51 protein-coding genes and 1 pseudogene (1 of these 52 cut by a window edge) are annotated in these 57,025 nt (G+C 62.5%); 38 read left to right on the top strand and 14 right to left on the bottom strand.

The window, feature by feature from the left end; translation table 11 throughout:
• Positions 1 to 28: 28 nt before the first annotated feature.
• Positions 29 to 493 carry a CopD family protein gene (locus NA637_RS04935; RefSeq protein WP_256071223.1) on the bottom strand — a complete coding sequence of 155 codons (465 nt, stop codon included), beginning with the start codon at positions 491 to 493 and terminating at the stop codon, positions 29 to 31.
• Between the two features lie 86 nt (positions 494 to 579).
• On the opposite strand from NA637_RS04935, the gene dinG reads away from it, so the two are divergent.
• The 4 genes from dinG (at position 580) to pdxH (ending at position 5,521) form a co-directional block, all read left to right on the top strand.
• Entirely contained in the window at positions 580 to 2,718 is a 2,139-nt protein-coding gene (gene dinG, locus NA637_RS04940; RefSeq protein WP_256071224.1) for an ATP-dependent DNA helicase DinG, read from the top strand.
• Positions 2,719 to 2,849: 131 nt separating this feature from the next.
• Entirely contained in the window at positions 2,850 to 3,998 is a 1,149-nt protein-coding gene (locus NA637_RS04945; protein ID WP_256071225.1) for a serine hydrolase domain-containing protein, read from the top strand.
• A 136-nt stretch (positions 3,999 to 4,134) separates the two neighbouring features.
• Positions 4,135 to 4,764: an OmpA family protein gene (locus tag NA637_RS04950; protein ID WP_256071226.1), complete on the top strand. Its 630-nt coding sequence runs from the start codon at positions 4,135 to 4,137 to the stop codon at positions 4,762 to 4,764.
• A gap of 109 nt (positions 4,765 to 4,873) precedes the next feature.
• The gene (pdxH, locus tag NA637_RS04955; RefSeq protein WP_256071227.1) at positions 4,874 to 5,521 is read left to right on the top strand and encodes a pyridoxamine 5'-phosphate oxidase; all 648 of its coding nucleotides are present in this window, start codon (positions 4,874 to 4,876) and stop codon (positions 5,519 to 5,521) included.
• A gap of 46 nt (positions 5,522 to 5,567) precedes the next feature.
• Here the strand turns inward: pdxH and NA637_RS04960 are convergent, their stop codons facing one another.
• Positions 5,568 to 5,804, bottom strand: coding sequence for a hypothetical protein (locus tag NA637_RS04960; protein WP_256071228.1), 237 nt, complete (start codon positions 5,802 to 5,804; stop codon positions 5,568 to 5,570).
• Between the two features lie 179 nt (positions 5,805 to 5,983).
• On the opposite strand from NA637_RS04960, the gene NA637_RS04965 reads away from it, so the two are divergent.
• The 7 genes from NA637_RS04965 (at position 5,984) to NA637_RS04995 (ending at position 12,456) form a co-directional block, all read left to right on the top strand.
• Positions 5,984 to 6,445, top strand: coding sequence for a glycine zipper 2TM domain-containing protein (locus NA637_RS04965; RefSeq protein WP_256071229.1), 462 nt, complete (start codon positions 5,984 to 5,986; stop codon positions 6,443 to 6,445).
• 300 nt (positions 6,446 to 6,745) lie between these two features.
• Entirely contained in the window at positions 6,746 to 9,538 is a 2,793-nt protein-coding gene (locus NA637_RS04970; protein ID WP_256071230.1) for a monovalent cation/H+ antiporter subunit A, read from the top strand.
• The gene (locus NA637_RS04975; RefSeq protein ID WP_045429034.1) at positions 9,538 to 9,867 is read left to right on the top strand and encodes a Na+/H+ antiporter subunit C; all 330 of its coding nucleotides are present in this window, start codon (positions 9,538 to 9,540) and stop codon (positions 9,865 to 9,867) included. Before NA637_RS04970 ends, NA637_RS04975 begins: the two co-directional genes overlap by 1 nt.
• A complete protein-coding gene (locus NA637_RS04980) occupies positions 9,864 to 11,366 on the top strand; it encodes a monovalent cation/H+ antiporter subunit D (RefSeq protein WP_256071231.1) in 1,503 nt (500 codons plus the stop codon). Before NA637_RS04975 ends, NA637_RS04980 begins: the two co-directional genes overlap by 4 nt.
• A complete protein-coding gene (locus NA637_RS04985; protein WP_256071232.1) occupies positions 11,363 to 11,863 on the top strand; it encodes a Na+/H+ antiporter subunit E in 501 nt (166 codons plus the stop codon). Before NA637_RS04980 ends, NA637_RS04985 begins: the two co-directional genes overlap by 4 nt.
• Positions 11,848 to 12,117, top strand: a complete 270-nt coding sequence (locus tag NA637_RS04990; RefSeq protein WP_256071233.1) for a K+/H+ antiporter subunit F — start codon at positions 11,848 to 11,850, stop codon at positions 12,115 to 12,117. Before NA637_RS04985 ends, NA637_RS04990 begins: the two co-directional genes overlap by 16 nt.
• Positions 12,118 to 12,126: 9 nt before the next feature.
• Complete coding sequence (locus NA637_RS04995; RefSeq protein ID WP_256071234.1) at positions 12,127 to 12,456, top strand: Na+/H+ antiporter subunit G; 330 nt, start codon at positions 12,127 to 12,129, stop codon at positions 12,454 to 12,456.
• 58 nt (positions 12,457 to 12,514) lie between these two features.
• On the opposite strand, the gene NA637_RS05000 is transcribed toward NA637_RS04995, so the two are convergent.
• On the bottom strand, positions 12,515 to 15,217 hold the full coding sequence (locus NA637_RS05000) for a [protein-PII] uridylyltransferase (RefSeq protein WP_256071235.1): 2,703 nt from the start codon (positions 15,215 to 15,217) through the stop codon (positions 12,515 to 12,517).
• A 27-nt stretch (positions 15,218 to 15,244) separates the two neighbouring features.
• On the bottom strand, positions 15,245 to 16,027 hold the full coding sequence (gene map / locus NA637_RS05005; RefSeq protein WP_256071236.1) for a type I methionyl aminopeptidase: 783 nt from the start codon (positions 16,025 to 16,027) through the stop codon (positions 15,245 to 15,247).
• Between the two features lie 302 nt (positions 16,028 to 16,329).
• Here map and rpsB point away from each other — a divergent pair, with 302 nt between their 5' ends.
• The 17 genes from rpsB (at position 16,330) to NA637_RS05090 (ending at position 35,870) form a co-directional block, all read left to right on the top strand.
• Complete coding sequence (gene rpsB / locus NA637_RS05010; protein ID WP_256071237.1) at positions 16,330 to 17,070, top strand: 30S ribosomal protein S2; 741 nt, start codon at positions 16,330 to 16,332, stop codon at positions 17,068 to 17,070.
• A gap of 124 nt (positions 17,071 to 17,194) precedes the next feature.
• Positions 17,195 to 18,064, top strand: a complete 870-nt coding sequence (tsf, locus tag NA637_RS05015) for a translation elongation factor Ts (protein WP_256071238.1) — start codon at positions 17,195 to 17,197, stop codon at positions 18,062 to 18,064.
• 196 nt (positions 18,065 to 18,260) lie between these two features.
• The gene (pyrH, locus tag NA637_RS05020; protein ID WP_256071239.1) at positions 18,261 to 19,004 is read left to right on the top strand and encodes a UMP kinase; all 744 of its coding nucleotides are present in this window, start codon (positions 18,261 to 18,263) and stop codon (positions 19,002 to 19,004) included.
• A complete protein-coding gene (gene frr / locus NA637_RS05025) occupies positions 19,001 to 19,558 on the top strand; it encodes a ribosome recycling factor (RefSeq protein ID WP_256071240.1) in 558 nt (185 codons plus the stop codon). Before pyrH ends, frr begins: the two co-directional genes overlap by 4 nt.
• A 158-nt stretch (positions 19,559 to 19,716) precedes the next feature.
• Positions 19,717 to 20,478, top strand: coding sequence for a polyprenyl diphosphate synthase (gene uppS, locus NA637_RS05030; RefSeq protein ID WP_256071241.1), 762 nt, complete (start codon positions 19,717 to 19,719; stop codon positions 20,476 to 20,478).
• Positions 20,472 to 21,287 (top strand): phosphatidate cytidylyltransferase, encoded by an 816-nt coding sequence (locus NA637_RS05035; protein WP_256071242.1) that lies wholly within the window; start codon positions 20,472 to 20,474, stop codon positions 21,285 to 21,287. Before uppS ends, NA637_RS05035 begins: the two co-directional genes overlap by 7 nt.
• Entirely contained in the window at positions 21,284 to 22,474 is a 1,191-nt protein-coding gene (ispC, locus tag NA637_RS05040; protein ID WP_256071243.1) for a 1-deoxy-D-xylulose-5-phosphate reductoisomerase, read from the top strand. Before NA637_RS05035 ends, ispC begins: the two co-directional genes overlap by 4 nt.
• Before the next feature lie 85 nt (positions 22,475 to 22,559).
• Positions 22,560 to 23,909: an RIP metalloprotease RseP gene (gene rseP / locus NA637_RS05045; protein WP_256071244.1), complete on the top strand. Its 1,350-nt coding sequence runs from the start codon at positions 22,560 to 22,562 to the stop codon at positions 23,907 to 23,909.
• Positions 23,910 to 23,978: 69 nt separating this feature from the next.
• Positions 23,979 to 26,342, top strand: a complete 2,364-nt coding sequence (gene bamA / locus NA637_RS05050; RefSeq protein WP_256071245.1) for an outer membrane protein assembly factor BamA — start codon at positions 23,979 to 23,981, stop codon at positions 26,340 to 26,342.
• Between the two features lie 47 nt (positions 26,343 to 26,389).
• On the top strand, positions 26,390 to 26,893 hold the full coding sequence (locus NA637_RS05055) for an OmpH family outer membrane protein (protein ID WP_256071246.1): 504 nt from the start codon (positions 26,390 to 26,392) through the stop codon (positions 26,891 to 26,893).
• Positions 26,893 to 27,951: a UDP-3-O-(3-hydroxymyristoyl)glucosamine N-acyltransferase gene (lpxD, locus tag NA637_RS05060; RefSeq protein ID WP_256071247.1), complete on the top strand. Its 1,059-nt coding sequence runs from the start codon at positions 26,893 to 26,895 to the stop codon at positions 27,949 to 27,951. Before NA637_RS05055 ends, lpxD begins: the two co-directional genes overlap by 1 nt.
• A gap of 115 nt (positions 27,952 to 28,066) precedes the next feature.
• Positions 28,067 to 28,507, top strand: a complete 441-nt coding sequence (fabZ, locus tag NA637_RS05065) for a 3-hydroxyacyl-ACP dehydratase FabZ (RefSeq protein ID WP_256071288.1) — start codon at positions 28,067 to 28,069, stop codon at positions 28,505 to 28,507.
• Positions 28,504 to 29,280: an acyl-ACP--UDP-N-acetylglucosamine O-acyltransferase gene (gene lpxA / locus NA637_RS05070; protein ID WP_256071248.1), complete on the top strand. Its 777-nt coding sequence runs from the start codon at positions 28,504 to 28,506 to the stop codon at positions 29,278 to 29,280. The genes fabZ and lpxA overlap by 4 nt, the downstream gene beginning before the upstream one ends.
• Position 29,281: 1 nt before the next feature.
• Entirely contained in the window at positions 29,282 to 30,415 is a 1,134-nt protein-coding gene (gene lpxB / locus NA637_RS05075) for a lipid-A-disaccharide synthase (RefSeq protein ID WP_256071249.1), read from the top strand.
• The gene (gene rnhB / locus NA637_RS05080; protein WP_256071250.1) at positions 30,415 to 31,074 is read left to right on the top strand and encodes a ribonuclease HII; all 660 of its coding nucleotides are present in this window, start codon (positions 30,415 to 30,417) and stop codon (positions 31,072 to 31,074) included. Before lpxB ends, rnhB begins: the two co-directional genes overlap by 1 nt.
• Positions 31,075 to 31,210: 136 nt before the next feature.
• Positions 31,211 to 34,732 (top strand): DNA polymerase III subunit alpha, encoded by a 3,522-nt coding sequence (gene dnaE, locus NA637_RS05085; protein WP_256071251.1) that lies wholly within the window; start codon positions 31,211 to 31,213, stop codon positions 34,730 to 34,732.
• 187 nt (positions 34,733 to 34,919) lie between these two features.
• Positions 34,920 to 35,870 carry an acetyl-CoA carboxylase carboxyltransferase subunit alpha gene (locus NA637_RS05090; protein ID WP_256071252.1) on the top strand — a complete coding sequence of 317 codons (951 nt, stop codon included), beginning with the start codon at positions 34,920 to 34,922 and terminating at the stop codon, positions 35,868 to 35,870.
• 84 nt (positions 35,871 to 35,954) lie between these two features.
• Here NA637_RS05090 and NA637_RS05095 read toward each other — a convergent pair whose 3' ends face one another.
• The 8 genes from NA637_RS05095 to NA637_RS05130 form a co-directional block, all read right to left on the bottom strand.
• Positions 35,955 to 36,737, bottom strand: coding sequence for an IclR family transcriptional regulator (locus NA637_RS05095; RefSeq protein ID WP_256071253.1), 783 nt, complete (start codon positions 36,735 to 36,737; stop codon positions 35,955 to 35,957).
• A gap of 121 nt (positions 36,738 to 36,858) precedes the next feature.
• On the bottom strand, positions 36,859 to 37,539 hold the full coding sequence (locus tag NA637_RS05100) for a sarcosine oxidase subunit gamma (protein WP_256071254.1): 681 nt from the start codon (positions 37,537 to 37,539) through the stop codon (positions 36,859 to 36,861).
• Positions 37,540 to 37,541: 2 nt separating this feature from the next.
• Complete coding sequence (locus tag NA637_RS05105) at positions 37,542 to 40,445, bottom strand: FAD-dependent oxidoreductase (RefSeq protein ID WP_256071255.1); 2,904 nt, start codon at positions 40,443 to 40,445, stop codon at positions 37,542 to 37,544.
• A complete protein-coding gene (locus NA637_RS05110; protein WP_256071256.1) occupies positions 40,442 to 40,750 on the bottom strand; it encodes a sarcosine oxidase subunit delta in 309 nt (102 codons plus the stop codon). Before NA637_RS05110 ends, NA637_RS05105 begins: the two co-directional genes overlap by 4 nt.
• A gap of 151 nt (positions 40,751 to 40,901) precedes the next feature.
• Entirely contained in the window at positions 40,902 to 42,143 is a 1,242-nt protein-coding gene (locus NA637_RS05115; protein ID WP_256071257.1) for an FAD-dependent oxidoreductase, read from the bottom strand.
• Positions 42,125 to 43,048, bottom strand: a complete 924-nt coding sequence (gene folD, locus NA637_RS05120; protein ID WP_256071258.1) for a bifunctional methylenetetrahydrofolate dehydrogenase/methenyltetrahydrofolate cyclohydrolase FolD — start codon at positions 43,046 to 43,048, stop codon at positions 42,125 to 42,127. Before folD ends, NA637_RS05115 begins: the two co-directional genes overlap by 19 nt.
• Positions 43,045 to 43,911, bottom strand: coding sequence for a formyltetrahydrofolate deformylase (gene purU, locus NA637_RS05125; RefSeq protein WP_256071259.1), 867 nt, complete (start codon positions 43,909 to 43,911; stop codon positions 43,045 to 43,047). Before purU ends, folD begins: the two co-directional genes overlap by 4 nt.
• 341 nt (positions 43,912 to 44,252) lie before the next feature.
• Complete coding sequence (locus NA637_RS05130; protein WP_256071260.1) at positions 44,253 to 44,852, bottom strand: helix-turn-helix domain-containing protein; 600 nt, start codon at positions 44,850 to 44,852, stop codon at positions 44,253 to 44,255.
• 252 nt (positions 44,853 to 45,104) lie between these two features.
• On the opposite strand from NA637_RS05130, the gene glnT reads away from it, so the two are divergent.
• The 10 genes and pseudogenes from glnT (at position 45,105) to NA637_RS05180 (ending at position 54,393) form a co-directional block, all read left to right on the top strand.
• Positions 45,105 to 46,439 carry a type III glutamate--ammonia ligase gene (gene glnT, locus NA637_RS05135; protein WP_256071261.1) on the top strand — a complete coding sequence of 445 codons (1,335 nt, stop codon included), beginning with the start codon at positions 45,105 to 45,107 and terminating at the stop codon, positions 46,437 to 46,439.
• Between the two features lie 23 nt (positions 46,440 to 46,462).
• Positions 46,463 to 47,368 (top strand): class II glutamine amidotransferase, encoded by a 906-nt coding sequence (locus tag NA637_RS05140; protein ID WP_256071262.1) that lies wholly within the window; start codon positions 46,463 to 46,465, stop codon positions 47,366 to 47,368.
• A 12-nt stretch (positions 47,369 to 47,380) separates the two neighbouring features.
• Entirely contained in the window at positions 47,381 to 48,064 is a 684-nt protein-coding gene (locus NA637_RS05145; protein ID WP_256071263.1) for a protein glxC, read from the top strand.
• Positions 48,065 to 48,157: 93 nt separating this feature from the next.
• Positions 48,158 to 49,480: an FMN-binding glutamate synthase family protein gene (locus NA637_RS05150; protein WP_256071264.1), complete on the top strand. Its 1,323-nt coding sequence runs from the start codon at positions 48,158 to 48,160 to the stop codon at positions 49,478 to 49,480.
• Positions 49,481 to 49,592: 112 nt separating this feature from the next.
• A pseudogene (locus NA637_RS05155) lies at positions 49,593 to 49,885 on the top strand (hypothetical protein); the annotation flags it as partial.
• A gap of 248 nt (positions 49,886 to 50,133) precedes the next feature.
• Positions 50,134 to 50,673, top strand: a complete 540-nt coding sequence (locus NA637_RS05160) for a dimethylamine monooxygenase subunit DmmA family protein (RefSeq protein ID WP_256071265.1) — start codon at positions 50,134 to 50,136, stop codon at positions 50,671 to 50,673.
• Positions 50,670 to 51,614, top strand: a complete 945-nt coding sequence (locus NA637_RS05165) for a PDR/VanB family oxidoreductase (RefSeq protein ID WP_256071266.1) — start codon at positions 50,670 to 50,672, stop codon at positions 51,612 to 51,614. The genes NA637_RS05160 and NA637_RS05165 overlap by 4 nt, the downstream gene beginning before the upstream one ends.
• Positions 51,615 to 51,658: 44 nt before the next feature.
• Positions 51,659 to 52,684, top strand: a complete 1,026-nt coding sequence (locus NA637_RS05170; protein WP_256071267.1) for a heme-dependent oxidative N-demethylase family protein — start codon at positions 51,659 to 51,661, stop codon at positions 52,682 to 52,684.
• A gap of 86 nt (positions 52,685 to 52,770) precedes the next feature.
• Positions 52,771 to 53,904: an aminomethyltransferase family protein gene (locus NA637_RS05175; RefSeq protein ID WP_256071268.1), complete on the top strand. Its 1,134-nt coding sequence runs from the start codon at positions 52,771 to 52,773 to the stop codon at positions 53,902 to 53,904.
• Between the two features lie 147 nt (positions 53,905 to 54,051).
• The gene (locus tag NA637_RS05180; protein WP_256071269.1) at positions 54,052 to 54,393 is read left to right on the top strand and encodes a DMT family transporter; all 342 of its coding nucleotides are present in this window, start codon (positions 54,052 to 54,054) and stop codon (positions 54,391 to 54,393) included.
• A gap of 988 nt (positions 54,394 to 55,381) precedes the next feature.
• On the opposite strand, the gene NA637_RS05185 is transcribed toward NA637_RS05180, so the two are convergent.
• Positions 55,382 to 55,558 carry a hypothetical protein gene (locus NA637_RS05185; RefSeq protein WP_256071270.1) on the bottom strand — a complete coding sequence of 59 codons (177 nt, stop codon included), beginning with the start codon at positions 55,556 to 55,558 and terminating at the stop codon, positions 55,382 to 55,384.
• A gap of 56 nt (positions 55,559 to 55,614) precedes the next feature.
• Positions 55,615 to 57,025 carry the 3' portion of an ammonium transporter gene (locus tag NA637_RS05190; RefSeq protein WP_256071271.1) on the bottom strand. It continues 17 nt past the right edge of the window, so 1,411 of the gene's 1,428 nt are visible here — the last part of the coding sequence; its start codon lies off the right edge, out of view; it ends in the stop codon at positions 55,615 to 55,617.

Raw genomic sequence — 57,025 nt, forward strand, 5'->3', positions numbered from 1 at the left:
GATGCCGAAATCGGTTCGATACGCCCGGTCAGAACAAAGGCCGCGCGCTGGCGAGCGCCACAACCACAAGCCCCAGCAACAGGTTGATGCCAACCAGCCGACGGATCTTCCCCAGCGCCGCGCCGCCTTCCGGCCAGTTCTGCTCGGCGATAGCGCGCTTGAGTTCCGGCAGTTGCAGCAGTTGGATGCGCAGAAACAGCGCAAGCATCACCAGAAACAGCCCGGCCATGATGTGGACGTAGCGGGGTGCCGCATCCAGGCCGTCGAAGCGCATGTGCCACATACCGATACCTGTGATCGGCAGAATCAGTACCGAAACCCAGACCCATCGAAAGAAGCGGCGAAACACTTCGGCCCATAGCGTTAGCCGTTCCGGCGCCTGCAGCTCGGAAACAGCAGCAGGGCGAAGCACTATCCAGGCGAAAAACATGCCCCCGACCCATATCACTGCAGCCAGTACGTGAAGTGAATAGGGCGCAGCGAATGCAGTCATGGGAAATCTCCGGTGGCGGTTGAGGAAACGCGCGTTATCATAGCCAACCTTCTGAAGTACTGAAAATATATACAGCCTCCGCACCCATGCTCAGCACCGAACTCAAGTCCCAGATCCAGGGCGCCTATACCCAGTTCCTTGACGCCAAAGGTCTCAAGCCCCGCTACGGTCAGCGTCTGATGATTGCCGAGGTGGCGAAAGTCCTGGGCGCAATCAAAGCCGACGACGAAGGGCGGCGAGAGGGGGAGCCTGCAATCGTTGCGGTCGAGGCCGGCACCGGCACCGGCAAGACGGTCGCTTACAGCCTGGCTGCGATCCCGACGGCCAAAGCGGCAGGCAAGCGTCTGGTGATCGCGACGGCTACGGTCGCCTTGCAAGAACAGATCGTGCACAAGGATTTGCCGGACCTGATGCGCAACAGCGGCTTGAGCTTTTCGTTTGCCCTGGCCAAGGGGCGCGGTCGTTATCTGTGCCTGTCCAAGCTAGACGCGCTGCTTGGCCAGGCACAGAGCGCTACCGCTCAGTTGTTCGAAGCAGACGGCTTTCGCATTGATGTCGATGAGCGCAGCGAGAAGCTGTTCGGCAGCATGATCGAGAAGCTCGCGGGCCATCGTTGGGATGGTGATCGCGACAGCTGGCCGGAAGAGCTGGCCGACCCCGACTGGGCGCGCCTGACCACCGATCACAGCCAGTGCACCGGACGCCGCTGTCCCAACTTCCAGCAGTGCGCGTTCTACAAGGCGCGCGAAGGCATGACCAAGGTCGACGTCATTGTCACCAATCACGACATGGTGCTTGCCGACCTGGCGTTGGGCGGCGGGGCGGTGCTGCCCGACCCGCGCGACACGCTCTACGTCTTTGATGAAGGCCATCATCTGCCAGACAAGGCGATCGGGCATTTCGCCCACTTCACCCGCCTGCGTTCCACTGCCGAGTGGCTTGCTCAGGTCGAAAAAAACCTGACCAAGCTGCTCGCCCAGCATCCGTTGCCGGGCGATCTCGGCCGGCTGATCGAAGCCGTGCCGGAGATCGCCCGGGATTTGCGCAGCCAACTGCAGTTCATGTTCAGCGCCTGTGAACAGCTGGCTGACTTTCGACCCGGCGAGGACATGCAGGGGCGTGAGAGGCCACGGCACCGTTTTGTCGGCGGCGTGGTGCCGGAGCATCTGATCGAGCTGGGTATCGAGCTGAAAAAGGGTTTCGCCAAGCTCAACGACCTGTTCACACGTCTGACCGAATTGCTTAAGGAGGCGATGGATGGCGAAGCGGCTGTCGGCATCGCCAGCCATCAGGCCGAAGAGTGGTACCCGCTATTCGGCAGTCTGCTAACCCGCGCACAGGGCAACTGGGAGCTATGGACGGCCTTCACCCTCGACGATCCTGAGGACAGTCCGCCGATGGCGCGCTGGCTGACGCTGGCTGAAGGCGGCGCGTTGTTCGATATCGAGGTCAACGCCAGCCCGATCCTCGCGGCTGAAACGTTGCGCCGCAATCTGTGGAACGTCTGCTATGGCGCGCTGGTGACCTCGGCGACGCTCACCGCATTGAACAGTTTCGATCGCTATCGCATGCGCGCCGGGCTGCCACGTTGTGCTGTTACCGCGGTGGTGCCCAGCCCGTTCCATCACGCAGACGCCGGCGTGCTGAGGGTGCCCGATCTCAGGGCCGACCCGCGTGATGCAACTGCACACACGGCGGCGATCGTGCGGGATCTGCCGGAGCTGGTGGAGGCCTCGCGCGGCACGCTGGTACTGTTCTCTTCACGCAAACAGATGCAGGACGTATTCGACGGGCTGGAGCGTGACTGGCGCAGACGGGTGCTCATTCAGGGCAACCTGTCCAAGCAGGAGACACTCAACAAGCACAAGGCACGCGTGGATGATGGGGACAAGAGTGTGCTGTTCGGGCTCGCCAGCTTCGCTGAAGGTGTCGACCTCCCAGGGGCTTATTGCGAACATGTGGTCATTGCCAAGATTCCCTTCGCGGTACCTGATGACCCGGTTGAGGCAGCGCTGGCCGAGTGGATCGAGGCGCGAGGCGGTAATCCATTCATGGAAATCGCCGTGCCTGATGCCTCGTTGCGTCTCGTCCAGGCCTGCGGCAGGTTGCTGCGTACCGAAGAGGACCGTGGCACCATCACATTGCTTGATCGACGGGTCGTCACGCAGCGCTACGGCAAGGCCATTCTTAATGCATTGCCGCCGTTCCGGCGAGAGATCGGCTGACCGCCTCGGCGGCCATCATGAGCCGTCATTCAAAGGGCTGATAGGACCATCATTCTCGACGGGGCTGTTTCTTTGAGGCGATGTGGCTGAAACAATACTCGCCCGTCATACCAACCCAGAGGAGCGCAAGCGTGCAGATCCAGGGATATTTCGACCTCCGTTTCGAGGCGGTCAGAGACGCGTTCAGCCAGCTGTTCGAGCAGACCCAGCAGCGTGGCGCCGCAGTCTGCGTGAAGGTCGGTGGCGAAACGGTTGTCGACCTCTGGGCCGGTGTTGCGGACAATGCTGGTGAACAGGCCTGGCAGAGCGACACCCTGGTCAATCTGTTTTCCTGCACCAAGGCATTCACTGCAGTGGCTGCGTTACAGCTGGTAGGAGAGGGCAAGCTGCAGCTGGATGAGCCGGTTGCCCGTGTTTGGCCGGAATTCGCCGCCAACGGAAAACAGGACATTACCCTGCGGCAGCTACTCAGCCATCAGGCCGGGCTGCCGGCTATTCGCCAGCCACTACCGCCCGAGGCGTTGTACGACTGGGAGACGATGACTGCAGCACTCGTGGCTGAAACGCCCTGGTGGACGCCTGGAGAGGGTCACGGGTATGCCGCGATCACCTATGGTTGGCTGGTTGGCGAATTGATCCGTCGCGGCGACGGGCGTGAGCCGGGCGAAGCGATAGTCGCGCGCACTGCTCGTCCTCTGGACCTGGATTTCCATATCGGTCTGGCCGATAGCGAGTTCGACCGGGTCGGTTATCTGACCCGGCAGAAAAACAATCCTGGCGATGCGACAGCCCAACGGGTAGTCAAAGCCTTGATGAGTGACCCGCAGTCACTCACCGCTCGTGCCTTTACCAACCCTCCGTCGATCATGAACAGTGCCAACAAGCCGGAGTGGCGTCGAATGGCTCAGCCGGCGGCCAACGGGCACGGCAATGCACGGTCATTGGCGGGCTTCTACGATGGCCTGTTGCGAGGGGAGCTGCTCGATGACCAGCTGCTGGACGAGTTGACCCGCGAACACAGCGTTGGAGAGGATCGCACGCTGCTCACCCGTACTCGTTTTGCGCTGGGCTGCTGGCTGGACCAGCCGGATGTGGAGAACGCTACCTTCGGCATGGGGCCGGGTGCGTTTGGCCACCCAGGCGCTGGCGGCTGCATCGGTTTTGCCGATCCCCAGCGTGACGTAACCTTTGGCTATGTCACCAATACGCTGGGGCCTTATGTCCTGATGGACCCTCGAGCGCAGACACTCGCTCGGGTAGTTAAGGCATGCGTCGGTTGAACCACTCGTCTGGTTGGCAGGAAGACACCTTGCAGAACAAGGACCTGCGTCCACAATTTGAGACAAATCCTTGCTTAAGCTGCGTGCTGAACCCGCGCGGTCTGTTTTCGCCACTCACTTTCATGGAAATTGGCTCATGAATCTGCTGAAAAGCACCTCCCTGATACTCTGTATGGTCATCGCCGGCTGCAGTTCCAACGATGAAAAGCCGGTCGAGGTGGTTGCGGCGCCGAGTCCCGTGATTGATGCGGCCTGGTTGGATGGATATGAGCCGCGGCTTCGCGATGCGTTGAAAGACAGTCACTTTGAACTTGAGCGCCGCGGAGGCGTGTTGGTGGTTACGGCCCCGGTCGATGGCTCCTTCAATCCCGACCGCCCAGGCATGCTGTTGCCGGTGACGCTTGGTCCGCTCAGCCGAGTGGCGAAACTGGTGGAAGGCGACGAGAGGACCGCTGTGGTCGTGCTTGGCCATGCTGACAGCACCGGGCCAATCGATATCAACCGTGACATCAGCCGTCAGCGTGCGGGTGCCGTCGCCGCGATTTTTCGGCTCAGTGGCTTGAAGCACGATCGGCTGCGCATTCGCGGGCTCGGTTCGGATATGCCGCGGGCCTCCAACGAGAAGGAAGAAGGACGCGCCTTGAACCGCCGTGTCGAGATGGTCTTGGCTCCGCAACCCACCTTGCTGGCGCTGATTGGCCACTACAGCGACGCGCCTGTCAAACCGACTCAGGTGGCTGCGGCAGAAGTCAGCAAAACCAAATAAGGGCGTCGCCTGACAGGCCAGGCGCTCGGGCCACTTTTGCGTTGAATCAAGCGGGGCGAAGCGCAGAGCCGGTAAGCTTTGGCTTCAACCGTTTTCCAGGAACCCAGCGATGACCCAATCCTTGGCCGATATGCGCCGCGATTACACGCGCGACGGACTCAGTGAAGCGAACGCGCCGGAACAGCCCTTCGGGCTATTTCGTCAGTGGTTCCAGGAGGCGGTGGAGACCGAGCAGCTTCCCGTGGAGCCAAATGCAATGAGCTTGGCTACGGTCGACGCCGAGGGCCGCCCGCATTGCCGAGTGCTCTTGCTCAAAGCGCTGGACGAGTGCGGCTTCACCTTTTTCAGCAACTATGACAGTGCCAAGGCCGAGCAGCTGGAAGCATGCCCCTTCGCTGCGATGACCTTCTTCTGGCCAAGCCTGGAGCGTCAGGTACGTATCGAGGGGCGGGTGGAGAAAGTCAGTGCTGCCGAGTCGGACGCCTATTATCAGGTTCGTCCGCTGGGCAGCCGCCTCGGTGCCTGGGCTTCACCACAAAGCCAAGTGATCCGCGATCGCGCCGAACTGGAACGGCTCCTCGCCGAGACAGAGCAGCACTTTCTGGACAAGGCCCCGCATTGCCCCCCCCATTGGGGCGGCTACCGTCTGCTGCCGGAACGGATGGAGTTCTGGCAGGGGCGTCCCAGCCGCCTGCATGACCGGCTGAACTATCGACGCCTCGCCAGCAACTGGCAGCGGGAACGTCTGGCGCCCTGACGCGCTGACACAGTTTGATGAGAGGCCGGCTCCGGCCTCTTTTTTGTCAGGTGTCGTTGTAGCGCGCCAATTCGCTTTCCAGCCAGGCTTGCAAGTCCTTCCGTTTGACTCGCGCATCTTTCGCCGCGGAAAGGCGTTGCAACATCCACGCTCGCTTCTGCGGATCGTCTCCTGCCAACGACAACGCCAGGTCCCGGTCCGCCCATTGCCTGAAGCGGATGAACAGCCAGGCATGGAAAACTAGCCCGGCCAGCGTGACGATGAAGATGATGAAGTAGTCCATGGGTAGTCTCTGGCAACAGCTTGAGCGAGCGTCCTGCATGCGGGGCGGGATCGCCTCGGGTAAAGTAAGGTCCTAGTTGACTGAATGCTGAGTCAGGACGAGGCGGTTGCCAAGCGCTTCATCGCCGCATACGACTGACCATGCGGTCGGGACCAATCTCATTTCCCAGGAGAGTACCAATGCGCAACTCCATATTTGTCGCTTCTTTCATGGCCGTGGCGCTTGCCGTCGGCGGTTGTACTTCCAGCCTTACCGGGGATAGCTATTCCCGCGACGAGGCGCGAAGCGTCCAGAGGGTACGTTATGGCACGATCGAGTCATTGCGCCCGGTCAAGCTCGAAGGCACCAAGACCCCGATCGGTACCGGTGCAGGCGCGGTCGTCGGTGGTATTGCCGGCAGCGGGGTGGGCGGAGGCCGGGGCAGTGCCGTTGCGGCGGTAATCGGTGCGCTGGCGGGCGGTATGCTCGGATCGGCAGTGGAAGAGGGTATCACCCGTGCTCAAGGCGCTGAGATCACGGTACGTGAGGATGACGGCAACCTGCGCGCCTATGTGCAGGAAGTCGAGCCTAACCAGGTTTTTCGCGTCGGTCAGCGTGTGCGCATCATGACGATTAATGGCACTAGCCGTATCGCACCCTGATTTCGCTGGGTTCGGCAGGGATGGCAAGGCCTATCAACAGGTTGCTGCGACGCCAGTGAGATTCGATGAGCGCAAGCGGGTGGGTTGTTTCTGCATTGCCTGGGAGACAGGGCGCAGGCTGAAGGCCGGCTGATACGGTATTCAGGCTGCGCCTTTTGTTTTTCGAAATACTTGAATCCATGACGTTGCTGTGAACGGTATGGATAATCGGCGCTCACCGCCATGCCCCCTTCGGGGCGAGCACGGGTCGACCAAGGGATATAACTGCCGTGCGCATGCACGGCTCAAGGGGTTTTACGCATGGCGCTTGCGCTGATCATCGCTTTGCCATTCCTGGGAATCTGCCTGCCGTTGCTGTTTGAACGGTTCGGCCGATCTGCCTGTGCATTCGGTGCCGGCCTGGCCCCGTTGCTGGCGTTGGTATTGCTGTGGTCCAAGCGTGCTGATGTTTTTGGCGGCGAGACGGAAGTGCAGACATTGACCTGGCTTCCCGATCTGGGGTTGAACCTCAGCTTGAGGCTAGACGGTTTAGGGTTTCTCTTCGCGCTGCTGATTCTGGGGATCGGCCTGCTCGTTATTCTGTATGCGCGCTATTACCTGTCGAAAAGCGAGCCGATGGGACGCTTCTTCAGCTTCTTTCTCCTGTTCATGGGCGCCATGCTCGGTGTGGTACTGGCCGAAAACCTGCTCCTGATGCTGATGTTTTGGGAGTTGACCAGCCTTTCGTCGTTCCTGTTGATAGGCTTCTGGAATCACCGTTCCGATGCTCGCCAAGGCGCCCGGATGGCGCTCGTGGTGACCGGTGGCGGCGGGCTGGCGCTGCTGGCCGGTATCTTGCTGATCGGGCATATCGTCGGCAGCTACGAGCTAAGCACCGTTCTAGCGTCGGGTGATCTGATCCGCGCCAGTGCTTTGTACCCGTTGACCCTGATTCTGATTCTGCTTGGCGCGTTTACCAAGTCGGCGCAGTTTCCGTTTCACTTCTGGTTGCCACAGGCAATGGCGGCGCCCACCCCGGTATCGGCTTTTCTGCACTCTGCGACGATGGTCAAGGCCGGTGTGTTCCTGCTGGCGCGGCTGTATCCGGCACTGTCGGACTCGGAATGGTGGTTCTATCTGGTCAGCCTGACAGGCTTGGCGACCTTGCTGATCGGCGCGGTAATGGCGCTGTTCCAGCATGATCTGAAGGGGTTGCTGGCCTATTCGACCATTAGCCATCTCGGTTTGATTACCCTGCTGCTCGGCCTCGACTCGCGCCTCGGGCCAGTGGCAGCGATCTTCCATATCATCAATCACGCCACCTTCAAGGCTTCGCTGTTCATGGCTGCGGGGATCATTGATCACGAGACCGGAACGCGCGACATGCGGCGCGTCAATGGCATGCTGAAATACATGCCGCACACGGCGGCGCTGGCAATGGTGGCGTCGCTGGCAATGGCTGGGGTGCCCCTGCTCAACGGCTTCCTCAGCAAGGAAATGTTCTTTGCCGAGACCCTTGATCAGCATCTGTTGGGCAGCTTCTACTGGACGATCCCGGCCCTGGCGACGCTGGCGAGTGCCTTTTCGGTCGCCTACTCGCTGCGCTTCGTGCACGACGTGTTTTTCAACGGCGAACCGATCGACTTGCCTAAATACCCGCCACATGAGCCGGCGCGGTACATGAAGATTCCCGTCGAAATCCTGGTTTTGCTGTGTCTGCTGGTGGGCACCCTGCCTGCCTACACGGTCGCACCCTTGCTGGCTGCAGCCGTAGCCGGCAGCTTGGGTGGAGACGTGCCTGAATACAGCCTGGCAATATGGCACGGCTTCAATCTGCCCCTGGCGATGAGTTTCGTTGCGCTGGGCGGAGGCTTGCTGATCTATTCGATGCGCAAATGGGCGTTTCGCTGGTATGAAGGACTGCCGCGCGTCGATTCGCTGCAGGTGTTCGCTCAGGTGGTCAGCGGGATTGCCGCAACGGCGCGCTGGGTAACCGAGCGTATGGAGAACGGGTCGTTGCAACGCTATCTGGCGCTGATGCTGGTCAGCTCGTTGCTTGTTGTGATCTACGCATTGACCCCGCTGCAAACGCTGCGGGGCTCTGTGCCACTGACGCCCCTGGACGGTATCACCGTCGCTGGCATGCTGCTTCTCGGGCTGGCGTCGGTAATGACCGTGGTCTTCCACCGCAGACGCCTCATGGCGCTGATGGTGCTCAGCGTGGTTGGGTTGATGGTAGCGCTGGTGTTCGCTCGCTATTCCGCACCTGATCTGGCGCTGACGCAGCTATCCGTCGAGGTGGTGACCATCATTCTGCTGATCCTCGCGTTGTTTTTCATGCCTGACCGCACGCCGGTCGAGTCGAGCAGCCTGCGCAGTTTCCGCGACCTGATCATTGCATCCTCCTTTGGCACCATGGTCGCCCTGTTGGCCTACGCGGTACTGAGTCGGCCGTATGACAGCATTGCCTCGTTCTTTCTCGAAAACAGTGTGTCCGGGGGCGGTGGTACCAACGTGGTAAACGTGATTCTGGTCGATTTTCGGGGTTTCGATACCCTAGGGGAGATTGCCGTGCTGGCAATCGCTGCGGTTGGGATCTATGGACTGCTCCATGGGCTGCGCCTGCCACACCCGATCCGCGACTACGGCGGTAGGTTGTGGTCAACCGATAGGCATCCAATGGTGCTGGACACGCTGTCTCGTGTGCTGTTGCCGATGGCGCTGTTGGTGTCGGTTTTCATCTTCTTGCGCGGCCACAATTTACCGGGGGGCGGCTTCATCGCTGGCCTCATCACTGCGGTCGCTCTGATCCTTCAGTACATCTCGCATGGTGTGGTCTGGGCGCAGCAGCGACAGCCGTTCAGCTATCACGGCGTGGCGGGGCTCGGTGTGCTCATTGCGGGCCTGACCGGCCTCGGTAGTTGGCTGTTCGGTCGGCCTTTCCTGACCTCGGCTTTCGGCCATTTTCACCTGCCATTGATTGGCGACTTCGAACTGGCAACCGCGATGCTGTTCGATCTTGGTGTCTATCTGGCCGTGGTAGGAGCAGCCCTGCTGATTCTTTCCAACATGGGTCATGTCAGTCAGGACGAGTCGTGCAAGGAGGTGCTTTGATGGAAATCGTGTTCGCGGTCACGTTGGGCGTGATGATGACCAGTGGCGTGTATCTGTTGCTCCGCGCACGGATATTTCCTGTGGTCATGGGGCTGACGTTGATTTCCTATGCCGTCAATCTGTTCATTTTCGCAATGGGGCGTCTCTCCACCGGTGTTCCGGCAATCATCGGAGCCAGCGCCGAGTACGGTGATCCTTTACCGCAGGCTCTGGTGCTGACTGCGATCGTCATTGGCTTCGCCATGACCGCGTTCGTTGTGGTGCTGGCGCTTCGCGGACTGGGTGAGTTGCGTACCGATCATGTTGATGGTCGGGAGCCGCGCAAATGAATCATGCGTTGATCATGCCGATCCTGCTGCCCTTGTTGGTCGGCTGCAGTCTGCTGTTGCTTCATCGCCAGCGTGCATCGCTTAAACGCCTGCTATCGGTGACGGCTACCTGGTTGCTGGTGCCGCTGGCCTTGGGGCTGTTATGGCAGGCCGATGCTGGCCAACTGTCCGTGTACCGTCTTGGCGGCTGGCAGCCACCGTTCGGCATCATGTTGCTGCTTGACCGGTTGAGTGCCCTGATGCTGCTGGTGACCGCCATACTGGCGGGATTCTCGGTGCTGTACGCCGTGCGTGGCGATGACGAGCGCGGGCCGAATTTCCATGCACTGTTTCAGTTCCAGCTGGCGGGCATCAACGGTGCCTTTCTGACGGGTGATCTGTTCAACCTGTTCGTGTTCTTCGAGATTCTGCTGATCTCGTCTTACGCGCTGTTGCTTCACGGCCAAGGCGCGAAGCGCGTGCAGTCGGGCATTCATTATGTCGTGCTGAACCTGTTGGGCTCATCGCTGTTTCTGATCGGTGTCAGCATGCTCTATGGTCTGACCGGAACCTTGAACATGGCCGATCTGGCAGGACGGGTTGGTGCAGCTGATCCGGCCGACGCTCCGCTTCTCGCTGCGGCGGGCTACCTGTTGCTGGTGGTATTTGCGTTGAAGGGAGCGATCCTGCCGCTGTATTTCTGGCTGCCGCGTGCGTATGCCGCGGCGACCGCGCCGGTGGCTGCGCTGTTCGCGATCATGACCAAGCTCGGGCTCTACGCCATCGTGCGCGTGTTCACGCTGATCTTCGGCAGCGAAGCGGGTGTGTTGAGCAACATGGTGCTGGACTGGTTGTGGCCGCTGTCGATGCTTACGCTCGTTGGTGGCGTACTGGGCGCACTGGCCGCCCGCAACCTGCAGATACTGCTGTCCTATCTGGTGGTGGTTTCGGTGGGCACCTTGCTCGCCGGTATCGCGCTGGGAACAGAGGCGGGCCTCAGCGCTGCGCTGTACTACCTGGTGCACAGCACGCTGGTGTCCGGAGGACTGTTTCTGCTGGCTGACCTCATCGCCCGCCAGCGCGGCGATATGGCCGCCGAGCTGCTGTCGGCTCCCGCACTCAAGCAGCCGTTGTTGCTGGGCGCGTTGTTTTTCGCCGGCGCGATTTCGATTGCCGGGCTCCCGCCTTTCTCAGGTTTCATTGGCAAGCTGATGCTACTGCAGGCCGTGCCTCCCGGAGTCGACGCCCTGCTGCTGTGGCCAGTGATTCTGGTGGGCGGATTGGGGATGGTGCTCGCACTGAGCCGGGCCGGCAGCATGGTGTTCTGGCGGCCTAGTGAAGCGGTCAGTGTTGGAAGGCCCGCGGATCGCGTGCGAGTGGTGGCAACCTTTGGTTTGCTGTTTGGCAGCGTGTTGTTGGTAGCAGTGGCGCAGCCGATCCAGGCCTACATGCAGGCGACCGCAGCCCAGTTGTTCGAGCTACAGCCGTATCTGCAGATTATCCGGGGAGGTGAGGCATGAAATCACGTCTGCTGCCCAACCCTGCGCTCACCTTGCTGCTTGCGCTGCTCTGGCTGATGCTCAATAACGCACTGAGCGTGGGGCAACTGGTGCTTGGACTGTTTTTAGGTTGGGCGATCCCATTGCTGGTGCAGGGATTTCTGGTTGACCTACCGAAAGTGCGTAGGCCCTTGAAGCTCTGCCTGTTTCTGCTGAAGGTGTTTTACGACATCGTCGTGGCCAACGTCAGTGTGGCCAAGCTGGTGCTCGGTTCTCGGGATCGACTGCGGCCTGCCTTCGTCGAGATATCGATGGCCATTGAGCATCCGTTCGTCCTCGCCGTGTTGACCAGCATCATTTCGTTAACCCCTGGAACGGTATCGGCGTCTTTGCGACCCGGGCACAAGATGTTGCTGATTCACGCTCTGGATGCCCCCGACATCGAGGCGCTGGTCGCCGGGGTGAAGAGCCGTTACGAAACGCCGCTGCTGGAGATTTTCGAATGCTCGCGTATGTAATTCCCCTGTGCATGGCGATTATCGGAATCGCAGCGATCTTAAACGTGGTGCGGCTCGTTCAGGGGCCGGACATGCCTGATCGAGTATTGGCGCTCGACACCTTGTATATCAATGCGCTGGCCTTGATCGTCCTGTTTGGTATCTGGCTCGCGTCCGATCTGTTCTTCGAGGCGGCTCTGCTCATCGCGGTGATGGGTTTCGTCAGTACCGTGGCCGTGGGCAAGCACCTGTTGCACGGCGACATCATTGACTGAGGAGGCTGCATGCCATTCTGGATAGAACTGCTGGTGAGCGTGTTTCTGATGGTGGGGAGCGCGTTCGCCTTGGTTGGGGCGATCGGTTTGTACCGCCTTCCCGATTTCTTTACACGGCTGCACGGTCCGACCAAGGCAACCACGCTTGGGGTCGGTGGGATCGTCATCGCTTCGATGATCTTCTTCAGTAACCAGGGCAACGGCCTCAGCGTCCATGAAGTGCTGATCACCCTGTTTTTGTTTTTGACCGCGCCGGTCAGCGCCCATGTCCTGGCGAAGGCTGCCATGCAGCAAAGGCTGCCTTATACGGCCAAAACCCGCGGCAAACCCTGGGATTGAAGCGGGTCTGATGAGCGTTCGTTACCGCCTCGTTGCCGAGGCGGCATGGCGTGGTCGTTCAGATGACGAGGCTGCTCGGCGAGGGCTGATGCTCATTGTCCTGCGTCAATTGCTTGATCATCGCCTGCTGCAGCCGGGTACACAGCAGCGGGTCCGACAAGGGCTGGTTGTCGGTAGTGGTGACGAAGAACACGTCCTCGACACGCTCGCCCAACGTGGCGATCTTGGCGTTCTGCACCGAGAGATCGAAGTCCAGAAACAGCTGGCCAATGCGCGCCAATAGCCCGGGGCGGTCCGGTGCAACGACCTCGATGATCGTTTGCGGGCGCTGCATGTCGTTGTGGATGGTGACCTGCGGTGGGAACGCGAAATGCTTCAGTTGCCGAGGCACACGTTTCTGAATGATGGTCAGGTAGTCATCCGGATTACGCAGCGCGTTGATCAGCCCTTGCCGAATTTCCTCTGTGCGCTCGGGGTCGTGGCCAATGGGAGAACCGTCGGCGTCCAGCACGATGTAGGTGTCCAGCGTGAACTGGCTGCTCGAAGTGATGATGCGGGCATCGTGAATGTTCAGGTTCAGCTGGTCCATGGCCGCCACGGTAACGGCGAAGAAGTCATGCTGATCGGGTGCATAGATGAAGATCTGCGTGCCGCCTTCGAATTCACGCTGGGTGGTTTCCTTGATCAGGACCAGCGGACCGCCGTTGGCCGGGTGTTCGATGATCGCATCGGTGTGCCAGGCGACGTCGGTAGCGGTATGGCGAAGGAAATAGTCGTCGCCTAGCTGCGCCCAGAGCTGTTCGGCGTCGTCCGGATCGGTGCCGTGACGCACCAGGTCATCGAGCGCGGCGCGCTGGGTCTGGCGGATCTGCTCCTCGCGTCCCAGCGGGTTTTCCAGGCCACGCTTGAGCGCGCGTTTGGTTTCGGTATACAGCTGGCGCAACAGGCTCGCCCGCCAGGAATTCCAGAGGGTCGGGTTGGTCGCGTTGATGTCTGCAACGGTCAGCACATACAGGTAATCGAGGTGGGTTTCGTCACCGACCTGCTGGGCAAAGTCGTTGATCACCTGTGGTTCAGACAGGTCCTTGCGCTGCGCAGTGGTCGACATCACCAGATGGTTCTCAACCAGCCATACCACCAGGCGCGTGTCCCATGCAGGCAGCTTGTGGCGTACACAGAATTCCTGCGCATCCACCGCGCCCAGCTCCGAATGGTCGCCGCCACGGCCCTTGGCGATATCGTGATAGAGCCCTGCGATATAGATGAGCTCCGGCTTGGGTAGCCGTTCCACCAGTTTGCTGGCCAGTGGATACTTTTCGGCGACCCCGGGTTTGCTCAGTTTGCGCAGGTACTTGATGACATTGAGCGTATGGGCGTCGACCGTGTAGATATGAAAGAGGTCATGCTGCATCTGCCCCACGATACGGCCGAACTCGGGCAGGTAGCGCCCGAGAATGCCGTAGCGATTCATGCGTCTCAGATTGCGGTGGATGCCTTCCTTGCACTTGAACAGCTCGATGAACAGGCTGGTGTTGCGGATGTCGCTGCGAAAATCGTCGTCAATGAGATGCCGGTGGTCCCGGAGGAGGCGAATGGTCTCCGCTCGTACCCCCTGAATGTCAGGGTGTTGAGCCAGCAGTACGAAGATTTCCAGGATCGCGAAGGGCCTGCGCTTGAACACCGAATCATCGGTCACTTCCAGATAGCCGTCGCGCACCAGGAAGCGGCTGTTGAGCGGCACCGCATCGCCGCTGTCGCCCTCCCAGAGGATGACTTCGGCAAAGTGCTGTCCGACCAGATCGCTCAGTTCTGAAATGCTCATCACGACGCGGTAGTACTTCTGCATGAAGCGCTCGATCGCCAGCTTGGCGTCGCTGTCTTCATAGCCGAGGAGGGCGGCGAGGCTGCGCTGGTGGTCGAACAGCAGTCGATCCTCCGCGCGCCCGGCCAGCATGTGCAATCCGTAACGGACCCGCCAGATGAATTCTTGGCCAGACACCAGTAACGAGTACTCGCCTTCGGTCAGAAATCCCTGATCGAGGATGGCGCTAAGATTCAAGCTGCCGAACTGGCGCCGTGCTATCCACAGGATCGTCTGGATGTCGCGCAGCCCACCAGGCGAGCCTTTCACGTTTGGCTCCAGATTGTATTCGGTATTGTTGTATTTGGCGTGGCGCGCGGCCTGTTCGTTACGTTTGGCGAGGAAAAACTCTTTGCTCGGCCACATCTCCGAAGGGCTGATGACCTTCAGCATGTTCTGGCGCAGGCGCTCGGGACCGGCGATCGTACGGCTTTCCATGAGGTTGGTGATGACGGTCAGGTCCGCACGTGCCTCCTCGGCGCATTCCTGTACCGAGCGAACGCTCTGGCCGACTTCCAGGCCGATGTCCCATAGCAGGGTCAGAAACCGCTCGATGGCGTCGCGGAATATTTCCTGGTCATTGTTATCGAGCAGGATCAGCAGGTCGATATCGGAATAAGGGTGCAGCTCGCCGCGCCCATAGCCGCCGACGGCTACCAGCGCTATGTCCGCCTCGTTGTTCCAGTCGAAGCGGCCCCAGGCGGCGCGTAATATCTGATCGACGAACCAGGCGCGGCCTTCGATCAGGCTCCGGATGTCCTGGCCGGCGAGGAAGCGTGCATCGAGCACCTCCCGCGCCTTGCGTATGACTTTTTTGAAGGCGGCGATGGGGCTGGCCTTAAGTGCCAGTTCAGCCTGGAACTGGCTGCGGTCGAACAATTCGGAATCAACCTGAGGCATACGTCGCCCTCCATCAAAGCATCAAAATCAGGGCGATGTGCGGGCTATCGTGTCATCGCTGCGCAGGGTGAAAATTTCATAGCCATCGGCGGTGACCACAAGGGTGTGTTCCCATTGGGCGGATAGCTTGCGGTCCTTGGTAATGGCTGTCCAGCCGTCACCAAGCAGGCGAGTTTCCGAGCGGCCCTGGTTGATCATTGGCTCTATGGTGAAGGTCATGCCTTCCTTTAGCTCCAGCCCGGTCCCGGCGCGGCCGTAGTGAAGCACTTGAGGCTCTTCGTGGAAAACCTTGCCGATGCCATGTCCACAATACTCGCGGACGACGGAGAAGCCGTTCTTCTCGGCATGCTTCTGAATCACCTCACCGATGTCCCCTAGGCGCGCTCCGGGGCGGACTACCTCGATACCTTTGTAAAGACACTCCTGCGTCACCTTGCAGAGCCGCTCGGCCCACTCTGGCGCTTTGCCGACGATGAACATTCGGCTGGTATCGCCGTGGTAACCGTCCTTGATGACCGTGATATCGATATTGAGGATGTCACCGTCTTTGAGGGGCTTGTCATTGGGAATGCCATGACAGACGACATGATTGATCGATGTGCAAATCGATTTGGGATAACCCTTGTAATTGAGCGGGGCGGGTATGGCCTGTTGCACATTGACGATGTGCTCGTGGCAAATGCGGTCCAGCTCTTCGGTGGTGACGCCCGGCTTGACGTGACCACCGATCATTTCGAGCACCTCGGCGGCCAAGCGGCCGGCAATGCGCATTTTGTCGATGTCTTCAGGCGTCTTGATGGAAACAGTCATGCAACCCTCTTGGCGCCAAGAGGCGCAGGCGGAAAAATTGAAGGGGCAAATGATAAACCAAATAGACCAAGAGCCGATAAAGCGCTGGAGGCTGTAACGCTGAACGAGAAGCAGGGCGTGCGGGAATGCGTTCTGTCCAGCCTCTAGCCTCTAGCCTGCCTTTATGCTATAAAACGCGCCGCTCTGCGGGACTACCTGCCGAGCCTGACCCCACACACGTGTCGACACGGTATCCTGGGTGCTCGCAAGAGTTGGATATCGGGACGCGTGGAGGCCTAACCCGACTTATCTGAGGAACTCTCATGTCCCAAGTCACCATGCGCGATATGCTGAAGGCCGGTGTGCACTTCGGCCACCAGACCCGTTACTGGAACCCGAAGATGAATAAGTACATCTTTGGCGCGCGCAACAAGATTCATATCATCAATCTTGAGAAAACCCTGCCGATGTTCAACGACGCGCTGCGTTTCGTTGAAAAGCTGGCCGCAGGCAAGAACAAGATTCTGTTCGTTGGCACCAAGCGTTCCGCTGGCAAGATCGTTCGCGAAGAGGCTGCTCGTTGTGGCTCGCCGTATGTCGATCATCGCTGGTTGGGCGGCATGCTGACCAACTACAAGACCATTCGCGCCTCGATCAAGCGTCTGCGTGACCTGGAAGCCCAGTCCCAGGACGGTACTTTCGACAAGCTGACCAAGAAAGAGGCGCTGATGCGTACTCGCGATCTTGAGAAGCTGGATCGCAGCCTGGGCGGCATCAAGGACATGGGCGGTCTGCCGGACGCCATGTTCGTTGTTGACGTCGATCACGAGCGTATTGCGATCTCCGAAGCCAACAAGCTCGGCATCCCGGTTATCGGCATCGTTGACACCAACAGCAGCCCGGAAGGCGTCGACTACATCATCCCGGGTAACGATGATGCCATCCGTGCCGTGCAACTCTATCTGGGCTCCATGGCGGACGCTGTACTGCGTGGTCGTCAGAACAATGCTGGCGGTGCGGACGAGTTCGTCGAAGAGTCAGTCGCAGAGACTGCTCAAGGCTGAGCGAATTTTTCGCCTAGCTGATACCCGTTGAACAGAAAGGGGGCTATGCCCCCTTTTTGCCAATTCCGAATTGATCGCCCGCGTTGAGGCACGATCGAAAATCGAATCGAGAGGATTTGCGAACATGGCAGAGATCACTGCAGCCCTGGTTAAAGAACTGCGCGAACGTACCGGCCAAGGCATGATGGATTGCAAAAAGGCGCTCACCGCCGCTGGTGGCGATATCGAGAAAGCCATTGATGACATGCGTGCAGCGGGTGCCATCAAGGCCGCCAAGAAGGCTGGCAATATCGCTGCTGAAGGCGCCATCGCGGTCAAGGTTGCCGACGACAACACGCGCGCCGTGATTATCGAAGTCAACTCGCAGACCGACTTCCTGGCACTGCAGGACGACTTCAAGAATTTCGTCAACAGCAGTGTCGAGAAGGCCTTTGCTGAGAAGATGTCTGACGCTGCTCCGTTGATTGCCGCTCAGGAATCCGATCGCCAAGCCTTGGTGGCCAAGTGCGGTGAGAACGTCAATATCCGTCGCCTGACCTCCGTTGAGGCCGATCTGGTGGGTTCCTATCTGCACGGTCACCGGATTGGTGTCCTGGTTGCGCTGAAAGGTGGTAGCGTCGAGCTGGCGAAGGAAATTGCCATGCACGTCGCCGCCAGCAATCCCCAGTTCCTGGACCCGACGGAGGTTTCGGAGGAGGCTGTTGCGAAGGAAAAAGAAATCTTCCTGGCACTGAACGAAGACAAGATCAAGGGCAAGCCTGCCGAAATCGTCGAGAAGATGGTTGCCGGCCGTATCAGCAAGTTTCTTGCTGAAGCCAGCCTGGTCGAACAGGCATTCATCAAGGATCCGGACGTCAAGGTCGGTGAGCTGGCGAAAAAAGCCGGTGCCGAAATCGTTTCGTTCGTTCGTTACGAAGTCGGTGAGGGCATCGATCGCGCTGAAGTCGACTTTGCTGCCGAAGTTGCCGCTCAGGTCGCTGCCACCAAGCAATAAGACGCTTCTGCCGTCCTCGAAGAGGCTGCCCGCTCACGCGCGCGGCCTCTTTGTCGGATTGGCGGATGGAAACGTTTTTGGCCAATGCGACAGTCACCGCATGGCACCAACGCGAGACTGCGCTGTCATAGCGCAGACATTTTTTCCGGCTGCAGGCCAGCCTAGTCATACCAACGCCGCAGGAGAGACAACGCCAATGGCTCAGCAGATGAGTGCACGCAATCCTCGCTATAAACGCATTCTGCTCAAATTAAGCGGCGAGGCCCTGGTGGGTTCGGAGGACTTTGGCATTGATCCCAAGGTGCTTGATCGCATGGCCTTGGAGGTTGGGCAGTTAGTCGGCATAGGTGTAGAAGTTGGTCTGGTCATTGGTGGCGGCAATCTTTTCCGTGGTGCCGCTCTGTCTGCCGCGGGCATGGATCGTGTGACTGGCGACCACATGGGTATGCTCGCTACGGTCATGAACTCCCTGGCCATGCGTGACGCCTTGGAACGCTCGAACATCCCGGCATTGGTCATGTCGGCGATTTCGATGGTCGGGGTCACTGACCATTACGACCGCCGCAAGGCGATGCGTCACCTGAAGAGTGGCGAAGTAGTGATCTTCTCCGCGGGCACCGGCAATCCGTTCTTTACCACCGATTCGGCCGCCTGCCTGCGTGCCATCGAGATTCATGCCGATGTGGTGCTCAAGGTCACCAAGGTTGACGGCGTTTATACGGCCGATCCCTTCAAGGATCCGAATGCCGAAAAGTTCGAGCAGCTGACCTATGATGATGTGCTTGAGCGCAAGCTGGGCGTCATGGACCTGACTGCCATTTGCCTATGCCGCGACCACAACATGCCGCTGCGGGTGTTCAATATGAACAAGCCCGGTGCCCTGCTCAATATTGTGCTTGGCGGCGCTGAAGGAACCCTGATCGAGGAGCAGTACCAATGATCAACGAGATTAAGCAAGACGCTCAGGAGCGCATGAAGAAAACCCTGGAGTCGCTGGGGCATGCGTTCGCCAAAATTCGTACCGGTCGTGCTCATCCAAGCATTCTCGATGGCGTTATGGTGTCGTATTACGGCAGCGATACCCCGCTGCGCCAGATTGCCAATGTCACGGCAGAGGACTCGCGCACTTTGGCCCTTACTGTCTTTGACAGAGGCATGATCCAGGCCGTAGAAAAGGCGATCATGACGTCTGATCTGGGCCTGAACCCTGCCACTGCCGGTACTACGATTCGCGTACCGATGCCTGCGCTTACCGAAGAGACCCGTAAGGGGTACACCAAACAGGCACGCTCAGAAGCTGAGAATGCGCGTGTCGCCGTGCGCAACATTCGCCGTGATGCCATCGCCCAGCTCAGGGATCTGGTGAAGGAAAAGGAAATCAGCGAGGACGAGGAACGCCGCGCCCAGGACGACGTTCAAAAGCTGACCGACAAGTACGTTGCGGAGATCGACAAGGCGCTTGAAGGTAAGGAAAACGATCTGATGGCTGTTTGATGTCGCTGTACCGGACGTCGTCCGTACTGCACACGTCGGAGTGCGCCGAGGCCGAAAGCTTCGTGGCGCGAGGGGCTAACCAGTCGTATCCCCGGAAATTGCCATTGGCGGTTTCTCCCATTGTTCGCAGCGTGATTGAGCGCAGGTAGAGTCGTTTGATGGATAAGGTCAGGCAGATTGCCGGGCGGAATGTACCCCGTCATGTCGCAATCATCATGGATGGTAACAATCGTTGGGCAAAGCGGCGTCTCTTGCCGGGCGTGGCCGGGCACAAGGCGGGCGTCGATGCGGTGCGGGCCGTTATAGAAGTGTGCGCCGAGGCGGGCGTCGAGGTGCTGACGCTGTTCGCCTTTTCCAGCGAGAACTGGCAAAGGCCGGCCGAGGAGGTGGGTGCCCTCATGGAGCTTTTCCTGAGCGCTCTACGCCGAGAAGCACGCAAGCTCAACGAAAATGGCATCAGCTTGCGAATCATTGGCGATCGGTCACGCTTTCACCCGGAGCTGCAGGCGGCGATGCTCGACGCCGAGGAAATGACCGCGGGCTCCGGCCGTTTCGTGCTTCAGGTCGCCGCCAATTACGGCGGACAGTGGGACATTCTCCAGGCCGCACAACGGTTGGCCCGCGAAGCGCAGGAAGGTCGACTCAATCCAGATGAAGTGACTCCTGCCCTTTTTCAGCGCTATCTGGCAACTGGCGACATGCCTCTGCCGGATCTCTGTATTCGCACCGGCGGTGAGCGACGCATCAGCAATTTCCTGTTATGGCAGTTGGCTTATGCCGAACTGTATTTCTCGGACCTGTTCTGGCCCGATTTCAAGCACGATGCAATGCGTACGGCATTGGCCGATTTCGCCAAGCGCCAGCGACGTTTCGGCAAGACCGGTGACCAGGTCGAGACAGAGGTCCGGGCAGAATGTTGAAACAACGCGTCATCACCGCAGCCGTTCTGCTGCCGATAGCACTGATCGGCTTTTTCCTTCTTGAAGGACTCTCATTCGCCCTGTTCATTGGCGTCGTGGTGGTTCTGGGTGCGTGGGAATGGGCGCGTCTGGCGGGCTTTGAGGCTCAGCCGGTCCGGGTTGTTTACGCCTTAATGGTCGCCTTGCTGCTCTCTGGGCTCTATTTGGTTCCGTCATTGGCGCCCTGGTTGCTTGCGCTCAGCGTGGTCTGGTGGCTGACTGCCACGGCGCTCGTCGTCAGTTATCCTCGAAGTCAGCGACACTGGGGTGGATCTGTTGGCAGTCTGATTATCGGATTGTTGATTCTATTGCCCGCCTGGCAGGGCCTGGTTTTGCTCAAGCAATGGCCACAGGGCAATTGGCTTATCGTTGCAGTGATGGTCCTGGTGTGGGGGGCTGACATTGGTGCCTATGCGGCAGGCAAGACCTTTGGCCGTCGCAAGCTCGCTCCGCAGGTCAGCCCAGGCAAGAGTTGGGAGGGGATGATTGGCGGCTTGGTGACCAGCCTGCTGATTACATTGTTTGTTGGGCTTTATCAGTCCTGGTCTGCGCGTGAGCTGGCGCTGGCTCTGTTAGGTGCAGCTCTGGTGGTGGTCATTTCCGTCGTTGGCGATTTGACCGAGAGCATGTTCAAGCGCAGCTCGGGTATTAAAGACAGCAGTCAGCTGCTTCCAGGGCATGGCGGTGTGATGGATCGTATCGACAGCTTGACCGCTGCGGTACCCGTGTTCACGGTGCTTCTGTGGCTGGCCGGCTGGGGTACCTGGTGAGCAAACCCTTGCAGGTAACGGTCCTTGGTGCGACCGGCTCCATCGGCCTGAGCACGCTGGATGTGATTGCGCGTCATCCCGAGCGCTACCAAGCCTTTGCGCTCACTGCGTTCAGTCGCATCGCCGAGTTACGGGAGCTGTGCCGACTGCATCGGCCGCGTTATGCGGTGGTGGCCGATAGTGACCGGGCTCGTGTGTTGCAGGGGCAGCTCGACAGTGACGGCGTCAAAACGCGCGTGCTCGTGGGTGAGGGTGGTCTAAGCGAAGTTGCAGCGCATCCCGAGGTCGACGTGGTCATGGCGGCAATTGTCGGGGCCGCGGGGTTGCGTCCGACGTTGGCGGCCGTTCAGGCCAGCAAGCGGGTGTTGTTAGCGAACAAGGAGGCGCTGGTCATGTCCGGCGCGTTGTTCATGCAGGCGCTGCGTGACAGCGAGGCAGTGCTGCTGCCCATCGATAGCGAGCACAACGCCATCTTCCAGTGTTTGCCTGGCAACTACGCGCAGGGGTTGGCGCATGTCGGCGTCAGGCGAATTCTGCTTACCGCGTCCGGTGGGCCTTTCCGGCAGTTACCTCTGGATCAGTTGTCTGCCGTATCTGCCGACCAGGCCTGTGCCCACCCCAACTGGTCCATGGGTCGCAAGATCTCCGTTGATTCAGCGAGCATGATGAACAAGGGGCTTGAGCTCATCGAGGCGTGCTGGCTGTTCGATGCGCGCCCGGAACAGGTGCAGGTTGTGATTCACCCGCAGAGCGTCATTCACTCGATGGTCGACTACGTCGACGGCTCGGTCCTGGCGCAACTGGGTAACCCCGACATGCGCACACCGATTGCGCATGCACTGGCCTGGCCGGAACGAATCGACTCAGGCGTATCGGCGTTGGACCTGTTGCAGGTAGGTCGTCTGGATTTCGAGGCCCCCGACCAGCACAGATTTCCTTGTCTTCGGATTGCCAGGCAGGCCGCGCAGAACGGCGGAACGGCGCCCGCGATGCTCAATGCCGCGAACGAGGTAGCCGTGGATGCGTTCCTCGATGGTCGCATTCGCTTCACCGAAATCGCGAGTATTATCGAGCATGTTCTCGATCTGGAAGCTTCGGTTCCGGCGCGTTGCCTGGCAGATGTGCTGGCTGCCGATGCCCAGGCCCGCAGGCTCGCTTCGCACTGGTTGCAACGTCGCGATCGGTAGCGATCAAAAGTCCCAACTTGGCTGTAGCGTTCTGGTGTTGACCGGGCTCGCAGGCTTCTAAAAGACCTTTCGAGGCAGAGGAAATATGGGCGCGCTGTACATGATCATCGGTACCCTGGTGGCGCTGGGTGTATTGGTAACCTTCCACGAGTTCGGGCATTTCTGGGTGGCTCGGCGTTGCGGCGTCAAGGTTCTGCGCTTCTCGGTAGGTTTCGGTCGGCCGCTGTTGCGCTGGCATGACCGTCAGGGTACCGAGTTCGTTCTTGCCGCCATCCCCCTCGGCGGCTACGTCAAAATGCTCGACGAACGCGAGGGCGACGTGCCGCCCGCTCTGCTGGGACAGGCCTTCAACCGCAAAACCGTTAGGCAGCGCTTCGCCATTGTGTCGGCCGGGCCTTTGGCCAACTTTCTGCTTGCCCTGGTGTTGTTCTGGGTCTTGGCAATGCTGGGTACCGAGCAGGTACGTCCAGTGGTGGGCGCAGTAGCGACTGGCAGCCTTGCTGAGCGAGCGGGGTTGATGGCCGGGCAGGAAATCGTCCAGATTAACGGCAGGCCAACTGCAGGCTGGGCAGATGTCAATTTGCAATTGATCAGGCGCCTTGGCGAAAGCGGCTCACTGGAAATGCTCGTGCGCGCTGACGGCGATCAGACGCAGCGGTTGCAGCTTGAGCTGAAGGACTGGCTTAAGGGTGCCGAGGAGCCGGACCCGATTGGCTCGTTGGGTATTCGTCCCTGGCGTCCGGAAATCGCCCCGGTTGTTGCTCAGCTGGATCCCGAAGGGCCGGCGCAGGCGGCTGGCGTGCAGATTGGGGATCGATTGGTCAGCCTTGACGCCGAGGCGCTGAGCGAATGGCAAGAAGTGATTGACCGTGTTAGGCCGCTGGGCGGACAAGCTGTTTTGCTGGGGGTTGAGCGTAACGGCGAGCGGATCGAGCTGCCCCTGACGCTGGCTGAACGTGGCGAAGGAGGTCAGCGTCGGGGCTATCTTGGCGCCGGCGTCGCGGGTGGAGAATGGCCGCCTGAAATGCTGCGGCAGGTCAGCCACGGTCCTGTCGAAGCTGTCGGGGAAGGGCTTCGTCGCACCTGGACGATGAGTGTTCTGACTCTGGATTCACTTAAGAAAATGCTCTTCGGGGAGCTCTCGGTAAAAAACTTGAGCGGCCCGATAACCATTGCTAAAGTGGCGGGCGCTTCTGCACAGTCGGGCGTGGGTGACTTCCTCAACTTCCTCGCCTACCTGAGCATAAGCCTTGGGGTGCTCAATCTATTGCCTATCCCCGTCCTGGACGGAGGGCATCTGCTCTTCTACCTGGTCGAGTGGGTCCGTGGACGTCCCTTGTCGGACAGGGTCCAGGGCTGGGGAGTACAGATCGGTATCGGCCTGGTTGTTGGGGTGATGCTGCTTGCGCTGGTCAACGACCTTGGCCGCCTTTAATCGCTATATACCTTGATGGCGCCGCGCCACGCGCAGGTTCAATTGTCAGGTTTTAAAATAAAGGACTTCATGAAACGTCTGCTGCTACCTGCGGTAATTTCCGCACTGATGATTGCCGAAGTTCACGCCGAGTCCTTCACCATTTCCGATATACGCGTCAACGGTCTGCAGCGCGTCTCCGCTGGCAGTGTCTTTGGCGCGTTGCCGCTGAACGTCGGCCAGGCAGCCGACGACAGTCGCCTGGTCGATGCAACCCGCGCGCTGTTCCGCACCGGTTTTTTCGAAGATATCCAGCTCGGCCGTGAGGGCGATGTGCTGGTGATCAACGTGGTCGAGCGGCCATCGATCTCCGGCATCGAGATCGATGGCAACAAGGCAATCAAGACTGAAGACTTGCTTTCCGGTCTGCAGCAGTCGGGCCTGGCTGAAGGTGAAATCTTCCAGCGCGCCACGCTCGAGGGCGTGCGCAACGAGCTACAGCGTCAATACGTCGCTCAGGGACGCTACTCGGCGACGATCGAAACCGAGGTCGTCCCGCAGCCGCGCAACCGGGTCGCGCTGAAGATAGATATTAACGAAGGCTCCGTTGCGGCGATCAAGCACATCAATGTTGTCGGCAATTCTGTGTTTCCCGACGAGGATCTCACCGACCTGTTCGAGCTGAAGACCAGCAACTGGCTGTCGTTTTTCCGTAACGACGACAAGTACGCGCGGGAAAAGCTTTCCGGTGACCTTGAGCGGCTGCGCTCTTATTACCTGGATCGCGGCTACATCAACATGGATATCACCTCCACCCAGGTATCCATCACGCCAGACAAGAAGGACGTCTACATTACGGTGAATATCGCTGAAGGCGATCGTTACACCGTCAGCGACGTCAAGCTGAGCGGCGACCTGAAAGTGCCACAGGAGGAGCTTCAATCGCTGCTGCTGGTAAAGGAAGGTCAGGTCTTTTCGCGCAAGGTCATGACCACCACCTCGGAGCTGATCACGAGGCGTCTGGGTAACGAGGGTTACACCTTCGCCAACGTCAACGCTGTGCCGGAAACCAACGACGAAGACAATACCGTCGCGATCACCTTCGTGGTCGATCCGGGCAAGCGCGCCTATGTCAATCGCATCAGTTTCCGCGGCAATACCAAGACCGAAGACGAGGTGCTGCGCCGCGAGATGCGCCAGATGGAGGGCGGCTGGGCGTCGACCTATCTGATCGATCAATCCAAAACCCGTCTCGAGCGTCTGGGCTTCTTCAAGGAAGTGAACGTCGAAACCCCGCAGGTGCCCGGCACCGACGACCAGATCGACGTGAACTACAGTGTCGAAGAGCAGCCGTCCGGTTCGATCATGGCGAGTGTCGGATTTGCGCAGAATGCCGGTCTGATTCTCGGCGGCTCGATCAGCCAGAACAACTTCCTGGGCACCGGTAACCGTGTCAGCCTCGGGTTGACCCGCAGCGAATACCAGACGCGTTACAACTTCGGGTTCGTCGATCCCTACTGGACCGAAGACGGTGTCAGCCTCGGTTATAACGCCTTCTATCGAACCACGGACTATGACGAGCTGGACTACGACGTGTCCAGCTACTCGGTCGATAGTCTGGGTGGCGGTGTGAATATCGGCTATCCGATCAGCGAGACGTCGCGGTTGTCGTTTGGTCTGTCCGCCCAGCAAGACACCATCGACAGTGGTCGCTATACGGTCGATGAGATCTTCGATTTCATGCAGGAGGAGGGCGACAGTTACCTCAACTTCAAAGCCTCCGTGGGCTGGTCGGAATCCACCTTGAATCGTGGGGTGCTGGCGACGCGCGGGCACTCGCAAAGCGTCTCGCTGGAGACCACCATTCCGGGCAGCGATCTGTCGTTCTACAAGCTCGATTACAACGCCCAGCTGTTCGTGCCGGTTACCAAGACCTACACCATGCGGTTGCACACGCAGTTGGGTTATGGGGATGCCTATGGCTCGACCTCTCGGCTGCCGTTCTACGAGCACTACTATGCGGGTGGTTTCAACTCGGTACGTGGCTTCGAAGACAGCAGTCTCGGTCCGCGCAGCACACCGAGCCTTGGCGAGGACGAGACAGGAAACGAGGGCACCATCAGGGATCCGGATCAGGATGCGCTGCCTTATGGTGGTAACGTGCTGATCCAGGGCGGAATGGAGCTGCTTTTCCCGATGCCGTTCGTCAAGGATCAGCGCTCGTTGCGCACCTCGGTATTCTGGGACGCCGGTAACGTCTACGATACGAATTGTCCGTCGGGCTCGGCCAAGTGCAGCGATATCGACTTTGGCGACATGGCCAGTTCGGTCGGCGTTGGTGTTACCTGGATAACGGCCATGGGCCCGTTGAGCTTCAGCCTGGCGATGCCGGTCGTGAAGCCGGACGAAGCAGATACGCAGGTCTTCCAGTTCTCGCTGGGACAAACCTTTTAACCCTCTGGAGCTCTGCTCCAGCGCATTACTGAAGAGTGGTACTAACTGTGCGTAAGTTGACCCAATTGCTTGTCGTTGCCGCTGCTCTGGTGGCTACCCCGGTTTTTGCCGAAATGAAGATTGCAGTGTTGAACTACCAGATGGCATTGCTCGAGTCGGATGCTGCCAAGCGCTACTCGGTTGACGCGGAAAAGAAGTTCGGTCCCCAACTGACCAAGCTGCAGGCCCTGGAGAGCGACGCCAAGCGCATTCAGGACCGCCTTGGCAAGGACGGTGACAAGATGCAGCAGGCAGAACGCGAGCGCCTTGAGCTGGAATTCAAGCAGAAGGCGCGTGATTTCCAGTTCCTTTCCAAGGAGCTCAACGAATCCAAGGCGTCGGCTGACCGCGATATGCTCAAGCAGCTAAAGCCCAAGCTGGACAAAGCAGTGGAAGAGGTGATCAAGAAAGGCAATTATGACCTGGTGCTGGAGCGCGGGGCTTTGGTTGATGTCAAACCGCAGTACGACATCACCCGCCAGATCATCGAGCGCATGAACCAATTGCGCTGATGGCCAGTGTCGCATATACCCTCGGCGAGCTTGCCCAGCGCCTCGGAGGCACGCTCAGGGGCGATACCGGGAAGTTGGTGTCGGGCTTGTCGACGTTGCAGGATGCAGGCCCCGACCAGCTCAGTTTTCTCGCTAACGTTCAGTACCGCAAGCATCTTGCCGACACCCGCGCAGGCGCGGTTCTCCTTTCGGAAAAAGATGCCGAGCATTTTGCCGGTACGGCACTGATCGTCGCCAATCCCTATCTTGCCTACGCGCAGATATCGCACCTGTTCGAGACCCGCCCGCATGCCCCTTCGGGCATTCACCCGAGCGCGATTGTCGATCCAAGTGCCAGCATCGATCCCACGGCGAGCCTCGCGGCCCAGGTGGTCATCGAGGCGGATGTCTGGATCGGGCCGAACGTAGTGGTCGGTGCTCAGTCGTTTATCGGTGCACGTAGTCGCATTGGCGCTGGCGGACGCCTAGCTGCACGCGTGACGCTCTCTCACGACGTTACCGTTGGGGAGCGTGTCGTTATCCAGCCGGGGGCGGTGATCGGTGGCGAAGGCTTCGGTTTCGCCAACCGACAGGGCAATTGGGAAAAAATCGCTCAGCTGGGTGGTGTGCGCATTGGTGATGACGTGGAGATCGGTGCCAACACTACGATTGATCGGGGCGCCTTGACCGACACGCTCATTGGCAATGGGGTAAAACTCGACAACCAGATCATGGTTGCCCACAACGTGCAGATTGGTGACAACACGGCGATCGCGGGCTGTACCGGTATATCGGGAAGCACCAAGATCGGGCGCAACTGCATGATTGCCGGTGGTGTCGGGTTGGTTGGACATATCGAGATTTGCGACAACGTATTCATCACGGGTATGACCATGGTCACCAAGTCGATTACCGAGCCGGGCAGCTACTCGTCCGGGACTGCCATGCAGCCGGCGGCCGAATGGCGCAAGAGTGTCGCGCGCATCCGCCACCTCGATGACATGGCGCGTCGTCTGCAGCAAGTGGAAAAAAGCCTGGCCGCAGTGACCCCAAGCGGGGATGCGTCTTCAGGTGCCTGACCGTTTCATCTGTTGGTCGACAGGCCTCTCTCTGCCTGGCGGCTGATTGCCAGATGGCTGCGCTGCCCGTTTTGGCAGGGCCGCTACCACATTCTTAACAGGCTTTTCCGCTCCCATGATGGATATCAACGAGATTCGCGAATACCTTCCACATCGGTACCCTTTTTTGCTGGTGGATCGGGTGGTGGAGTTGGACACGAAAGCCAAGCGTGTTCGCGCCTACAAGAACGTCACGATAAACGAGCCGTTCTTCAATGGTCATTTTCCGCAGCACCCGATCATGCCGGGCGTCTTGATTATCGAAGCGATGGCACAAGCGGCCGGGCTGCTCGGTTTCAAGATGATGGGCGTGAAGCCAGCCGACGGCACACTTTACTATTTCGTCGGCTCGGACAAGCTGCGCTTTCGTCAGCCGGTGGTGCCTGGCGATCAGCTGATTCTCGAGGCGTCTTTCAGCAGCGCCAAACGCGGGATATGGAAGTTCGATTGCCGCGCTACGGTTGATGGCAAGCCGGTATGCTCGGCCGAGATCATTTGTGCGGAACAGAAGATATGAATGTGATCGACCCTCGCGCCATTGTCGATCCTGCGGCCCGGCTGGCGGATGACGTCCAGGTCGGACCCTGGTCGATCATCGGCCCGGATGTCGAAATAGACGAGGGAACGGTGATCGCGTCTCACGTGATTATCAAGGGGCCGACCCGCATCGGCCGGCACAATCGGATCTTCCAGTTTTCTTCGGTGGGTGAAGACACGCCCGACCTCAAATACAAGGGCGAGCCCACACGCCTTGTGATCGGTGACCACAACGTGATCCGGGAGGGGGTGACCATTCACCGAGGCACCGTGCAGGATCGAGGCGAGACCACGCTCGGCAACCACAACCTGATCATGGCCTATGCGCATATCGGGCATGACAGCGTCATCGCCAACCATTGCATCCTGGTCAACAACACGGCGCTGGCCGGCCATGTGCATGTGGGCGATTGGGCGATCCTGTCGGGCTATACCCTGGTCCATCAGTATTGCCACATCGGTGCGTACAGCTTTTCTGGCATGGGGACCGCCATAGGCAAGGACGTTCCAGCGTTCGTCACGGTATTCGGCAACCCGGCCGAGGCGCGCAGTATGAACTTCGAAGGCATGCGTCGCCGTGGTTTCACCGAAGAAACCATTTTGGCGTTGCGCAACGCCTACAAAGTCGTCTATCGCAAGGGGCTGACAGTCGAGGCCGCGCTCGCCGTGCTCGCCGCCGATGCCCAGACCTTCCCAGAAGTAGCGCTGTTCCGAAACTCCATACAAGCCTCGAACCGCGGCATCACACGCTGATATGTCCAGGCCGTTGACAGTTGCGCTGGTGGCTGGCGAAGCGTCCGGCGACATCCTTGGCGCGGGTTTGATGCAGGCGCTCAGGGCGCAGCACATGAACGTCGAATTCGTCGGTGTCGGTGGGCCTCGAATGGAGGCGCAGGGCCTCGAATCCTATTTCCCGCAAGAGCGCCTGGCTGTGATGGGGCTGGTGGAGGTGCTCGGTCGGCTACCGGAGCTGCTGAGACGCCGCAAGCGTCTGCTCCAGACGTTACTGGGCGTGCGCCCCGATGTGTTCATTGGCATCGACGCGCCGGATTTCAATCTGGACCTGGCGCTTAAGCTGCGGCGTGCGGGGATCAAGACTGTGCACTACGTCAGTCCGTCGGTCTGGGCATGGCGACAGAAGCGCGTGCTGAAAATCCGAGACGCCTGCGACCTGATGCTCACGCTGTTTCCCTTCGAGGCGACGTTCTACGATGCCCACCAGGTGGCGGTGCGTTTTGTGGGCCACCCGCTGGCTGACACCATCCCGCTGGAGCCTGATCGTGCCGCGGCACGGGCTGCGCTGGATCTTCCACAGGACGGATTGATCGTCGCGCTGATGCCCGGTAGTCGAGGGGGCGAGGTCGGGCGTCTTGGTCAGCTCTTCCTGGCCGCAGCTGACAGACTGCGCTCGATGCGGCCGGGGATCCGTTTCGTGGTGCCCTGCGCCAGTCCCGAGCGCCGCGCGCAGCTGGAGCAGATGCTGATAGGGCGGGACCTTCCGTTGACATTGCTCGACGGTCGTTCCCACGAGGCGTTGGCCGCCTGCAATGCGGTACTGATTGCTTCCGGCACCGCGACGCTCGAAGCCTTGCTCTACAAACGGCCCATGGTCGTGGCCTACAGCGTTGCACCACTGACGTTTCGAATTCTCAAACGCCTGGTGAAAAGCCCTTACGTAGCCTTGCCCAATCTGCTGGCTCAGCGCCTTCTGGTGCCGGAGCTCCTGCAGGACGCGGCGACTCCTGAGGCGATGGCGCAGCTGCTGTCGCCCCTGCTGGACAATGGCGATATTCAGACCGAGGGCTTCGATGCCATCCATCGAACCCTGCGCTGTGATGCATCGAGCCAGGCCGCCAGTGCGGTGCTCGAACTGGTCGGGGCGAACTGATGCAGATCGGGCTGGATTTCAACCTGGTTGAGGAGTTGGTCGCCGGGGTCGATGAAGTCGGTCGCGGCCCGCTGTGTGGGCCTGTCGTCACGGCGGCGGTGATTCTGGATCCGCGACGCCCCATCGAAGGGCTCAATGATTCGAAGAAACTGACCGAGGCCCGGCGTGAAGCGCTGTTCGATGAAATCTGCGAGAAGGCGCTGGCGTGGTGTATCGGCCGTGCCGAGGTGCACGAGATCGATCAGCTGAACATCCTGCACGCCACCATGCTGGCCATGCAGCGCGCGGTTAGAGGGCTGAGCGTGACGCCGCGGCTGGCGCTGATCGATGGCAACCGCTGCCCGCAGCTCGCGGTGCCCAGCGCTCCGGTGATTCAGGGCGATGGTCAGGTGCCGGCAATCGCCGCCGCATCGATTCTGGCCAAGGTCAGTCGTGACCGGGAAATGTGTGCCCTGGATCTGTGCTATCCCGGCTACGGCCTCGCGGCACACAAGGGTTATCCAACGCCGAATCATCTGGAAGCCTTGCAACGGCTCGGTCCGACCATCATCCACCGCCGATCCTTCGCGCCAGTGCGCAACCTGCTGGAGCAACGCGGCGCGCTGGGCGCAAGCGTGACCATCGAAACGGTCGGCGCTCCTGCCAGCCTGCTCGGCTGAATTTCCGCCCGGGGCATCTCGCAGCCTATCGAGACGTAGGTTCCGCTGATCCATAACAGGCCAAACACCGTCTTAATCGGCTTCGGCTTTCCGGTACAATTCGCGGCTTGTCGTTTCGCCAGTCCAAGGTTCGTTCATGCCCGTCTCCTTCGTCCATCTCCGCCTGCATACCGAATATTCCCTGGTCGACGGTCTGGTGCGCGTCAAGCCACTGGTCAAATCGGTAGCAGGTGCAGGCATGCCGGCGGTGGCCGTCACGGATCAGAGCAACCTGTGCTCGCTGGTCAAGTTCTACAAGGCGGCGCAGGGTGCCGGAATCAAACCGATCTGTGGCGCCGATATCTGGCTGGCCAATCGCGAGGAGGATGGTCCGCTCAGCCGCTTGACGTTACTGGCGATGAACAGCCGGGGGTATCGCAACCTGACCGAGCTGGTCTCGCGCGGCTGGACCGAAGGCCAGCGCAACGATCAGATCATCATCGAGCGCGACTGGGTCAAAGCTGCCGCAGAGGATCTGATCGCGCTATCCGGCGCCAAGGAAGGCGAGATCGGTCGTGCGCTGCTCGACGGCGAAGAGGTGCTAGCCGAGGCGTTGCTGGACGAATGGCAGGCTGTCTTCCCGCAGCGGTTCTACCTGGAAGTCCAGCGCACCAGCCGGGTGAACGATGAAGAGCACCTGCATGCCGCCGTCGCACTGGCGCAGCGCTGCGGCGTCCCGTTGGTGGCGACCAATGACGTGCGCTTCCTCAAGCAGGAGGATTTCGAAGCCCACGAAACGCGTGTGTGCATCGGTGAGAGCCGGACCCTCGACGACTCGCGGCGGCCGCGCAACTATTCCGATCAGCAGTACCTGAAGACGCCCGAGGAAATGTGGGAACTGTTCAGCGACCTGCCCGAGGCGCTGCAGAACACCGTCGAAATCGCCCGGCGCTGCAACATCGAAGTGCAGCTGGGTACCTACTTCCTGCCTGATTTCCCGGTGCCAGCCGGCATGACCATGGACGAGTACTTCCGCAAGGTCTCGTTCGACGGCCTCGATGAGCGCCTCGAGGTGCTGCTGCCGAAGGACACGCCTGACTACGAGGCGAAGAAGCAGGTCTATGTCGACCGGCTGAATTTCGAGCTCGACATCATCATCCAGATGGGCTTCCCGGGCTACTTCCTGATCGTCATGGACTTCATCCAGTGGGCGAAGAACAACGGCGTTCCGGTAGGGCCGGGGCGGGGCTCGGGTGCCGGTTCGCTGGTGGCCTACGTGCAGAAGATCACCGATCTCGACCCGCTGGCCTACGATCTGCTGTTCGAACGCTTCCTCAACCCCGAGCGGGTCTCCATGCCCGACTTCGACGTCGACTTCTGCATGGATGGCCGTGACCGTGTCATCGACTACGTGGCCGAGAAGTATGGCCGCAACGCGGTCAGCCAGATCATCACTTTCGGCACCATGGCCGCCAAGGCAGTGGTGCGGGACGTGGCGCGGGTACAGGGCAAGTCCTATGGCCTGGCCGATCGATTGTCGAAGATGATTCCCTTCGAAGTCGGCATGACCCTCGCAAAAGCCTACGAGATGGAGGAGCCGCTGCGGGACTTTCTGGCCGTCGACGAAGACGCCCGGGAAATCTGGGACATGGCGCTCAAGCTCGAAGGCATTACCCGCGGCACCGGCAAGCACGCCGGGGGCGTGGTCATTGCGCCGACCAAGCTCACCGACTTCGCGCCCATTGCCTGCGATGACGAGGGTGGCAGCCTGGTCACCCAGTTCGACAAGGACGACGTCGAACAGGCCGGTCTGGTCAAGTTCGACTTCCTCGGCCTGCGGACGCTGACCATCATCAAATGGGCGATGGAGACGATCAACCGGGAGCAGGCCAAGAAGGGCCTGGCTCCGCTGAACATCGACTTCATTCCGCTGGATGACAAGCCGACGTTCTCGCTGCTGCAAAAAGCCGAGACCACGGCGGTGTTCCAGCTTGAATCGCGGGGCATGAAAGAGCTGATCAAGAAGCTCAAGCCCGACTGCCTGGAAGACCTGATTGCGCTGGTTGCGCTGTTCCGTCCCGGCCCGCTGCAGTCGGGTATGGTCGATGACTTCATCAACCGCAAACACGGTCGAGCGGAAATTTCCTATCCGCACTCGGACTATCAGTATGAAGGGCTCAAGCCCGTACTGGCGCCCACTTACGGCATCATCCTGTACCAGGAACAGGTGATGCAGATCGCTCAGGTGATGGGCGGCTATACGCTCGGCCAGGCGGACATGCTGCGCCGCGCCATGGGCAAGAAGAAGCCCGAGGAGATGGCCAAGCAACGCGGCGGGTTCATCGAGGGCTGCGCCAACAACGGCATCGATGCGGACCTGGCGGGCAACATCTTCGATCTGGTGGAAAAATTCGCCGGTTACGGCTTCAACAAATCGCACTCGGCTGCCTATGGCCTGGTGTCCTACCAGACCGCCTGGCTAAAGGCGCATTACCCGTCGCCCTTCATGGCTGCAGTGTTGTCGGCGGACATGCACAACACCGACAAGGTGGTCACGCTGATCGAGGAATGTCGCAGCATGAAGCTGCGCATCGACGCCCCGGACGTGAACAATTCGGAGTTCAAGTTCACGGTCAGTGACGATGGACGAATCATTTACGGCCTGGGTGCGATCAAAGGCGTCGGTGAAGGCCCGGTCGACGCTATCTGCGAATGCCGCAAAGAGGGCCGGCCGTTCAAGGATCTGTTCGATTTCTGCAGCCGTGTCGATCTCAAACGTATCAACAAACGCACCCTCGAAGCGCTGATCCGCGGGGGCGCACTGGATCGTCTGGGGCCGTACTTCTCGGACGAACCAAAAGCCTACCAAGCCAATATCGATCGCAATCGGGCAGTGCTGCTCGCGGCAATGGAAGAGGCTATCCAGGCCGCGGAGCAAACCGCTCGTAGCCTCGACAGTGGCCATATGGACCTGTTCGGCGGCCTGTTCGCCGAGCCCGAGGCGGATGTCTACGCCAACCACCGCAAGGCCCGCGAGCTGTCCTTGAAGGAGCGTCTGAAAGGCGAGAAGGACACGCTGGGGCTATACCTCACCGGCCATCCGATCGATGAATACGAGGGTGAGATCCGTCGCTTCGCCCGTCAGCGCATCATTGATTTGCGTCCCGCGCGAGGCGAGCAGACCATTGCCGGCTTGATCGTCAATTTGCGGGTCATGAAGAACAAGAAAGGCGACAAGATGGGCTTCATCACCCTGGATGACCGATCGGGACGGATCGAGGCCTCGCTGTTTGCCGAAGCCTTCGCCAGCGCCCAGGCGCTGTTGCAGACCGATGCCCTGGTGGTGGTCGAGGGCGAGGTCAGTAACGACGATTTCTCAGGAGGCTTGCGCCTGCGGGCCAAGCGGGTCATGAGCTTGGAAGAAGCCCGAACCGGGCTGGCCGAGAGCCTGCGAGTCAAAGTGGCGGGCGAGGCGCTCAAGGGCGATCGCGTGCGCTGGCTGGCGGATGTCTGTGGCCGTCATCGCGGCGCCTGCCCGATCACCCTGGAATACACCGGCACCGATGCGCGGGCCTTGCTGCAGTTCGGCGAGAGCTGGCGAATCGACCCGGCCGACAACTTGATTCAGGTACTGCGTGACCAGTTCGGGCGCGACAACGTCTTTCTGCAATACCGATAGCAGGACTAGCCGAGTGGCGCACCCTTGCCGGTGCGAGACCCTTTTGGCGTCCTGAACCGGCCCGGTCCTGGATCGGGTCATGTTTGCGAACATTTTGTTCGACCTGAATGCGCCGCTCCCGTAAGGTAAGGCGCAAAAAACGGAACAGCCTCCCGGCCGCCTGGCCGTCGACGCATGACGGATGCCTATGAACCCGAATTTCCTGGATTTCGAACAGCCGATCGCCGACCTGCAAGCCAAGATCGAAGAATTGCGCCTGGTCGGTAACGACAACTCGCTGAACATCGGCGATGAGATTGCCCGCCTGCAGGACAAGAGCGAATCGCTCACCGAAAGCATCTTCGGCAACCTGACCAGCTGGCAGATCGCCCGCCTGGCCCGCCACCCGCAGCGGCCCTACACGCTGGATTACATCAATCACCTGTTCAGCGAGTTCGAAGAACTGCACGGTGACCGCCACTTCTCCGATGACGCGGCTATCGTCGGCGGTACTGCCCGCCTGGACGGTCAGCCGGTGATGATCATCGGTCACCAGAAGGGCCGCGAGGTGCGCGAGAAGGTCCGCCGCAACTTCGGCATGCCGCGCCCCGAGGGCTACCGCAAGGCTTGCCGCCTGATGGAGATGGCCGAACGCTTCAGAATGCCGATCCTGACCTTCATCGATACCCCCGGCGCCTACCCGGGCATTGATGCCGAGGAGCGCAACCAGAGCGAAGCGATCGCCTGGAACCTGCGGGTGATGGCGCGGCTGAAGACGCCGATCATCGCCACCGTGATCGGCGAGGGTGGTTCCGGCGGGGCGCTGGCCATCGGTGTCTGCGACCAGTTGAACATGCTGCAGTATTCCACCTACGCGGTGATCTCGCCGGAAGGCTGCGCCTCGATCCTCTGGCGTACCGCCGAGAAGGCGCCGGAAGCCGCCGAAGCCATGGGCATCACCGCCGAGCGTCTGAAGGACCTGGGCATCGTCGACAAGGTGATCCCCGAGCCGCTGGGCGGCGCGCACCGCAACCCGGCCGTCATGGCCGCCGCCATGCGCGAGCAGCTGAACAGCCAGTTGCACATGCTCAAGTCGCTGGACACCGGCGCGCTGCTGGCACGTCGCTATGAGCGCCTGATGAGCTACGGCATCGCCTGATCGCTCGCTGCGGGAGCGGCAAGCGGGGCTAAACGTCTTCGCCCGCGCAGCGGATGCTCGATGTGGCGGTTTTCGAATGCTGCGTCATGCTGCGCCCAACTCCCGGGAAATCGCCTGTGCGGTGTGCTGCAACTCATGCAGAAAGCGTTCCTGGGCCTGCGGACTGTCCATGACCGCCTCGGGACCGGAGAGGTTGATGGCCGCGACCACGTCAGCGAGGTGGTTACGGATGCCGCAGGCGATGGCCGTGGAATAATCGGAGCGGTGCAGTACCCAGCCACGCCCGCGGTCTTCCTCGATGGTCTGCTGCAGCTCCGGCAGCGTCTTCGGCGCCGGCGGCGGATAGTCGTCGAGGCGCACGTGCAGGTAGAGGCTGTCCAGCGCCATCGGTGACAGGCCGGTCAGCAGGATACGCCCCATGGCGGTGCAGTGGCAGGGGATGCGCGTGCCAATGGGGATGTTCACCGACAGCCGCTGGGCGGCGAAGGCCCGGTAGATATAGAGGCTGTCGGTCTGCTCGCGGATGCTCAGGTGGCAGGACAGCGAGGTGCGGTCGCGCAGGGCGTTGAGGTGGGGCTGGGCGATGTCCACCAGGTCGCGGCTGGCCAGGTAGGCGAAGCCGTCGGAGACCACCTGCGGCCCCAGTTCGTAGGTGTTCTTGGCGACCTTGCGCAGGTAGCCCATCTCGTTCAACGTATGCACGATGCGATAGATCGCCGACACGCTGACGCCGAGGCGCTCGGCGATCTCCTGGCTGCCGAGGGTGCGCTGGCGGGCGCCGAACATCTGCAGGATGCTCAGGCCCCGCTGCAGGGCGGGGACCCGGTAGTCGGTGTCGCGCTCCGCTGTTTCGTCATGCTGGTTCATCGGCGCTCTCCGGGAAAGAACAGCTTCAAGCGGCAAGCTTCAAGCTGCTAGTTAGTTAGAAGCAACTGTTGCGTAGTGCCTTTGCTTGAAGCTCGAAGCTCGAAGCTGGCCCGTGGCCGGCTCAGAGCAGGGCATCGATACCCGCCGGCCGGCCGTCGAACTCGGCCATGGCGTCGAGCAGCGCGTCCCAGAAATAGCTGGCCGACGCCCGGTCGCAGAGCAACTGCAGGCACGGCAGCTCGCCCAGGGGCGCGCTGATGACGATGACGTTGATCCGCGCCGCCGAGGTCTGCGCCACCGAGCCGGGCGGGAAGGCCTCGGCACGCAGGTCGACGCCGCAGAGCTTGGCCATCACCGCACTGACGTGTTCGCCGGTCAGCAGCAGCCAGGCGTGGCTGTCCTGGCGCGGCAGCAGATAGTTGGCGCCGTCGCCGAGCCGCCAGACGGCCTCTTCCTGCTGGATGCGGCCGCCCGCGTCGCGCAGGCTGCCGAGCAGCAGGTATTCGCTGTGCGACAGGCGGGCGACCAGGCAGCCATCCTCCTGTGGCTGCGCCTGGTTCGGCCGGTCCGGCAGGCGATAGCTTCTGGCGCGCAGGTATTCGGCCGCGGCGTTGCCGCGAAAGCCGACCCGCGCCAGGTTGCTCAGGTCGATCAGCGCGCAGCGTTGCAGCTGCGCGCGCTCGTCGCCGTCGCCATGGCCGGCGACCACGGCGGCATGGCCCAGCTGGCCGAGCCGGGCACCGGCGTGGCGGGGGTACAGCGGGCTGCGCTCGCTGAAGTCTTGTGCTTGCAAAGTGGCCATGCTCACAGCTCCTGGCGTTGGTTGTGCGGGTCGAAGAAGGGCAGGTCGACCACCGTGGCCTGCACCACTTCGCCGCCCTCGACCCGGATCGGGATGTGGCTGCCCGGGCTGCTCTGCTCGCTGGCCACGTAGGCCAGGCCGATGATCTGGTCGAGGGTGCGCGAGTATTCGCAGGAGGTGACGCTGCCACTGATGGCATCGCCGTCGAGCACCAGGTGGCCTTCCAGCGGTTTGCTCGAATCCTTGGGCAGGCTGAAGCCGACCAGCTTGCGTTTGAGCGGCTGGGCTTCGAGGATCTGCACCGAGCGCTTGCCGACGAAGAACGGCTTGCTGCGGGCGATGGTCCAGCCCATGTCGATTTCGGCGGGATGGGTCATGCCGTCGGTGTCCTGGCCGATGATCACGTGGCCCTTTTCCAGGCGCAGCAGGCGCTGACTCTCGACGCCGAAGGGGCGGATGTCGAGGGCGCGTCCGGCCTGCATCAGCGCATCCCACAGCGCCTCGCCGTAGCGCGCAGGGATATGGATCTCGTAGCCCAGCTCGCCGACGAAACCGACCCGCAGCAGCCGCGCCGGAATACCGGCCACCGTGCCCTGGCGCACGCCGAGATAGGGGAAGCCCTCGGCCGAGAGATCGACGTCGCTGCACAGCCTAGCCAGCACCTTGCGTGAGTCCGGCCCGGCCAGATTGACCGCGGCCAGCGCGGCGGTGACGTTGGTGACGTCGACGTCCAGGCGCCACTGCGCGTTCCACTTGAGCATCTGCTGGTAGAGGCGATCGACCCCGCTGGTGGTGGCGGTGACGTAGAAGTGGTTCGGCGCGAAGCGCGCGCAGACGCCGTCGTCGATCACCACGCCGTGTTCGTTGGTCATCAGCGCGTAGCGCGAGCGGCCCACCGGCTGCTTGGCGAAGGCGAAGGTGTAGAGGCGTTCGAGCAGCTCGGCGGCGTCCGGGCCGCGCACGTCGAGGCCGCCGAGGGTGGCGACGTCGATCAGGCCGACCTTCTGCCGCACGTGCAGCGCTTCTTCCTGCATGCAGCGCTCGCGGTCCTCGGCCTTGCCATAGTAGGCCGGGCGCTGCCAGACGCCGGCGGGCATCATCTTCGCGCCGGCTTCCAGGTGCCGCTGGTGCATGGGTGTCTGCCGGTAGGGGTCGAAGCCGCGCCCGGCGACGTGGGCGAGCTTTTCCGCGACGAATGGCGGCCGCGCGGTGGTCACCCCGGTCTCGCTGACGCTGCGGCCGGTGGCCCTGGCCACCAGGCGGGCGGTGGGCAGCGCCGAATGGCGGCCCTGGGACGGGCCCATGCCGACGGTGGAGAAGCGCTTGACCAGTTGCACGTCGCGATAACCGTGGCGGGTGGCGTTGACGATGTCGCGCACCTGCAGGTCCTCGTCGAAGTCGACGAAATCCTTGCCGTCCGGATGGGGGAAGATCGGCCAGTCGAAATTGACCCTCGGCTCAGCGGCGAAGATCGCCTCCGCGCTGCCGCCCAGGCCCAGGCGCCCAGTGGCGCCGCCAGCGGCCCGCGCGCCGTCGAGCAGCACGTTGTCCAGGGCGTGCAGGCCGTTCACCGAGCCGGCGACGTCCAGCCGCTGCGGCAGGTCGCTGAGGCTGAAGGCGGCCTGGGCGTCATCGTAGGCCAGTTTGCCACCGGCCTGGCACAGCAACTGGTAGACCGGCATGTAACCGGCGGACATGCACAGCAGGTCGCACTCGATGCGCTGGCTGTCGCTGCCGACCTGGCCCTCGCCGATGATCCGGCGCACGTCGACGCCGCTGACGTGACGCATGCCCTTGGCGTGCAGCGCTTCGTAGACGGCATGCCCCGGCAGGTGGGGGATGCCGTGGGTCTGCAGGGCGGTGACCAGCAGGCCATCGGCGGGGGCGGCGCGCATGTCGACGACCGCGGCGACGGCCACGCCCGCCTCGTGCAGGTCGAGTGCGGCTAGATAGCCATCGTCATTGCCGGTCAGGATCACCGCACGGTTGCCCGGCTTCACCGCGTAGAGCTTCATCAGTCGCTGGGCGGCGCTGGTGAGCAGGATGCCGGGCAGGTCGTTGTTGCGGAACACCACCGGCTGGTCGAAGGCGCCGGCGGCCACGATGCACTCCCTGGCGCGCACCTTGTACAGCCGCGTGCCCTGGATCACCGGCAGGAAGTTGTCGACGAACCAGGCGTTGCAGGTGGCCTCCGTGAGGATGCGGATGTTCGGGTGCCGTTCCACGGCCTCTACCAGCCGCTCGCGCAGCGCCCCGGCGCGTACGCCTTCGAGGTCGAAGCGCGCCCAGGCCAGGGCGCCGCCGAGGTAGGGCTGCTGCTCGACGAGCAGCACCTTGGCACCGGTGTTGGCGGCATGCAGCGCGGCGCTGAGCCCTGCCGGCCCGGCGCCGACCACCGCGACGTCGACGAAGAGAAAGGCCTTGTCGTGGTACTCCGGCTGGAATTTCAGGTTCAGCACGCCGAGGCCGGCCTTCTTGCGGATGATCGGTTCCCAGACCTTCCAGATGCCTTGGGGCTTGTAGAAGGAACGGTAATAGAAGCCGACCGGCATGAAGCGCGAGAAATGCCCGAGCAGGGCATCGCGGTCGCTGTCCAGGGAGCCGGCGAAGTTCTGCCCGCCGACCTCGAGGCCCTCGGCGAGCGCCTGCATGTCGGCCAGCGCGTTGGGCTCGTCGGGCAACTGCACCAGGGTATTGGCGTCCTGCCCGGCCAGGGTGAGGGGCCCGCGCGGACGGTGGTACTTGAACGAGCGCGACATCAGCCAGCGGCCGTTGGCGAGCAGCGCACTGGCGATGCTGTCGCCCTGCAGGCCCTGGTAGGACTTGCCGTCGAAGCTGAAGGCCAGCGGCCGCTCGCGGTCGATCAGCAGGCCCATGGGCGCGGGCAGGCGGTTGAAGGCCGTCATGCGACCACCTCCTGCCGCGCTGCCGGCTGGGCGAAGTCGACGCGGCGGTCGAAGAGCTCCTTCGGGTCGAAGGTCCGGATGATCTCGTCGCTGACGGTATGGCGCTCGGCGAGGAACCAGTAGCTGGAGGCGTTGTGCAGCCACCACTCGGTCACCACGCCGGCGCGGTTGTCGCAGTTGAACACGTAATCGGCCCACTCGGCATCGCTGCAGGCCTGCGGGTCGGGCATCTGCCTGAGCTCGCCGCCGTAAGTGAATTCGCTGATGTTGCGCGGGCCGTTCAGGGGGCAGGGCATGATCTTCATGGTTGACTCCTTGGCAAGCAAGGCTGGGTAAGCGGTAAGCATAGGAGCCAGCTTGCTGGCGATTGCGGCGATGCGGGCAACGCTGGGAGGCGGCTGACGCCGTGATCGCGAGCAAGCTCGCTCCTACATGAAAGAATCCGGTGCGTCGTCATCAGTGGCTGGCCGCCGTGGCGCCCATCTCGTTGACCTGCCGGAAGCGCGAGAAGCGTTCCAGGGCGAAGGGACGGATGAGCTCCGGGACCTTGCCGCCGCTGGCGACCAGTTCGGCCATGGTCTTGCCGCAGATCGGCGTGGCCTTGAAGCCCCAGGTGCCCCAGCCGGCGTCCAGGTAGTAGTTCTCCAGCGGCGACAGCCCCATGATCGGGCTGTAGTCGGGCGTCATGTCGGTGATGCCGGCCCACTGGCGCATCAGCCTGGCGTTGGCGAGGAACGGGAACATCTCGATGGCATGGGCCAGCAGGCCCTCCTTGAGCTCCAGGGTCGAGCGGGTGTTGTACAGCGGGTAGGGGTCCGAACCGCCGCCGATCACCACCTCGCCGCGACCGGTCTGCTGCACATAGCAGTGCAGCGCCGAGGAGCTCACCAGCGGATCGAGGAAGGGCTTGAACGGCTGAGTCACCATCGCCTGCAGCGGGTAGCTGTGGATCGGCGCGCGGATGCCCAGCTTGTTCATCAGCAGCGAGCTGTAGCCGGCGATGGCCTGCACCGCGCAACCGCACTTCACGGTGCCACGGTTGGTCTTCACCGCGGCGACACGGCCGTTCTCGACCACGAAGTCCTGCACCTCGGTCAACTGGTGAATTTCCACCCCGCGCTTGGCCGCCTGCTTGGCGTAGCCCCAGGCCACGGCGTCGTGGCGCGCGGTGGCACCGTCGATATGCCAGAGGCCGGCGAGCACCGGCAGGTGGCCGGGGTCGAGGTTGAGCGTCGGCACCAGTTCGCGGATCTGCTGGCGGTCGATCATCTCGGTGCGGCCGCCGAAGTGCTTGTTCACCTCGGCGCGCTGGCGGAAGGCGCGCACCGTCGCGTCGGTGTGGGCGAGGGTCAGCTGGCCGCGCTCGGAATACATGATGTTGAAGTCGAACTCGTTGGAGAGCGCCTTGAACAGCTTCACCGACTCGGTATAGAAGCGCACACCTTCGCTGGTGAGGTAGTTCGAGCGGATCACCGCGGTGTTGCGCGCGGTGTTGCCGCCACCGAGATACGCCTTCTCCAGCACCGCGACGTTGGTCACGCCGTGGTACCTGGCCAGGTAGTAGGCGGTGGCCAGGCCGTGGCCGCCACCACCGATGATCACCACGTCGTAGCTGTCCTTGAGTTCCTTCGGCGCCGGCAGGTCGACTTCCGCCGGGTACTCCGAGGACAGACCGTACTTCAGCAGGCTGAACGGCATGCTGCCTCCTCCGCGGCCGTGGCGGCCGACGCGTGCGCACGCTGCTGGCGGGCAGCGGTCAGGGTGTTCTGCATCAGCATGGCGATGGTCATCGGACCGACGCCGCCCGGCACCGGGGTGATCGCCGAGGCCACGGGCAGGGCGCTGGCGTAGTCGACGTCGCCGACCAGCCGGGTGCGGCCATCTTCTTCGATGCGGTTGATGCCGACATCGATCACCACCGCGCCGGGCTTGAGCCAGCTGGCGTCGATCATCCGTGGCCGGCCGACCGCGGCGACCACGATGTCGGCCTGGCGGCACAGGCGCTGCGGGTCCTGGCTGCGCGAATGCAGCAGGGTCACCGTGCAGTCGGCCTGCAGCAGCAGCGCCGCCATCGGCTTGCCGACGATGTTCGAGCGGCCGATCACCACCGCGTGCTTGCCGCGCAGGCCGCCGAGGGTGTCGCGCAGCAGGCGCATGCAGCCGGCCGGGGTGCAGGGGGTGAGCACATCGCGGCCCTGGCTGAGGCCGCCGACGTTCTCGCTGTGGAAGCCGTCGACGTCCTTGGCCGGATCGACGGCCTGCAAGACGCGGGTTTCGTCGATGTGCGCCGGCAGCGGCAGTTGCACCAGAATGCCGTGCACCTCGGCATCGGCATTCAGTTCGGCGATCAGCGCCAGCACCTGCTCGGCGCTGGCATCGGCCGGCAGCCGGTGCTCCAGCGAGCGGATGCCCACCTCGCCGGCGCGCAGCACCTTGTTGCGCACGTAGACGTGGCTGGCCGGGTCGTCGCCGACCAGCACCACCGCCAGCGCCGGCTGGATGCCTTCGGCGGCGAGCAGGGCGACGTCGGCCGCCACTTCGGCGAGGACCTTCGCCGAGACGGCCTTGCCGTCGATGAGTTTGTCGCAAGTCGGGCTGTTCACCGGAAGATCACCGTCTTGTCGTGGTTGAGGAAGACGCGGTGCTGCAGGTGGTACTTGACCGCCTTGGAGAGCGCCACGGTTTCGGTGTCGCGACCGATGTTCACCAGGTCGTCGGGCTTGTAGGCATGGTCGACGCGCTGCACCTGCTGCTCGATGATCGGGCCTTCGTCGAGGTCGGAGGTGACGTAGTGGGCGGTGGCGCCGATCAGCTTCACGCCACGCTCGAAGGCCTGGTGGTACGGCTTGGCGCCCTTGAAGCCGGGCAGGAACGAATGGTGGATGTTGATCGCGCGGCCCGAGAGTTGCTTGCACAGGTCGTCGGAGAGGATCTGCATGTAGCGCGCCAGCACCACCAGCTCGGTTTCGGTCTCGTCGACGACCTTCATCAGCTCGGCTTCCTGGCGGGCCTTGGTTTCCTTGGTCACCGGCAGGTAGATGAAGCGGATGCCCTCGCGCTCGGCCATCGGTCGCAGGTCCAGGTGGTTGGAAACGATGGCGGTGATCTGCATGTCCATCTCGCCCTTGTGATAGCGATACAGCAGGTCGTTCAGGCAATGGTCGAATTTGCTCACCATCAGCAGAACCCGCATCGGGCGGGCCGTGCTGTGCAGTTCCCAAGTCATGTCGAAGTCGTTGGCGACGGCGACGAAGCCCTGTTCGATGCTGGCGATGTCGCCTTCCAGGCCGGCATTGAAGCGAAACACCGCGCGCATGAAGAACCGACCGCTGAACTCATCGTCGAATTGCGCCATTTCACTGATGTAGCAACCGTTGGCGGAGAGGAAGGACGTCACCGCGGCGACGATGCCCGAGGTGGCCGGGCAGCTGACCTTGATGATGAAGTGATCCTGTGCGTGTTGCATGTCTAGTCCTCGAGGGGGTAGAGGCAGAAGGCAAGTGCAATGTTCGTGGGTGAACAGTCTGTTCAGGTGCGAATATTTTTAACTGATGGGAATATATCTTTCGCTTGATTGGTTTTATAAGCGAACGGATTCTTAAGGTCTATACATCTAGGAAAAAAATATCGCAGCAGGAAATTCTTCGCGGATCGGATCCGGGAGCGAAGAGGGGCGGTGGGGCTTGAGGCGGGGAGGGTCAGGCAAGTAGGACGGGTGCAACCCGCCGACGGGCGCCGTCCTGAGGCATGTCCGGTGGGTTGCACGCGCCCTACGACCGGCAGAGTTCAGGCGTTCCAGCCCAGGCCCTAATCCTTGTCGTAGTTCATGATCGAGAGCAGGCGGATCGGCACTTCGACCAGCTTCTCCGGCCCATGCGGGACTTCGCCGTCGAAGGTCAGGCTGTCGCCGGCGTGCATCGAGTAGAGCAGGTTGCCGTGGCGATAGATCAGTTCGCCTTCGAGCAGGTGAACGAACTCGGTGCCCGGATGGGAGAAAGTGGGGAACTCCTCGCTGGCATCGTCCATGGTGATCATGTAGGCCTCGAAGCTCTTCTTCGGCCCGCGGGTATGGTTCAGCAGATGGTAGGTGTGGCCTTTCTCGGTGCCGCGGCGCACCACTTCCATGCCTTCGCCCTGTTTGACCAGGAGGGCCCCGCTGCCTTGCTGGTCGTACTGGCTGAACAGCTTGGACATCGGCATGCCGAGCACGTCGCACAGGCGGCTGAGGGAATCCAGGCTGGTGGAGACCTGGGCGTTCTCGATCTTGCTCAGCATGCCCTGGCTGATGCCGGCGATGCGGGCCACGTCGGCGATTTTCAGGCCCTGGGCTTGGCGCTGGCGCTTGAGTTGAATGCCGAGGTACTGCTCGAGTTTGAGGCGGGGCGGTGTATCGGTCGATTGGGTCATTGGGTCTGCGCGATTTTGGTTCTTGAAATATATGTCTCGCACCAGGAATTAGCAGGCTCCTGGGCCATGGCGGGGTTCCGGGCGGTGCGAATTTTCCACTTATGAAAACATCTTTCCTCCTTATATAGAACAAACGGGTTTCACGGCGTGTTTCGGTTCCCATGGGCAGGTTGGCAAGCGCCTTGCATTTCCTAATGCGAAAATTAATTTCCTTTGCGGAATATATGCAGCCCCACCAAGGAGCGAATCACGATGTTGCCCAGCGAAACACAGCGAATCATCGACCAGCACGGTATCAAGTACGTCCTGGCACAGTTTGTCGATATCCATGGCTCGGCCAAGACCAAATCCGTGCCGGTGTGCGGGCTGGAGTCGGTCGCGGAGGTGGGCGCCGGTTTTGCCGGTTTCGCCATCTGCGGCATGGGCATGGAGCCCCACGGGCCGGATTTCATGGCGCGTGGCGACCTCACCACCCTGACGCCGGTGCCCTGGCAGCCCGGCTATGGCCGCGTGCTGTGCATCGGCCACGTCGACGGCAAGCCCTGGCCCTACGACAGCCGCTACGTGCTGCAGCAGCAGGTACGCCGCCTGAGCGAACGCGGCTGGACCCTCAATACCGGCCTTGAGCCCGAATTCAGCCTGTTCCGTCGTGACGCCGAGGGCCGCCTGCAACTGGTCGACGCCAGCGACAACCTGGACAAGCCCTGCTACGACTACAAGGGCCTGTCGCGTTCGCGCGAATTCCTCGAGCGCCTGACCGAAGCCCTGCAGAAGGTCGACTTCGAGGTCTACCAGATCGACCACGAGGACGCCAACGGCCAGTTCGAGATCAACTACACCTACAGTGACGCCATGACCTCCGCGGACCGCTTCACCTTCTTCCGCATGGCCGCCGGGGAGATCGCCAACGAGCTGGGGATGATCTGCTCGTTCATGCCCAAGCCGGACCCCAAGCGCGCCGGCAACGGCATGCACTTCCACCTGTCGATCGGCGACGCGGACAACGGCAACCTGTTCCACGACGCCAGCGACCCCAGCGGCATGGGGCTGTCGAAGATGGCCTATCACTTCGCCGCCGGCCTGCTGGCCCACGCGCCGGCGCTATGCGCCTTTGCCGCGCCGACGGTCAATTCCTACAAGCGGCTGGTGGTAGGGCGCTCGCTGTCCGGCGCGACCTGGGCGCCGGCATTCGTCGCCTACGGCGCCAACAACCGCTCGGCGATGGTGCGCATCCCCTACGGGCGCATCGAGTTCCGCCTGCCGGATGCCGGCTGCAATCCCTACCTGGTCACCGCCGCGATCATCGCCGCGGGGCTCGACGGCATCGACCGCCAGCTCAAGGCCGGGGCGCCGTGCAACGAGAACCTCTACGATCTGGGGCTGGAAAAGATCGCCGCGCGCGGGATCCAGACCCTGCCGCAGTCGCTCAAGGAAGCCTGCGACGCGCTGGAAGCCGATCCGCTGTTCCGCGAGGCGCTCGGCGCCGAGATCGTCGACGAGTTCCTCAAGCTCAAGCGCATGGAATGGGTGGAATACAGCCGCCATGTCTCCGACTGGGAAATCCAGCGATATACCGAGTTTTTCTAGCGAACGAAGTGAGGACTGCTTCTATGTGTGGAATCGTGGGTCTCTATCTGAAGAACCCGGCGCTGGAATCCCAGCTCGGCAAGCTGTTCGAACCGATGCTGCTGGCCATGACCGGACGCGGACCGGACAGTGCCGGTTTCGCCATTTATGGCGATGAGGTCAAGGACGGCTGGGTCAAGCTGACCCTGCAGAGCGGCGAGGCCGACTATGACTGGAAGGCCCTGATGGGCGAACTGGAAGGCTGCCTCGGCTGCTCCCTGGACTGGTTCAGGAACGCCAGCGCCGCCGTGCTGAAAATCGACGCCGACGAGACCGTGGTGCGTGCCGCGCTGAAGACGCTGGCACCGGACGTACGCATCATGAGCGCAGGCCGGAGCATCGAGATTCTCAAGGGCATGGGCCTGCCGGCGGAGATCGCCGAGCGCTTTTCGCTGGTCGGCATGCAGGGCAGCCACATCATCGGTCACACGCGCATGGCGACCGAAAGCGCAGTCACCATGGAGGGCAGCCACCCGTTCTCCACCGGCGACGACCTGTGCCTGGTGCACAACGGCTCGCTGTCCAACCACTTCCACCTGCGCCAGGAGCTCGAGCGCCAGGGCATCGGCTTCGAGACAGAGAACGACACCGAGGTCGCCGCCGGCTACCTGACCTGGCGCCTGCAGCAGGGCGACAGCCTGCAACAGGCGCTCGATCACGCCCTGGAAGACCTCGACGGCTTCTTCACCTTCGCCATCGGCACCCGCGACGGCTTCGCGGTGATCCGCGACCCCATCGCCTGCAAGCCGGCGATCCTCGCCGAGACCGACGACTACGTGGCCATGGCCTCGGAGTACCAGGCGCTGGCCAGCCTGCCGGGGATCGACAAGGCCAAGGTCTGGGAGCCGGAGCCGGCGACCCTGTATGTCTGGGAAAAACAGGCTGTTTGAGGAGCGCACCGAATGAAAACCATCCATCTCAGCGAATCCACCGTGCGTGATCTCAACCAGGCGCTGCACGACCAGGCGAAGACCCTCGACGAGCGCGAGTGGGTCGTCACCCATCCGGACGGCAAGCACAACCTCGCGGTGGGCGTGAACGAGGCGCTGTCCATCGATATCCAGGGGCACGCCGGCTACTACTGCGCGGGCATGAACCAGAAGGCCAGCGTCACCGTGCACGGCAACGTCGGCGTCGGCGTGGCCGAGAACATGATGTCCGGCTCGGTCCGCGTGAAAGGCAGCGCCTCGCAATCGGCCGGCGCCACCGCCCATGGCGGCCTGCTGGTGATCGAGGGCGATGCCGGCGCACGCTGCGGCATCTCGATGAAGGGCGTCGACATCGTGGTCGGCGGCAGCATCGGCCACATGAGCTGCTTCATGGCGCAGGCGGGCCGGCTGGTGGTCTGCGGCGATGCCGGCGATGCGCTGGGCGATTCGCTCTACGAGACGCGCATCTACGTCAAGGGCAGGGTCAAGTCGCTGGGTTCGGACTGCATCGAGAAGGAGATGCGCGCCGAGCACCTGGAGGAACTGGCCGAACTGCTGAACCGCGCCGGCTTCGACGAGGACCCGGCCAGCTTCAAGCGCTACGGCTCGGCCCGCCAGCTCTACAACTTCAAGGTCGACAACGCCTCGGCGTACTGACCACCCCTGACTCTTGTAGGAGCGGGCCATGCCCGCGAAAAAGCGTTCGCGGGCATGGCCCGCTCCTACAAAAAGCCTTCGAGGAGTTTTCCCATGAGCAACGAATATCCACCGGTACTGCGCGAGTCCGCCACCTTCGACCGCCTGACCATCCAGGAAATCCAGCGTGCCGCCGAGACCGGCATCTACGACATCCGCGGCGGCGGCACCAAGCGCAAGGTGCCGCACTTCGACGACCTGCTGCTGCTCGGCGCCAGCATGTCGCGCTACCCGCTGGAGGGCTACCGCGAGAAGTGCGGCACCGACGTGGTGCTCGGCACCCGCTTCGCCAAGAAGCCGATCCACCTGAGGATCCCGGTGACCATCGCCGGCATGAGTTTCGGCGCGCTGTCCGCCCAGGCCAAGGAAGCCCTCGGCCGCGGCGCCAGCATCGCCGGCACCAGCACCACCACCGGCGACGGCGGCATGACCCCGGAAGAGCGCGGCCAGTCGCAGCACCTGGTCTACCAGTACCTGCCGTCGCGCTACGGCATGAACCCGGACGACCTGCGCAAGGCCGATGCCATCGAGATCGTCCTCGGCCAGGGCGCCAAGCCGGGCGGCGGCGGCATGCTGCTGGGCATGAAGGTCACCGAGCGCGTGGCCGGCATGCGCACCCTGCCGGTGGGCGTCGACCAGCGCAGCGCCTGCCGCCACCCGGACTGGACCGGCCCCGACGACCTGGCGATCAAGATCGCCGAAATCCGCGAGATCACCGACTGGGAAAAACCCATCTACGTGAAGATCGGCGCCAGCCGGCCGTACTACGACGTCAAGCTGGCGGTGAAGGCCGGCGCCGATGTGATCGTGCTCGACGGCATGCAGGGCGGCACCGCGGCGACCCAGGAGGTGTTCATCGAGCACGTCGGCATCCCGATCCTCTCGGCCATCCCCCAGGCGGTACAGGCCCTGCAGGAGATGGACATGCACCGCAAGGTGCAGCTGATCGTCTCCGGCGGCATCCGCACCGGCGCCGACGTGGCCAAGGCCATGGCCCTGGGCGCCGATGCGGTGGCCATCGGCACCGCCGCGCTGATTGCCCTGGGCGACAACCACCCGCGCCTGGACGCGGAGTTGAAGAAGATCGGCTCGGCCGCCGGTTTCTACGACGACTGGCAGAACGGCCGCGACCCGGCCGGCATCACCACCCAGGATCCGGAGCTGGCCAAGCGCCTCGACCCGGTGGAGGGCGGTCGCCGGCTGGCCAACTACCTGCGCGTCCTGGTGCTGGAGGCCCAGACCATGGCCCGTGCCTGCGGCAAGTCGCACCTGCACAACCTCGATCCCGAGGATCTGGTGGCACTGACCGTGGAGTCCGCCGCCATGGCGCGGGTTCCGCTGGCGGGCACCCGCTGGGTGCCGGGGCAGGGCTTCTAGGGGCCCGTTCCCTCTTTGTCGCAGGCGTCCTCCGGCGCCTCGCGGATAGCACCGGCGCCATGGGAGCGCCGGAACGCGAGTGCGATTTCGATTCGAATCTTGGGAAACGACAATGCGATTGAATGAAGGCGCAGCCCGTGGGCTGCGTGCGGGACTGGCCGCCCTGGCCGTGCTGCCGGGCCTGGCCCTGGCCGATGAAGCCGTGCTCGATAGCGGCGACACGGCCTGGATGATGATTCCACGGCATTGGTGCTGAGGATGCTGGTACCCGGGCTGGCGCTGTTCTATGGCCGCATGGTGCGCAGCAAGAACGTCCTTTCGGTATTCACCCAGTGCCTGGCCGTTGGCGGCGCGATCGGCGTGCTGTGGGGGATCTATGGCTACAGCCTGGTGATCGACGCCACGGAAATTCTGCCCATTGCGCCGATCCGGCCCGTTATTCCCGCTGTTTGATCCTGATTTGTGCATTTTCCGGTCGTTCTGCCCGCGGCGGTGCCGCTGCAGGGGCCAGGCGCCGGCAAAACCCGGCAGGTCGGAGAACTGGCATGCTCCGTGCTTTCTTTAAGGGAACAAAAAGTTCCTTCTGGGAATTTTTACGAGTGAATGACCCATTCACCCATGCGTGCCGATTTCGTGTTTCAGGGAGGCTTCAGATGACCGCGTCAGGCAGCGATACGATCTTCAGCAAACCCCGCTATCGCACCGAGGCTTCGCCACAACCGGCACGCCGCCGCCTCGTGGTGGCGCAGGATGCGGCCTGCGCCGCGCCCTTGCTGGATCAACCGGAAGCCCAATTGCTCAGCCTGGGCGGCGAGCTGGCGGCGGACCTCCCGCACGAGCGCTTCACGAGTCCCGCAGCCCTTTACCTGCGCCTGCAACTGCTGCTGGAGCGGGCCGAGGTGGGCACGCGGCTTTACGTGAGCGGCGACGAGGTTTTCCTCTGGCACGTCTACCGCCTGGCCCGCCACGCCGGTCTGCTCGGCGACGAGATCGAGCTGTTCAAGAGCGGTGTGCGGCGGCGGCTCTACTGCGTGCACTGCGGCACCTTCCAGGACATCGGCGAGGAGGGCGAGGCCGGCTGCAGCGGCTGCGGCGTCCGCCTGCTGGTCCGCGAGCACTTCTCCCAGCGCCTGGGCGCCTACATGGGCGTCTGCCTCGATCCGAGCCGCCCCTACGGGGAGGGCCGGCCATGAGCGCACTGCTGGAGGCCAAGGTCACTGCCGTGCGCCAGTTGACGCCGGTGGTCCGCGAATTCACCTTCGAGGCGGCCGAACGGCAACTGCCGGGCTTCTCCTCCGGCAGCCACGTGCAGGTGCTGATGCCGCTGGGCGAACGCACGCTGCGCAACGCCTACTCGCTACTCGGCGATCCGGCCGACAGCAGCCACTACCGTATTGCCGTGCGCCTGCAGGACGATTCGCGCGGCGGCTCGCGCTTCATGCACGAGCGGGTGGCGGTGGGCGACCGCCTGCGGCTTTCGCGGCCGCACAACCTGTTCCCCCTGCATTCGCAGGCCAGCCATCACGTGCTGGTGGCCGGCGGTATCGGCATCACCCCGTTCATGGCCTATATCGCCGAACTCCAGGCCCGTGGCGCCTCGTTCGAGCTGCACTATGCCTTCCGCGGTCACCTCACCGACGCCTATGTCGACGAACTGGCCGAACGTCTCGGGGACCGCCTGCACGCCTATGACGCCAGCGCCAGTCGACGCCTGGACCTCGCTGCACTGCTGGCCGGCCAGCCGCTCGGCACCCATCTCTACGCCTGCGGCCCGCAGCGCCTGCTGGTCGGGTTGCGCGAGCAGGCCCGGGCGCTGGGCTGGCCGGATGGGCGCGTGCACTGGGAAGCCTTCGCCGCGCCCGAGCCGGGGCTGCCGTTCAGCGTCGAACTGGCGCGCAGCGGCCAGCGCATCGAGGTGCCGGCCGACCTCAGCCTGCTGGAAGCGCTGGAGGCCGCCGGTGTCGAGTTGCCGAACCTGTGCCGCGGCGGCGTCTGCGGCCAGTGCGCGACGCGCTACCTGGCCGGCGCGGTGGAGCATCGCGACCACTACCTCGACGAAGGGCAGCGCACCGAATCGCTGATGCCCTGCGTTTCCCGTGGCGGCTGCGCCAGTGCGCTGCTGCTCGACCTGTAGGCAGACCCATCCGCCACCCTTTCGACACCAGGAGAGTGCCCGCTATGCCCGTCGTCATGAAACCCCTGGAGACTTACCGGGACGACTTCACCTTCCGCAACAGCCCCGAGGCGATCGCCCGCTTTCCCTTCCCGTTCCCCGAGGACAGCTACATGTACTCGGTGAACCTCGAGCCGGCCAATGGCGGTGCGCCGGGCTCGGTGTTCGAACACTGGTTCGACATCGACGAGCACTATGTCTCGGAGATGGCCGAGCGCGCCCGCGTGCTGGAGCGGGACCCCGGTCGCTGCCTGGTGATGCCGCACATGGCCCAGGCTGCCTGGGACAGCCTGGAAATGCTCATGGAGCACCTGGCCGCCGACTACCCGGAACACTTCAGCCTGCATCGCGACGGCGACCGCTGGACCTGGATCAACCGTCCGCTGGGCATCGAGCAGCGTTTCACCTTTGGCGATCCGGCGAGCCTGCCGTGCGAGCCGCTGGAATACATCACCCGCCAGGTCCAGGGCGATTTCGCCGTGCTCGACCAGCGCGACGGCGACCTGTTCATGGATGCCGGCATGGTCACCTGCCCGGCCGACTGGTCGATCAAGTTCGACGCCGGCATGAGCTTCAAGCAGTGGCATGCGCCGGTGCCGCTGGCGCCGCAGATGGGCGTGTTCGACCGTGCATTGAAGTACCTGCTGAACATCCAGGTCGGCCAGCCGGTGCGCCGGCTGAACTGGACCATGACCATCAACCCGCGCCTGGATACCTCGTCCGAGACCTTCCACGAGTGGGGTCACGAGCGCGGCCAGGTGACCCCGGAGAACGTCGCCCGGCTGGTGCACCTGCGCGTCGAGCTGCAGTTCATGCCGCGCCTGCCGCGCAGTAACGCGCTGCTGTTCGGCATCCGCACCTACCTGATCAGCCTCGAGGAACTGGCCAGCAACCCGGCCTGGGCCTGCCGCCTGCACCGCGTGCTGAGGGACCTGCCGGAGGCCATCGCCGACTACAAGGGGCTGAGCCTCTACCGGCAGACGGTAGTGGATTGGCTCAGCCAGTTCGATCCGGAGGTCCGGACCGCCTGAGGGCAGGCAGTTTCAATCGTCGCAGCGCGGCGCATTCACCTTGAACGACGCCTGCGTGCAGGCCTTGCAACCAACAGGAGAACAACATGGCTAATTCCTGGCGCATTTCCGCCCTGGCTTCCCGGCATCGTGCCCTGGGTTCCGCCCTCGAAGACTGGAACGGCATGGGCACGGCCTGGACCTACGGAACCACCTCGCTGGCCGATGCCCACGAGGCGATCCGCACCCGCGCTGGCCTGATGGACGTCTCCGGGCTGAAGAAGGTGCACTATGTCGGGCCGCATGCCGAGTCGCTGCTCGAATATGCCACCAGCCGGGACATTTCCAAGCTCTACCCGGGCAAGTCGGTCTACGCGACGATGCTCAACGAAGCGGGCAAGTTCGTCGACGATTGCGTCATCTACCGCACCGGACCCAACGCCTTCATGGTGGTGCACGGCGCCGGCAACGGCTACGAGATGCTCGTGCGTTCGGCCCAGGGCCGCCAGGTGGCGGTGCTGTTCGACGACGACCTGCACGACCTCTCGCTGCAGGGGCCGCTGGCGGTGGATTTCCTCGCCGAGCACGTGCCGGGCATCCGCGAATTGCCTTACTTCCATCATGTCCAGACCAAGCTGTTCGACCGTCCGGTGATGATCTCGCGCACCGGCTACACCGGCGAGCGCGGCTACGAGATCTTCTGCAAGGCGGCCGACGCGCCGCTGATCTGGGACAGCATCCTGGAAAAGGGCAAAACGCTGGGTATCATCCCCTGCGCGTTCACCGCGCTGGACTGGCTGCGGGTCGAGAGCTACTTGCTGTTCTTCCCCTACGACAACTCGGAGAAGTACCCCTTCGCCGACGAGCCGGCCGGCGACACCCTGTGGGAACTGGGCCTGGACTTCACCGTGTCGCCGACCAAGGGCGAGTTTCGCGGCGGCATCGAGCATGCGCGGCTCAAGGGCCGGGAGCGCTTCAGGATCTTCGGCGTGCTGCTCGAGGGCGAACAGGCCGCGGCCGAAGGCGACACGCTCTGGGCCGATGGCAAGCAGGTCGGGGTGATCACCTGCGCGATGTACTCGCGGCTGAGCCAAAAGTCCATGGCCATCGCCCGCTTCGAGGTGCCCTATGCCGAGCAGGGCACGGCGCTGGAGGTACGCGGCAGCCTCACGGCCAGGGCGATCGCCCACAGCATGCCGTTCGACGACCCGGAAAAGAAAAAGCGCACCGCCAAGGGCTGAACGCCGTGCCGGTGATGGTGTAGGGCGGGTGCAACCCGCGCGGACGATGGCCAAAGCCAACTCCGATCCGGCGGGTTGCACCCGCCCTACGGCGGTTTCCATCACGATCCATAGCGGCGCCACCCTGTCCGAAGAGAGAGAAACACGATGGCCTGGTTGAATGGCTGGGGATTCCTGCTGCTGGCGGGGCTCTGCGAGGTGCTGTATGCCTCGATCATTCCGCGCACCGACGGCTTCACCCGCCTGTGGCCGAGCTTGTACTGCGGCTTCTTCCTGCTGCTGAGCATCTACCTGCTGAGCCTGTCGGTCCGCGTGCTGCCGCTGGGACTGGCCTATGCGGTATGGGTCGGTATCGGCACCATCGGCACGGTGCTGTACGCCATGCTCTACATGGGCGAGCAGCTCGGCGTGCTGCGCAGCCTGTGCCTGGTCATGATCATCGCCGGCATCGTCGGTTTGAAGCTGGCCAGCCCCGAACCGCGGGCCTGAGACGCGAAGCAGGCGTGTACGGAGGCTGCCGCTCGATTTCCTGCTTTGCCCGTTCGAAATGCGTTGGGCTTCGGCGCTGTGCGCCTCAACCCAACCTACGCTCCGCATCATAGGTCGGGTGTTGAGCGAGGTGTCGGCCTTCGCCGTGGCATGTCCCGCGACAGCCTCGTCGATCAGGGCTGGGCGGCGGCCAGCAGGCTGGCCGCGTCGTGCACGCCATCTACGAAGCGCCAGTGCGGGTCCGTAGACCTGGCCCAGCCATGGGCCGCCTCGATGGCGGCATTCAGCGACAGCAGCTGGACGGTGCGGCCGATGTTGTCGATGTTGTCGATGTTGCCGATGACCTAGTGCGAGGCGCCGGAGCGTTCCTCGATCAGGTCGACCAGTTCGCTGAACTGCGTGGAGAAGAAACCGTGCGTGGCCTTGAATTCCAGGCCGACTTCGTTGCGCAACTGCTCGGCGCCGGCGCCGGCGCCGGCGCTGCTGTCGTCGAGAAAGCCGCGCGTGTCGCCGACGTAGCGCAGCTGCTCGCCGCTGCGCGCGCTGATCTCACCGCAGACGTTCTCGACCTGCTCGATGGCCTGGCAGCCATGCCGCTGCAGGGCTTCCAGGCGGCCGAGCAGGGCGGTGATGGCGGCGGATTCGTCCGTGGGGCGGCAGGGACTTGCGGCGGAACCGTCGAACCGTCAGGCGGGTGCGCAAGGCGGCGGGCATCTGCCCGGCTTCGAGGGCGAGGGCGGTATCGATGTCCCCCTCGAGCAGGGCCTGTTGCCAGCTTGGGCGGGGCACCCTGGATTCACGTCCTGTGCTCCACCACATGGAAGCTCCTGTATCAGCTGGTGCGGTTGATTCAACACTGCAGCGATCCAGCGGGCCGTTCGGGGCGCGCTCGTGGGCGTTGCCCAGTGGCGAGTGAGAGAAGACCGCGCAGCGAGGGACGCCGCCCGGTGGGTGGGCCCGCACCCTGTCGCGGGTACGGGCCGGCGGCTCAGTGTTTCAGTTTCTTTGGTTGCGGATCGGCGTAGCTGTGCTTCTCGTGGATCATGGTCGCCACCAGAGCGAACAGGCTCACGGCGGCGACGAAGAAGGTGATCACCATCAGGATGGCGGGTTTGTCGGCGAAGGTGAAAACCGCGCCGGCGCCTTCGAAAGTGCTGATGCTCATGGTCAAGCTCCTGTGTTGGGGGCGTGGCGCTCGGCGGCACGCCCCGGGGTGGGCCGTCAGGCGGGTTTGCTTTCGACGACGAGGGTGGTGAACTCGCGGCCGTCATCGATGGTGGCGTGGCCGTACAGGGCACTCCATTCCGGGTAGGCCTGGGCCGGTACTTCGGTGAGGTCGAGGCCGCGTTCCTCGGCGTAGGCCGGTACGCGCAGCATGCCGAGCTTCTTCAGCCCGTAGGAGATGGCGTAGCCGGGGATGAAGCCCAGCGCGGCCATGACCAGGGCACCGACCAGTTGGCCGGTGAAGCTGATCTCGGCCATGCCGTTGACGTTCGGGTAGCCGGAGAGGAATACGCCGCTGATGAGCAGGCCGGCAAAACCGCTGAAGCCATGCACGGCGAAGGCGCCGACCGCGTCGTCGAGGCGGAGCTTGAGCAGCAGGTTGTTGACCAGCGGCGCGGCCGCGGCGACGCCCATGCCGATCAGGTAGGCCAGGCCGGGGTGGTAGAGGTCCAGCGCCGGGGCCACGGAGATGATCCCCACCAAGCCGCCGGACATCATCCAGAACGGTTCGCGGGTGGTCAGGTAGGCGCCGATCAGGCCGCCGGCGAAGCCCATCAGGGTGTTGAAGGCGAAGGCCGAGAGGTTGGTCGGCTGGCCGTAGATGTTGGTCCACTGGGCGCCGCTGTTGTAGATGATGCAGCCGCCGAGGAAGCCGAAGAAGCCGACGATGATCAGCATCAGGCCGACCACGCTCATCGGCATGCTGTGGCCGACGATCGGGTTGACCGAGCCGTCCGGGTTGAAGCGGCCGATGCGCGCGCCGAGGTTGATCACCACGGCCAGGGCGAAGAAGCCGGCGATCATGTGCACCACGCCGGCCGCGCCGACGTCATGGTAGCCGAACTGCACGGTCAGCCAGCCCTCGGGATGCCAGCCCCAGGCAGCCGCCAGTAGCCAGATAAAGCCACCGAGGGCAATGGTGAGGATGATGAAGGCGCTCATCCGCGTACGCTCGATGATCGCCCCGGAGAGGATCGAGCCGGTGGTGGCGGCGAACAGGGCGAAGGCGCCCCAGAAGATGCCGGTGGCGTTGTCCTGCAGGTTCGGACCCATGGATTCGCTCCAGGGCATCGCCGCCAGGAGCGCGTCCATGCGCGGCACCAGACCGTCGGGAAAGGCGTTGTACACGGCCCAGCCGAGCAGAAACACGCTGGGAACGACAAAGCCGAAGGCCAGGATATTCTTGACGCCGGCGGCCAGGGCGTTCTTCAGGCGGGAGGCGCCGATTTCGTAGGACAGGAAGCCTACGTGGATCAGGATCATCAATGCCGTACACCACCAGTAGAATATTTCCATATTCAAGGTGTTGGTCATTTCTATCAGAGCTTGCAGCTCTGCCAGGGTGGGTGTCGTCTGCTCTTCCATCGCCGAATCCTCGATGCAGTAGTTGGAGTTGGTAGTCACCGGC

It is taken from the genome of Stutzerimonas stutzeri (genome assembly GCF_024448935.1).
GTDB classification, from domain to species: Bacteria; Pseudomonadota; Gammaproteobacteria; order Pseudomonadales; family Pseudomonadaceae; genus Stutzerimonas; species Stutzerimonas stutzeri_AO.

What these genes read in the sequence shown, in the direction of transcription:
- NA637_RS04935 (WP_256071223.1), bottom strand. Translation starts at nt 493, where the DNA reads ATGACTGCATTCGCTGCGCCCTATTCACTTCACGTACTGGCTGCAGTG.
- dinG (WP_256071224.1), top strand. Translation starts at nt 580, where the DNA reads ATGCTCAGCACCGAACTCAAGTCCCAGATCCAGGGCGCCTATACCCAG.
- NA637_RS04950 (WP_256071226.1), top strand. Translation starts at nt 4,135, where the DNA reads ATGAATCTGCTGAAAAGCACCTCCCTGATACTCTGTATGGTCATCGCC.
- pdxH (WP_256071227.1), top strand. Translation starts at nt 4,874, where the DNA reads ATGACCCAATCCTTGGCCGATATGCGCCGCGATTACACGCGCGACGGA.
- NA637_RS04960 (WP_256071228.1), bottom strand. Translation starts at nt 5,804, where the DNA reads ATGGACTACTTCATCATCTTCATCGTCACGCTGGCCGGGCTAGTTTTC.
- NA637_RS04965 (WP_256071229.1), top strand. Translation starts at nt 5,984, where the DNA reads ATGCGCAACTCCATATTTGTCGCTTCTTTCATGGCCGTGGCGCTTGCC.
- NA637_RS04970 (WP_256071230.1), top strand. Translation starts at nt 6,746, where the DNA reads ATGGCGCTTGCGCTGATCATCGCTTTGCCATTCCTGGGAATCTGCCTG.
- NA637_RS04975 (WP_045429034.1), top strand. Translation starts at nt 9,538, where the DNA reads ATGGAAATCGTGTTCGCGGTCACGTTGGGCGTGATGATGACCAGTGGC.
- NA637_RS04980 (WP_256071231.1), top strand. Translation starts at nt 9,864, where the DNA reads ATGAATCATGCGTTGATCATGCCGATCCTGCTGCCCTTGTTGGTCGGC.
- NA637_RS04985 (WP_256071232.1), top strand. Translation starts at nt 11,363, where the DNA reads ATGAAATCACGTCTGCTGCCCAACCCTGCGCTCACCTTGCTGCTTGCG.
- NA637_RS04990 (WP_256071233.1), top strand. Translation starts at nt 11,848, where the DNA reads ATGCTCGCGTATGTAATTCCCCTGTGCATGGCGATTATCGGAATCGCA.
- NA637_RS04995 (WP_256071234.1), top strand. Translation starts at nt 12,127, where the DNA reads ATGCCATTCTGGATAGAACTGCTGGTGAGCGTGTTTCTGATGGTGGGG.
- NA637_RS05000 (WP_256071235.1), bottom strand. Translation starts at nt 15,217, where the DNA reads ATGCCTCAGGTTGATTCCGAATTGTTCGACCGCAGCCAGTTCCAGGCT.
- map (WP_256071236.1), bottom strand. Translation starts at nt 16,027, where the DNA reads ATGACTGTTTCCATCAAGACGCCTGAAGACATCGACAAAATGCGCATT.
- rpsB (WP_256071237.1), top strand. Translation starts at nt 16,330, where the DNA reads ATGTCCCAAGTCACCATGCGCGATATGCTGAAGGCCGGTGTGCACTTC.
- tsf (WP_256071238.1), top strand. Translation starts at nt 17,195, where the DNA reads ATGGCAGAGATCACTGCAGCCCTGGTTAAAGAACTGCGCGAACGTACC.
- pyrH (WP_256071239.1), top strand. Translation starts at nt 18,261, where the DNA reads ATGGCTCAGCAGATGAGTGCACGCAATCCTCGCTATAAACGCATTCTG.
- frr (WP_256071240.1), top strand. Translation starts at nt 19,001, where the DNA reads ATGATCAACGAGATTAAGCAAGACGCTCAGGAGCGCATGAAGAAAACC.
- uppS (WP_256071241.1), top strand. Translation starts at nt 19,717, where the DNA reads ATGGATAAGGTCAGGCAGATTGCCGGGCGGAATGTACCCCGTCATGTC.
- NA637_RS05035 (WP_256071242.1), top strand. Translation starts at nt 20,472, where the DNA reads ATGTTGAAACAACGCGTCATCACCGCAGCCGTTCTGCTGCCGATAGCA.
- rseP (WP_256071244.1), top strand. Translation starts at nt 22,560, where the DNA reads ATGGGCGCGCTGTACATGATCATCGGTACCCTGGTGGCGCTGGGTGTA.
- bamA (WP_256071245.1), top strand. Translation starts at nt 23,979, where the DNA reads ATGAAACGTCTGCTGCTACCTGCGGTAATTTCCGCACTGATGATTGCC.
- lpxD (WP_256071247.1), top strand. Translation starts at nt 26,893, where the DNA reads ATGGCCAGTGTCGCATATACCCTCGGCGAGCTTGCCCAGCGCCTCGGA.
- fabZ (WP_256071288.1), top strand. Translation starts at nt 28,067, where the DNA reads ATGATGGATATCAACGAGATTCGCGAATACCTTCCACATCGGTACCCT.
- lpxA (WP_256071248.1), top strand. Translation starts at nt 28,504, where the DNA reads ATGAATGTGATCGACCCTCGCGCCATTGTCGATCCTGCGGCCCGGCTG.
- lpxB (WP_256071249.1), top strand. Translation starts at nt 29,282, where the DNA reads ATGTCCAGGCCGTTGACAGTTGCGCTGGTGGCTGGCGAAGCGTCCGGC.
- rnhB (WP_256071250.1), top strand. Translation starts at nt 30,415, where the DNA reads ATGCAGATCGGGCTGGATTTCAACCTGGTTGAGGAGTTGGTCGCCGGG.
- dnaE (WP_256071251.1), top strand. Translation starts at nt 31,211, where the DNA reads ATGCCCGTCTCCTTCGTCCATCTCCGCCTGCATACCGAATATTCCCTG.
- NA637_RS05090 (WP_256071252.1), top strand. Translation starts at nt 34,920, where the DNA reads ATGAACCCGAATTTCCTGGATTTCGAACAGCCGATCGCCGACCTGCAA.
- NA637_RS05095 (WP_256071253.1), bottom strand. Translation starts at nt 36,737, where the DNA reads ATGAACCAGCATGACGAAACAGCGGAGCGCGACACCGACTACCGGGTC.
- NA637_RS05100 (WP_256071254.1), bottom strand. Translation starts at nt 37,539, where the DNA reads ATGGCCACTTTGCAAGCACAAGACTTCAGCGAGCGCAGCCCGCTGTAC.
- NA637_RS05105 (WP_256071255.1), bottom strand. Translation starts at nt 40,445, where the DNA reads ATGACGGCCTTCAACCGCCTGCCCGCGCCCATGGGCCTGCTGATCGAC.
- NA637_RS05110 (WP_256071256.1), bottom strand. Translation starts at nt 40,750, where the DNA reads ATGAAGATCATGCCCTGCCCCCTGAACGGCCCGCGCAACATCAGCGAA.
- NA637_RS05115 (WP_256071257.1), bottom strand. Translation starts at nt 42,143, where the DNA reads ATGCCGTTCAGCCTGCTGAAGTACGGTCTGTCCTCGGAGTACCCGGCG.
- purU (WP_256071259.1), bottom strand. Translation starts at nt 43,911, where the DNA reads ATGCAACACGCACAGGATCACTTCATCATCAAGGTCAGCTGCCCGGCC.
- NA637_RS05130 (WP_256071260.1), bottom strand. Translation starts at nt 44,852, where the DNA reads ATGACCCAATCGACCGATACACCGCCCCGCCTCAAACTCGAGCAGTAC.
- glnT (WP_256071261.1), top strand. Translation starts at nt 45,105, where the DNA reads ATGTTGCCCAGCGAAACACAGCGAATCATCGACCAGCACGGTATCAAG.
- NA637_RS05140 (WP_256071262.1), top strand. Translation starts at nt 46,463, where the DNA reads ATGTGTGGAATCGTGGGTCTCTATCTGAAGAACCCGGCGCTGGAATCC.
- NA637_RS05145 (WP_256071263.1), top strand. Translation starts at nt 47,381, where the DNA reads ATGAAAACCATCCATCTCAGCGAATCCACCGTGCGTGATCTCAACCAG.
- NA637_RS05150 (WP_256071264.1), top strand. Translation starts at nt 48,158, where the DNA reads ATGAGCAACGAATATCCACCGGTACTGCGCGAGTCCGCCACCTTCGAC.
- NA637_RS05160 (WP_256071265.1), top strand. Translation starts at nt 50,134, where the DNA reads ATGACCGCGTCAGGCAGCGATACGATCTTCAGCAAACCCCGCTATCGC.
- NA637_RS05165 (WP_256071266.1), top strand. Translation starts at nt 50,670, where the DNA reads ATGAGCGCACTGCTGGAGGCCAAGGTCACTGCCGTGCGCCAGTTGACG.
- NA637_RS05170 (WP_256071267.1), top strand. Translation starts at nt 51,659, where the DNA reads ATGCCCGTCGTCATGAAACCCCTGGAGACTTACCGGGACGACTTCACC.
- NA637_RS05175 (WP_256071268.1), top strand. Translation starts at nt 52,771, where the DNA reads ATGGCTAATTCCTGGCGCATTTCCGCCCTGGCTTCCCGGCATCGTGCC.
- NA637_RS05180 (WP_256071269.1), top strand. Translation starts at nt 54,052, where the DNA reads ATGGCCTGGTTGAATGGCTGGGGATTCCTGCTGCTGGCGGGGCTCTGC.
- NA637_RS05185 (WP_256071270.1), bottom strand. Translation starts at nt 55,558, where the DNA reads ATGAGCATCAGCACTTTCGAAGGCGCCGGCGCGGTTTTCACCTTCGCC.